The 57,671-nt window shown below is 58.9% G+C and carries 45 protein-coding genes, 2 tRNA genes and 4 pseudogenes (2 of these 51 only partly in view); 27 read left to right on the plus strand and 24 right to left on the minus strand.

Annotated features, from left to right (window positions below; translation table 11 throughout):
• The 5 genes from GOX53_RS15280 to msrA form a co-directional block, all read left to right on the plus strand.
• Positions 1–836: the 3' portion of an AMP nucleosidase gene (locus GOX53_RS15280; protein ID WP_171177801.1), read on the plus strand. It extends 628 nt beyond the left edge of the window; the window shows 836 of its 1,464 coding nt (coding positions 629–1,464); its start codon lies beyond the left edge, outside the window; it ends in the stop codon at positions 834–836.
• Between the two features lie 131 nt (positions 837–967).
• Positions 968–1,255: an HU family DNA-binding protein gene (locus GOX53_RS15285; RefSeq protein WP_171177802.1), complete on the plus strand. Its 288-nt coding sequence runs from the start codon at positions 968–970 to the stop codon at positions 1,253–1,255.
• 381 nt (positions 1,256–1,636) lie between these two features.
• Positions 1,637–2,515, plus strand: coding sequence for a DMT family transporter (locus GOX53_RS15290; RefSeq protein WP_171177803.1), 879 nt, complete (start codon positions 1,637–1,639; stop codon positions 2,513–2,515).
• A gap of 124 nt (positions 2,516–2,639) precedes the next feature.
• Complete coding sequence (gene msrB / locus GOX53_RS29545) at positions 2,640–3,089, plus strand: peptide-methionine (R)-S-oxide reductase MsrB (protein ID WP_217351791.1); 450 nt, start codon at positions 2,640–2,642, stop codon at positions 3,087–3,089.
• Positions 3,086–3,598: a peptide-methionine (S)-S-oxide reductase MsrA gene (gene msrA, locus GOX53_RS29550; protein WP_217351792.1), complete on the plus strand. Its 513-nt coding sequence runs from the start codon at positions 3,086–3,088 to the stop codon at positions 3,596–3,598. Before msrB ends, msrA begins: the two co-directional genes overlap by 4 nt.
• Before the next feature lie 73 nt (positions 3,599–3,671).
• Here msrA and GOX53_RS15300 read toward each other — a convergent pair whose 3' ends face one another.
• The 8 genes from GOX53_RS15300 to GOX53_RS15335 form a co-directional block, all read right to left on the minus strand.
• Positions 3,672–5,675 carry a hydantoinase/oxoprolinase family protein gene (locus GOX53_RS15300; protein ID WP_171177805.1) on the minus strand — a complete coding sequence of 668 codons (2,004 nt, stop codon included), beginning with the start codon at positions 5,673–5,675 and terminating at the stop codon, positions 3,672–3,674.
• A gap of 71 nt (positions 5,676–5,746) precedes the next feature.
• On the minus strand, positions 5,747–6,778 hold the full coding sequence (gene queG, locus GOX53_RS15305; RefSeq protein WP_171177806.1) for a tRNA epoxyqueuosine(34) reductase QueG: 1,032 nt from the start codon (positions 6,776–6,778) through the stop codon (positions 5,747–5,749).
• Positions 6,779–6,863: 85 nt separating this feature from the next.
• Positions 6,864–7,529: a glutathione S-transferase family protein gene (locus GOX53_RS15310; RefSeq protein ID WP_171177807.1), complete on the minus strand. Its 666-nt coding sequence runs from the start codon at positions 7,527–7,529 to the stop codon at positions 6,864–6,866.
• Positions 7,530–7,587: 58 nt separating this feature from the next.
• The gene (gene mtgA / locus GOX53_RS15315; RefSeq protein ID WP_171177808.1) at positions 7,588–8,328 is read right to left on the minus strand and encodes a monofunctional biosynthetic peptidoglycan transglycosylase; all 741 of its coding nucleotides are present in this window, start codon (positions 8,326–8,328) and stop codon (positions 7,588–7,590) included.
• Between the two features lie 38 nt (positions 8,329–8,366).
• Entirely contained in the window at positions 8,367–9,284 is a 918-nt protein-coding gene (locus GOX53_RS15320) for a Hint domain-containing protein (RefSeq protein ID WP_171177809.1), read from the minus strand.
• A 179-nt stretch (positions 9,285–9,463) separates the two neighbouring features.
• The gene (gene gltB / locus GOX53_RS15325) at positions 9,464–13,996 is read right to left on the minus strand and encodes a glutamate synthase large subunit (RefSeq protein ID WP_171177810.1); all 4,533 of its coding nucleotides are present in this window, start codon (positions 13,994–13,996) and stop codon (positions 9,464–9,466) included.
• Positions 13,993–14,430 (minus strand): GFA family protein, encoded by a 438-nt coding sequence (locus GOX53_RS15330; RefSeq protein ID WP_171177811.1) that lies wholly within the window; start codon positions 14,428–14,430, stop codon positions 13,993–13,995. Before GOX53_RS15330 ends, gltB begins: the two co-directional genes overlap by 4 nt.
• A gap of 93 nt (positions 14,431–14,523) precedes the next feature.
• Positions 14,524–15,957 carry an NAD(P)-dependent oxidoreductase gene (locus GOX53_RS15335; RefSeq protein ID WP_171177812.1) on the minus strand — a complete coding sequence of 478 codons (1,434 nt, stop codon included), beginning with the start codon at positions 15,955–15,957 and terminating at the stop codon, positions 14,524–14,526.
• A 231-nt stretch (positions 15,958–16,188) separates the two neighbouring features.
• Here GOX53_RS15335 and GOX53_RS15340 point away from each other — a divergent pair, with 231 nt between their 5' ends.
• Positions 16,189–16,992 (plus strand): undecaprenyl-diphosphate phosphatase, encoded by an 804-nt coding sequence (locus GOX53_RS15340; RefSeq protein WP_171177813.1) that lies wholly within the window; start codon positions 16,189–16,191, stop codon positions 16,990–16,992.
• Here GOX53_RS15340 and GOX53_RS15345 read toward each other — a convergent pair whose 3' ends face one another.
• Entirely contained in the window at positions 16,993–17,976 is a 984-nt protein-coding gene (locus tag GOX53_RS15345) for a complex I NDUFA9 subunit family protein (RefSeq protein WP_171177815.1), read from the minus strand.
• A 223-nt stretch (positions 17,977–18,199) separates the two neighbouring features.
• Here GOX53_RS15345 and GOX53_RS15350 point away from each other — a divergent pair.
• From GOX53_RS15350 to GOX53_RS15375, 7 genes and pseudogenes are all read left to right on the plus strand, one after another.
• Positions 18,200–18,286, plus strand: a tRNA-Leu gene (locus tag GOX53_RS15350).
• Between the two features lie 197 nt (positions 18,287–18,483).
• Positions 18,484–18,699: pseudogene (locus GOX53_RS30135) on the plus strand (Arm DNA-binding domain-containing protein); the annotation flags it as partial.
• 60 nt (positions 18,700–18,759) lie between these two features.
• Positions 18,760–19,638: a tyrosine-type recombinase/integrase gene (locus GOX53_RS15355; protein WP_371810326.1), complete on the plus strand. Its 879-nt coding sequence runs from the start codon at positions 18,760–18,762 to the stop codon at positions 19,636–19,638.
• A gap of 433 nt (positions 19,639–20,071) precedes the next feature.
• On the plus strand, positions 20,072–20,752 hold the full coding sequence (locus GOX53_RS15360) for a tyrosine-type recombinase/integrase (RefSeq protein ID WP_217351794.1): 681 nt from the start codon (positions 20,072–20,074) through the stop codon (positions 20,750–20,752).
• Between the two features lie 383 nt (positions 20,753–21,135).
• Positions 21,136–22,491, plus strand: coding sequence for a hypothetical protein (locus GOX53_RS15365; RefSeq protein WP_217351795.1), 1,356 nt, complete (start codon positions 21,136–21,138; stop codon positions 22,489–22,491).
• 4 nt (positions 22,492–22,495) lie between these two features.
• Positions 22,496–24,592 (plus strand): ferritin-like protein, encoded by a 2,097-nt coding sequence (locus tag GOX53_RS15370; RefSeq protein ID WP_171177819.1) that lies wholly within the window; start codon positions 22,496–22,498, stop codon positions 24,590–24,592.
• A gap of 23 nt (positions 24,593–24,615) precedes the next feature.
• Positions 24,616–24,954, plus strand: coding sequence for a hypothetical protein (locus tag GOX53_RS15375; protein WP_171177821.1), 339 nt, complete (start codon positions 24,616–24,618; stop codon positions 24,952–24,954).
• 1 nt (position 24,955) lies between these two features.
• Here GOX53_RS15375 and GOX53_RS30300 read toward each other — a convergent pair.
• Together GOX53_RS30300 and istA are read right to left on the minus strand one after the other, a co-directional pair.
• A pseudogene (locus GOX53_RS30300) lies at positions 24,956–25,108 on the minus strand (ATPase); the annotation flags it as partial.
• A pseudogene (gene istA, locus GOX53_RS15380) lies at positions 25,041–26,606 on the minus strand (IS21 family transposase). The pseudogenes GOX53_RS30300 and istA, both read right to left, overlap by 68 nt.
• A gap of 66 nt (positions 26,607–26,672) precedes the next feature.
• On the opposite strand from istA, the gene GOX53_RS15385 reads away from it, so the two are divergent.
• Both GOX53_RS15385 and GOX53_RS15390 read left to right on the plus strand, forming a co-directional pair.
• A complete protein-coding gene (locus GOX53_RS15385; RefSeq protein ID WP_171177823.1) occupies positions 26,673–27,017 on the plus strand; it encodes a hypothetical protein in 345 nt (114 codons plus the stop codon).
• Positions 26,972–27,345, plus strand: a pseudogene (locus GOX53_RS15390) (integrase core domain-containing protein); the annotation flags it as partial. The gene GOX53_RS15385 and the pseudogene GOX53_RS15390, both read left to right, overlap by 46 nt.
• On the opposite strand, the gene GOX53_RS15395 reads toward GOX53_RS15390, so the two are convergent.
• Together GOX53_RS15395 and GOX53_RS15400 are read right to left on the minus strand one after the other, a co-directional pair.
• Positions 27,342–28,352, minus strand: coding sequence for a hypothetical protein (locus GOX53_RS15395; RefSeq protein WP_171177824.1), 1,011 nt, complete (start codon positions 28,350–28,352; stop codon positions 27,342–27,344). The pseudogene GOX53_RS15390 and the gene GOX53_RS15395 sit on opposite strands and share 4 nt — an antisense overlap.
• Before the next feature lie 12 nt (positions 28,353–28,364).
• Positions 28,365–30,086, minus strand: a complete 1,722-nt coding sequence (locus GOX53_RS15400) for a hypothetical protein (protein ID WP_171177826.1) — start codon at positions 30,084–30,086, stop codon at positions 28,365–28,367.
• Positions 30,087–30,200: 114 nt separating this feature from the next.
• Here GOX53_RS15400 and GOX53_RS15405 point away from each other — a divergent pair, with 114 nt between their 5' ends.
• The 3 genes from GOX53_RS15405 (at position 30,201) to GOX53_RS30140 (ending at position 32,954) form a co-directional block, all read left to right on the plus strand.
• Positions 30,201–30,692 (plus strand): hypothetical protein, encoded by a 492-nt coding sequence (locus GOX53_RS15405; protein ID WP_171177828.1) that lies wholly within the window; start codon positions 30,201–30,203, stop codon positions 30,690–30,692.
• 156 nt (positions 30,693–30,848) lie between these two features.
• A complete protein-coding gene (locus GOX53_RS15410; RefSeq protein WP_171177830.1) occupies positions 30,849–32,495 on the plus strand; it encodes a S8 family serine peptidase in 1,647 nt (548 codons plus the stop codon).
• Positions 32,496–32,828: 333 nt separating this feature from the next.
• Positions 32,829–32,954, plus strand: a complete 126-nt coding sequence (locus GOX53_RS30140) for a hypothetical protein (RefSeq protein ID WP_256415875.1) — start codon at positions 32,829–32,831, stop codon at positions 32,952–32,954.
• Between the two features lie 715 nt (positions 32,955–33,669).
• On the opposite strand, the gene GOX53_RS15415 is transcribed toward GOX53_RS30140, so the two are convergent.
• Complete coding sequence (locus tag GOX53_RS15415) at positions 33,670–36,579, minus strand: hypothetical protein (protein ID WP_171177832.1); 2,910 nt, start codon at positions 36,577–36,579, stop codon at positions 33,670–33,672.
• A 127-nt stretch (positions 36,580–36,706) separates the two neighbouring features.
• Positions 36,707–37,159, minus strand: coding sequence for a hypothetical protein (locus GOX53_RS15420; protein WP_171177833.1), 453 nt, complete (start codon positions 37,157–37,159; stop codon positions 36,707–36,709).
• Positions 37,160–37,533: 374 nt separating this feature from the next.
• Between GOX53_RS15420 and GOX53_RS15425 the strand changes: the two genes are divergently transcribed.
• Both GOX53_RS15425 and GOX53_RS15430 read left to right on the plus strand, forming a co-directional pair.
• Entirely contained in the window at positions 37,534–37,716 is a 183-nt protein-coding gene (locus GOX53_RS15425) for a hypothetical protein (protein WP_171177835.1), read from the plus strand.
• A gap of 1,605 nt (positions 37,717–39,321) precedes the next feature.
• Positions 39,322–41,268 (plus strand): pentapeptide repeat-containing protein, encoded by a 1,947-nt coding sequence (locus tag GOX53_RS15430; RefSeq protein ID WP_171177837.1) that lies wholly within the window; start codon positions 39,322–39,324, stop codon positions 41,266–41,268.
• A gap of 293 nt (positions 41,269–41,561) precedes the next feature.
• Here the strand turns inward: GOX53_RS15430 and GOX53_RS15435 are convergent, their stop codons facing one another.
• The 6 genes from GOX53_RS15435 to GOX53_RS15460 all read right to left on the minus strand — a co-directional run bounded on the left by GOX53_RS15435 (position 41,562) and on the right by GOX53_RS15460 (position 49,774).
• Positions 41,562–42,974 carry a DUF6880 family protein gene (locus GOX53_RS15435; RefSeq protein ID WP_171177839.1) on the minus strand — a complete coding sequence of 471 codons (1,413 nt, stop codon included), beginning with the start codon at positions 42,972–42,974 and terminating at the stop codon, positions 41,562–41,564.
• A 211-nt stretch (positions 42,975–43,185) separates the two neighbouring features.
• Positions 43,186–43,365, minus strand: a complete 180-nt coding sequence (locus tag GOX53_RS15440; RefSeq protein WP_171177841.1) for an AlpA family transcriptional regulator — start codon at positions 43,363–43,365, stop codon at positions 43,186–43,188.
• Positions 43,366–43,817: 452 nt separating this feature from the next.
• Positions 43,818–45,365 (minus strand): S8 family serine peptidase, encoded by a 1,548-nt coding sequence (locus GOX53_RS15445; protein ID WP_171177843.1) that lies wholly within the window; start codon positions 45,363–45,365, stop codon positions 43,818–43,820.
• A gap of 17 nt (positions 45,366–45,382) precedes the next feature.
• Entirely contained in the window at positions 45,383–46,336 is a 954-nt protein-coding gene (locus GOX53_RS15450) for a phosphatase PAP2 family protein (RefSeq protein ID WP_254446580.1), read from the minus strand.
• Between the two features lie 37 nt (positions 46,337–46,373).
• Complete coding sequence (locus GOX53_RS15455) at positions 46,374–48,158, minus strand: SARP family transcriptional regulator (protein ID WP_171177845.1); 1,785 nt, start codon at positions 48,156–48,158, stop codon at positions 46,374–46,376.
• Between the two features lie 416 nt (positions 48,159–48,574).
• The gene (locus GOX53_RS15460; protein ID WP_371810323.1) at positions 48,575–49,774 is read right to left on the minus strand and encodes an ROK family transcriptional regulator; all 1,200 of its coding nucleotides are present in this window, start codon (positions 49,772–49,774) and stop codon (positions 48,575–48,577) included.
• Positions 49,775–50,006: 232 nt separating this feature from the next.
• Between GOX53_RS15460 and GOX53_RS15465 the strand changes: the two genes are divergently transcribed.
• The 5 genes from GOX53_RS15465 (at position 50,007) to GOX53_RS15485 (ending at position 54,293) form a co-directional block, all read left to right on the plus strand.
• A complete protein-coding gene (locus tag GOX53_RS15465; protein ID WP_217351797.1) occupies positions 50,007–50,975 on the plus strand; it encodes a sugar ABC transporter substrate-binding protein in 969 nt (322 codons plus the stop codon).
• A 110-nt stretch (positions 50,976–51,085) separates the two neighbouring features.
• The gene (locus GOX53_RS15470) at positions 51,086–52,159 is read left to right on the plus strand and encodes an ABC transporter permease (RefSeq protein ID WP_171177847.1); all 1,074 of its coding nucleotides are present in this window, start codon (positions 51,086–51,088) and stop codon (positions 52,157–52,159) included.
• Positions 52,159–52,935 carry an ATP-binding cassette domain-containing protein gene (locus tag GOX53_RS15475; protein WP_171177848.1) on the plus strand — a complete coding sequence of 259 codons (777 nt, stop codon included), beginning with the start codon at positions 52,159–52,161 and terminating at the stop codon, positions 52,933–52,935. The genes GOX53_RS15470 and GOX53_RS15475 overlap by 1 nt, the downstream gene beginning before the upstream one ends.
• Positions 52,932–53,570, plus strand: a complete 639-nt coding sequence (locus tag GOX53_RS15480) for a hypothetical protein (RefSeq protein ID WP_371810324.1) — start codon at positions 52,932–52,934, stop codon at positions 53,568–53,570. Before GOX53_RS15475 ends, GOX53_RS15480 begins: the two co-directional genes overlap by 4 nt.
• Positions 53,571–53,828: 258 nt before the next feature.
• Positions 53,829–54,293, plus strand: a complete 465-nt coding sequence (locus GOX53_RS15485) for an N-acetyltransferase (protein WP_171177850.1) — start codon at positions 53,829–53,831, stop codon at positions 54,291–54,293.
• Between the two features lie 70 nt (positions 54,294–54,363).
• Here GOX53_RS15485 and GOX53_RS15490 read toward each other — a convergent pair.
• A tRNA-Ser gene (locus GOX53_RS15490) sits at positions 54,364–54,453 on the minus strand.
• Positions 54,454–54,530: 77 nt separating this feature from the next.
• Positions 54,531–55,448 (minus strand): LysR substrate-binding domain-containing protein, encoded by a 918-nt coding sequence (locus GOX53_RS15495; protein ID WP_171177852.1) that lies wholly within the window; start codon positions 55,446–55,448, stop codon positions 54,531–54,533.
• 103 nt (positions 55,449–55,551) lie between these two features.
• On the opposite strand from GOX53_RS15495, the gene GOX53_RS15500 reads away from it, so the two are divergent.
• Positions 55,552–56,676, plus strand: coding sequence for an enolase C-terminal domain-like protein (locus GOX53_RS15500; RefSeq protein WP_171177854.1), 1,125 nt, complete (start codon positions 55,552–55,554; stop codon positions 56,674–56,676).
• An 11-nt stretch (positions 56,677–56,687) separates the two neighbouring features.
• Here GOX53_RS15500 and GOX53_RS15505 read toward each other — a convergent pair whose 3' ends face one another.
• Entirely contained in the window at positions 56,688–57,203 is a 516-nt protein-coding gene (locus tag GOX53_RS15505; RefSeq protein ID WP_171177856.1) for a winged helix DNA-binding protein, read from the minus strand.
• A 120-nt stretch (positions 57,204–57,323) separates the two neighbouring features.
• Here GOX53_RS15505 and GOX53_RS15510 point away from each other — a divergent pair, with 120 nt between their 5' ends.
• Positions 57,324–57,671, plus strand: the start of a protein-coding gene (locus GOX53_RS15510) for an FAD-binding oxidoreductase (RefSeq protein WP_171177858.1). 918 nt of this gene lie beyond the right edge of the window; 348 of the gene's 1,266 nt are visible here — the first part of the coding sequence; its start codon is at positions 57,324–57,326; its stop codon lies beyond the right edge, outside the window.

Genomic DNA, 57,671 nt, shown 5'->3' on the forward strand with positions numbered 1-57,671 from the left:
CCAACTACCAGTTCTACGTATCCGAGTTCGAGGCTTATGCCCGCGCCCAACTGGCCGATCCGGACAGCGGCTACACTAGCTTCGTTTCCACCGGAAATGTCGAGATCACCAATGCCGAGACCGAGATCGAGGCACCGCTGAAGCTGCCACAGATGCCCACCTATCATCTGAAACGCGAGGATGGTTCGGGCATCACGCTGGTCAATATCGGCGTCGGTCCGTCGAACGCAAAAACCGCCACCGACCACATTGCGGTGCTGCGCCCGCATGCCTGGCTGATGGTCGGCCACTGCGCCGGGCTGCGCAACACGCAGGCGCTGGGGGATTTCGTGCTCGCCCACGCCTATCTGCGCGAGGATCACGTTCTGGATGACGACCTGCCGGTCTGGGTGCCGATCCCGGCACTGGCCGAGATCCAGATCGCGCTGGAGCAGGCGGTGGCCGAGATCACCGAGCTCAGCGGCTACGACCTCAAGCGCATCATGCGCACCGGCACCGTCGCCACCATCGACAACCGCAACTGGGAACTGCGCGACCAGTCCGGTCCGGTGCAGCGCCTCAGCCAGTCCCGCGCCATCGCGCTGGACATGGAAAGCGCCACCATCGCCGCCAACGGCTATCGGTTCCGGGTCCCCTACGGCACACTCCTCTGCGTCTCGGACAAGCCATTGCATGGCGAATTGAAGCTTCCCGGCATGGCCTCGGCGTTCTATACAACCCAGGTCAGCCGCCACCTGAGGATCGGAATCCGGGCCATGGAGGCGCTGCGCGGAATGCCACTGGAGCGGCTCCACAGCCGGAAATTGCGCTCATTTGACGAGACGGCCTTCCTCTGAGCGCAAAAAATCCTCGATTTCCCCCTATTTTTGGGCTTTTCATCGCTACTATTCGTTGTGTTACTACACAATATACCGTTAGAGTTACGCGGTGAGGCCCTATGGATCGGGCACAGTAAGGAGACCAAGAAATGGCAAAGCCTATGACCAAAACTCAGCTCGTCGCAGCACTGGCCGAGGAAATGGGAACCGACAAGAAATCCGCCAACGCCGCGCTTGAGGCGATCACCGGCCTGATCACCCGCGAAGTGTCCGCGGGCGGCGCCGTGACCCTGCCGGGTGTTGGCAAGATCTACTGCCGCGAGCGCCCCGAGCGCATGGTGCGCAACCCCGCCACCGGCGAGCAGTTCAAGAAAGAGGCCGACAAGGTGGTCAAGATGACCATCGCCAAGGCGCTCAAGGACAGCGTGAACGGCTGATCGGATCATTCGGATCGAACACCAAGGGGTCGCCATGGGGCGGCCCTTTTTCGTTTTTCCACTCTGAGAAGAGGACCCCCTGCACAACAGAGGGCCACGTCCTCCCTGGGGTGGGCGCGCACCACGCATGTGGTCAGCGGTTTATTTAAAAAGCCCCGGACGACGGCTGAACGTTGCAGAACATCGCCAATGCGTCCTCCCAATGGGGAGGGAGGGCGCGGCCCGGCGGCACCGCGTGCCTTTGTTCCGGGCCAGAGACTCATTAGGCAAGGGTCGGAAGAAGAACTCAAACTACTCAAAGCACTTACTGCCGACAATCATGTCTTGCACAGCCTACTAAAATCCGAAACTGTCGCGCCGACCTGAGACGAGAGGAACATCATGGACATCCGCGCCATCGCCATGGGGCTGGCCTTTGCCTTCATGTGGTCCTCCGCCTTCACCTCTGCCCGCATCATCGTGACCGACGCCTCACCGCTCTTCTCCCTCGCCCTGCGCTTTCTCATCTCCGGCCTGCTGGGCGTGACCATCGCCCGCGCCATGGGCCAAAGCTGGCACCTGACCCGCCCGCAATGGTACGCCACCATCCTGTTCGGCATCTGCCAGAACGCGCTCTATCTGGGCCTCAACTTCTACGCCATGCAAACGGTCGAGGCCTCCGTCGCCGCCATCATCGCCTCAACCATGCCGCTGCTCGTCGCATTGGCGGGCTGGGCCCTGTTCGGCGAACGCCTGCGCCCGCTCGGCATCGTCGGCCTGCTCGCTGGATTCGCCGGGGTCGCCATGATCATGAGCGCCCGCATCAGCGCCGGGATCGACATGTTCGGCGTGCTTCTGTGCTGCGTCGGCGCGCTGGCACTGGCCACGGCAACGCTGGCCCTGCGCGGTGCCACCTCGGGCGGGAACTTCATGATGGTGGTCGGGCTGCAGATGCTGGTGGGCTCGGGCGTCCTCTTCCTCGCCGCGCCGATCTTCGAGACCATCCGCATCAACCCGACGCTGCCGCTGGCACTGGCCTTTGCCTATACCACCCTCATTCCCGGCCTGACCGCCACCTTCGTCTGGTTCCTGCTGCTCAATCACATCGGCGCGATCCGGGCGGCCACCTTCCATTTCCTCAACCCGGTCTTCGGCGTCGCCATCGCTGCTCTGCTGCTGGGCGAGGCCCTCGGCCCCCTCGACGCGCTCGGCGTCGCGATCACTACCCTCGGCATCCTGGCCGTGCAACTCTCGCGCCAGCCGCTGCCGAAACCCGCCTGACCGCTTCTTCTTGCCCCAAATACGCAAATCCCGCCGCCACAACCGCGCGAGGCGGTTGAAACAATCCTTTGCATCGGTCACAGGAATGCCATCTACTGCCTCAGCCGAACAGTAAGGAGGAGCCATGACCCGCTATTTCAAAGACCCCGAGGCCATCGCCGCCCTCTCCCCCGAAGAGTTCCGCGTCACCCAACGCGATGGCACCGAGCGCCCCGGCACCGGTAAGCTGCTGAACAACAAGGAACCGGGCATCTACGTCGACATCGTCTCGGGCGAGCCGCTCTTTGCCTCATCCGACAAATACGAATCCGGCTGCGGCTGGCCCAGTTTTACCAAGCCCATCAAACCCGCCCATGTGACCGAGCTTGAAGACCGCTCGCTGGGAATGATCCGCACCGAGGTCCGCTCGGCCCACGGCGACAGCCACCTGGGCCACGTCTTTCCCGACGGCCCGCGCGACCGCGGCGGGCTGCGCTATTGCATCAACTCCGCCTCGCTCCGCTTCGTCCATCGCGAGGACATGGAGGCCGAAGGCTACGCAGACTACCTGAACCAAGTGGAGGATATCGCATGACCGAACATCGCGCCGTACTGGCCGGGGGCTGCTTCTGGGGCATGCAGGACCTGATCCGCAAACTGCCCGGCGTCAGCCGCACCCGCGTGGGATACACCGGCGGCGACGTGCCCAACGCCACCTACCGCAACCACGGCACCCACGCCGAAGGGATCGAGATCTGGTTCGATCCCGCGCAGATCTCCTATCGCGAGTTGCTGGAGTTCTTCTTTCAGATCCATGATCCCACCACCGTGAACCGCCAAGGCAACGACATCGGGATGAGCTACCGCTCGGCCATCTACTATGTCGACGAAGATCAGAAGGCGACCGCGCTCGACACCATCGCCGATGTGGACGCCTCAGGCATCTGGCCCGGGAAAGTGGTGACCGAAGTGGAACAGGTTGGCGATTTCTGGGAGGCCGAGCCGGAGCATCAGGACTATCTGCTCCGCCACCCCAACGGCTACACCTGCCACTTCCCGCGCCCCGGCTGGGTTCTACCCAGACGCACCGACGCCGCAGAATAAGACCCAACCCCAGCCACACGCAAAATCCCCTCTCCCCTCGGGGGAGAGGGTCAGGGTGAGGGGGACATCTGCCCTACCCCAACGCCACCCGAGGCCGCCCGCTCGCCTCAACGGTCAGCATCCCCTCGACAAACACATCACGCCCCTCAACGCGCACGGTGCGGATATCCCGCTCGACCAGAACCCGAATATCTTCGGCCCCGGCGTCCTTGGCCGCACCCTCGGCCTCGCCCCGCAATACGCTTTCCAGCAACGCCAGTGCCTCATCCGACCCGTCGAAATCCTGCGGCCCATCCTCAAGATGCACCCGATACCGCCCTTCCGAGGGCGACGTTACCGTCCCGGCCCGTCGGAACGTCACCCGGCCCACCACCGCGCCGATGGCATTGGCAACCCCTGCATGCTCGGGCAGGACCATCTCGCACCGCAGCCGCTCCCCAACCGCCGGATAATAGCTCGGCGCCGAGGCACCAAGGCCCACCACATCCACATTCAGCGCCGTATCCAGCGCCAGCAGCCCCCTGTGCCGCGCCAACCCGCGCTGGGTCAACACATGCCGTGCCAGTTGCTCCGACGGCAGGCCAAACTCTTCGGCTTCCTCCGCAAAAGCAGTCTCTAACAAAGTCAAAGCGGTCTGTTCCGTCAGCTGATCGAAGATTATCTTCGCCAGCGCCTCAGGCCCCGCAGCCAGCCGATCACCGCTGCCGGTCCGCTTGCGGGCGAACAGTTCCAGCCCCTTGCGCGCGGCCTCGGCATCCCATGCATCAAGCCGCCCCAACACGTGGCTCGCATCCGATGGCGTCACGCCCGAGACCTGCACGATCCCACGATCCACCAGCCGCGTCAGCGCCCCATGCTCCATCCGGGTTCGCAGCAACGTGCCCAGCGGCAGCACCTGATCGCCCAGCCGCTCCAACAACGTGGCCTCGCGCGCGCCGATCCCATCCACCGGCATCCCGGGAACCGCACGGGCAAAGCGCGCATCATGCTCGCCCACCGTGGTTGCGCGTAGCTGCTCATCCAGCGCCGCGTGCACCACGCCTCTGGCCTCAGCCGCCATCAGCGACACCGGCAACACCCGGCGCGGACCGAGGAACACGCCTCCGCCCAACCCCTCGGTCACCGCATGAACCTGACTGTCCCCGCCCAGCCCGTGGGTGCGCATCGCCACCGCCTCGACCATGGTGCGGAACCCACCCACGCGTGCACCCGCCGGGTCAATCGCAGGTTTGCCGCCCCGGATCAGAGCCACATCCGTGGTCGTCCCGCCGATATCCGAAACTAGCGCCTCCTCGACCCCGGTCAGCCAGCGCGCACCCACGATCGAGGCCGCCGGCCCGCTCAGGATTGTCTCAATCGGCCGTTCCCGCGCCTGTTCGGCACTCATCAACGCCCCATCACCGCGCACCACCATCATCGGGGCAGTGATGCCCAATTCGCGCAGCGTGTCCTGCGCCCGCCCGATCAGCCGGTCGATCATCCCGATCAACCGCGCGTTCAGCACCGCCGTCACCGCCCGCTTCGGCCCGTTCAGCTTGGCAGACAACTGGTGCGAACAGGTCACCGGCGCCCCGGTCCGCTCGGCGATGATCCGCGCCGCCTCGATCTCATGCGCCGGATTGCGGGTGGCAAACTGTGCCGCCACGGCAAACCCGGAAACGCCGGGATTCGTGTGTAGAAACGCCTCCAGCGCTGCTACATCCAGCGGCGCCACCTCGCCACCCGCATAGCTGTGCCCACCCGCCAGAACCAGTGCCGGATCGCCCTTGAGCGCATCCTTCAGCCCGTGCTTTTCCAGATCACTCTCGCGGAAACCGATATAGATCAGCGCCACCCGGCCGCCCTGCCCCTCGACAAGCGCATTGGTGGCAAGCGTTGTCGACAACGAGGCCAGCGACACCTCCTCTGCAGCCACCCCTGCCTCGTCCAGAACGGCGCGGATCGCCCTGCCGACCCCAATCGCCAGATCGGCGCGGGTGGTCAGGGACTTGGCCGAGGCAATCACCTCCTTCTCATCCCGGATCAGCACCGCATCGGTATAGGTTCCGCCCGTATCCACTCCCAAAGCCAGCGCCATGGGAACCCTCCTTCTGTTCGCCTGATGCTGAATAACGGCTGCACCCGGCACGTCCCGCCTGTTTGCGTCATTTACGCCAGTCGTTTCACCGCCCAGCGTGCCGCATCGGCCACCGCCGGGTCCGGATCGCCCACCAAAGCCTGCGCCGCCGGCAACAACCCAGGCTCGCCGGAATTGCCAATGGCATAGAGCACGTTACGCACAAAGCGGTCGCGGCCGATCCGCTTGATCGGAGAGCCGGAAAACAGCGTCCGGAACGCCGCATCGTCCAGCTCCGCCAGTTCGGCCAGCTTCGGCGCTTTCAACTCCTCACGCGCCGCATAGCGCATGTCGCTGGCGGCCACTGCAAACTTGTTCCATGGACAGGCGGCCAGACAATCGTCGCAGCCATAGATCCGGTTGCCCAGCTTGCCGCGCAATTCTTCCTCTACCGGACCTTTGTGCTCGATGGTCAGATAAGAAATGCAGCGCCGCGCATCCAGTTGATAAGGCGCCGGAAACGCGTCCGTCGGACAGCTGTCCAGACACGCCCGGCAAGAGCCACACCGATCTATCTCAGCCGCATCAACTGGTAGTTCCAGAGTGGTAAAAACAGACCCTATGAAGGCCCAATTGCCCCAATCCCGGCTCAGCAGGTTGGTGTGCTTGCCCTGCCAACCCAGCCCCGCCGCCTGACCCAGCGCCTTTTCGGGTACCGGGGCGGTGTCGACAAACACCTTCACCTCACCGCCACCCTCGGCAATCAGCCAGCGCGCCAGCCGCTTGAGCCGCTTCTTGACCAGATCGTGGTAGTCCTTGTTCTGCGCATAAACCGAGATCGCACCCCGGTCCCGCTGCGGCAGCACCGCCCTCGGGTCATGCTCGGGCGTATAGCTCTCGGCCAGCATGATCACGGAGCGCGCCTCGGGCCACAGCGCCGCCGGATCGCCGCGCCAATGCATCCGCTCGGCCATCCAGCCCATCTGACCGTGATACCCGGCCTCGACAAAGGCCGCCAGCCGCTCGGGCACTTGCGGCACATCCCACGGGCGACAGACGCGGCAGGACACGAACCCCTCGGACCGGGCCCGTTCCACCAGCTTATCTTTCAGCGAAGACCCCATTCTTCTTCTGTTTCCAAATATCCTCGGGGGTGAATTGGGCCAGCGGCCCAAGAGGGGGCAGACAGCCCCCTGTACCCCGTTGATATCAGAAATCCAGATCGGCGTAATGGGCGGGCGGGCGAAACCCGGGGATCTGATCCGCCAGGATCGAGCGGAAGGCCGGGCGCGACTTGATCTTGGCGTACCAGTCCTTGACGGTCTGCGACCGGTTCCAGTCAACGTCCGAGATGTAATCCAGCGTCGACAGATGCGCAGCGGCGGCGAAATCGGCGAGCGTCATCTGATCCCCGGCCAGCCAGCGCCGATGATCCAGCAGCCAGGCCATGTAATCCAGATGATACTTGATCGCCTTGGCGCCCTCCTTGACGTTCTTGCTGTCGGGATAGCCCTGCCCGGTCACCTTCTTGTTGACCCGCTCATAGAGCAGTTTCGAGGTCACCTCGTGATGGAATTTGTCATCGAACCAGCCAACCAGCCGGCGCACCTCGAACCGCGCCTCGGGCTTGCTTGGCATCAGCGGCGGCTGGGGGCGGGTTTCCTCAATGTATTCGCAGATCGCAGCGCTCTCCGCCATGACCTGCCCGTCCAGCCGCAGCACCGGTACCTTTCCGGCCGGGTTGCGGCGCAGGAAATCGGCGTCGCCTTCCCAATATCGCTCTTCGACCAGCTCGACCTCGATCTTCTTTTCGGCCAGAGATAGCCGGACCTTGCGGCAGAACGGAGACAGGGGAACGTGAAACAGGCGCGCCATGGAATTCCAATTGAACCAGTGAATGCCCCACAGCAATAGCCTTGCCGGGTGGGAAAGTTCAATCCTCGAAACAGTCGTCGCGCCCGTCTGCGCGGATGGTGGCCGCCCCGTCCAGGATCGCCGTCGCCCGTCTGCGCGTGCGATCCGAGGGGTCCCTGACCGACCGTTTGCGCGGCGAGGGCAGGATCGCCGCAATCCGGGCCGCCTGCACCGGGCTCAGGTCTGCGGCGGCAACACCGAAGGATTGGCGCGCCACCGCCTCGACCCCGAACACCCCTTCGCCCGTCTCGGCAACGTTCAGATAGACCTCGATGATCCGGCGTTTGGACCAGACCAACTCAACCATCGGAGTGATCGTTGTCTCCAATGCCTTGCGGATCCAACTGCGGCCCTGCCAGAGGAACACGTTCTTGACCACCTGCTGCGAAATGGTCGAGGCACCGCGGCCCGAGCCGTCCTCAAGCGCCGCGCGGATCGCAGTCACGTCAAAACCCCAGTGCAGGCAGAAATTGGCATCCTCGGCGGCCACAACCGAGCGGGCCATGATCGGAGCGATCTCTTCAATCGGAACCCATTCCCGCTCGACCTTGCCGAGCCGGCGCCATTCCTGCCAGATCGTGTGGGTCACGGGCGGATTAACCACCGAATAGACCAGAATCAGAGCCAGAACCGCCGCGAGGCAACCAAGGACAACACGCGACACGATCCTGCCAATCCGGCAAAAAAATCCGGACTGCCGTGTTGTGCTCTTTTTCGCTTTTTTCCTGCCGCTTGTTTTGCGCGCTGCTTTCTTCGCCATGACCCAGCTATACGAGCCTGATCAGAGTTCGTGAATGCCTAAATTGCCATCAATCGCGCCTCATAGACCCTAAGTATGGGCCGCGCCGAGACATATTCGGTGTTTGTCACCGGCTCCAGTTCCTTGAACAGCGACAGCACTTCGGCTTGGGCCTCACGGTCGGATTGCGTAAGCGCATGCGCCGGATAATAGCTTTCGGTCTTGGCGCCGTTGGCAAAAATCACTTCGTGACGCGAGAACAGCAGATGGATGTACTCAACCTCACCACCCTCGACCTGGGTGACGCTTGTGCCATTGACCAGGGAATGCGCGGGCACCAGCACTTCGCCAAAGCCGAAGAAGTAATTGGCCCGCCAGTCATCGATCAACATGCGATGTTGCGACGAGACCAGTGTCGGCCGCGTCAGGCCAAGGACGCCAGCCTCAAACCGGATCGGAGCCAGCTTTCCCTCGGCTGGAACCTTGGTTTTGCCGATCCATAGAATTTGCTGACAGCCGTGATCAGCGGTCTCGACCCTATCGCCCGGAACCAGAGATTCGATCGGCCGCTCGCCATCCGGGGTAAGGATCATCGTGCCCGGCGTGAAACAAGGCGGGCCCAGATCCGTGGCGGTGTCCAAGGGACCTTGCGAGGTCACAAATGTGGTCGAGACCAGAGTGCCGCTTTGCAGCACCTGACCATCGGTCGGCGTAAACACCCGCGACCCGTCGGCAAGGTAAAAGGTCGTGCCGGTGTAAGTGACGTTGCCGACACCAGCCACATTGACGGTAACGGTATCCCCAGGCCAGGACCGCGTCACATCCTGGCCGTTGACAGTGTCATTGTTGAACCTGTCGACGTCACCATCGTCGTTCTGATCGACCAGATCGAGTTTCGAGACGGTCAACAGCGTTCCGACCGGCGGCGGGGCTGCCGGGTCCATCAAAAAGAACTGGTCCGTGAAAGTCGTCGGCATAAACCGTGCCTTTCCCATCTCAAACGGGCTGAATCGTTACAGTCACTGTCTCGGGGCACCCTTGTGCCCGCCCTCTCATCCGACGTTTTCTCAGCCGAAATGGCTGGAAATAAGGCGCCAAAATGACAAAACCCGCGCAGCAACACTGCACGGGTTCCGTCAATTTTCGGTTTATCGGCTTACTCGGCAGGCACTGCCGCTGTTTCCGCCTCCAAAGGATAGGGAAGCTTGTCCAGCATCTCTTTCGGGCAAACCTGCAGGAAATTCGCGCCCTCCACATCCCAGTGCTGCAGGATGTCGGCAGCCTTGCGGCTGCCGGTCTCGGACGCGTGGCGTTCGATCAGGCCCTTCAACTGCGACACCCAATGGTCGACCGTGACCGGGCAGGTCACCAGCGTTTCCATGTTCATCAGCAGTTGCGCCTTGCCTTCGGGATCGTAGAGATAAGCCATGCCCCCGGTCATGCCCGCACCAAAGTTGGCGCCGATCTCGCCCAGGATCACCGCGACCCCTCCGGTCATGTACTCACACCCGTTCGAGCCGCAGCCCTCGACCACCACCGTCGCACCCGAGTTCCGCACGGCAAAGCGCTCACCCGCACGGCCCGCGGCAAACAGGTGCCCGTCGGTCGCGCCATACAGCACGGTGTTGCCGATGATGGTGTTGGCGTCGGCCTGCAGCGGGCTGACCTGCGGCGGGCGCACCACGATTGTGCCGCCCGACAGGCCCTTGCCGACATAGTCATTGGCATCGCCCGACACTTCCAGCTTGAGCCCCGGAGCCGCAAAGGCGCCCAGCGACTGCCCGGCCGAGCCCTGCAGTTTCACGTGCAGGTGGTCGGACTGGAACGTGTTGCGCATCCCGAAATTCTTGACGATATGGCTCGACGTGCGGGTGCCAACCGTCCGGTGCGTGTTCTGGATCGCGTAAGATAGCTGCATCTTTTCGCCATCCTTCAGGAACCGGGCGGCATCGCGCACGATCTCGGCGTCCAGCGTATCGGGCACCGAATTGCGGTCCTTGTCGCGGTTGTAGACGATATTGGCCGAGCCATCGACGGTGATCAGCAAGGGGTTGAGGTCCAGATCGTCCAGATGCGCCGACCCCCGGCTGACCTGCGCCAGCAGATCCGCGCGACCGATGATCTCTTCCACCGAGCGGGCGCCAATGGACGCAAGGATTTCCCGGACTTCCTGCGCGTAGAAGGTGATCAGGTTCACCACCTTGTCCGCGTTGCCGGTGAACTTGGCGCGCAAGGATTCGTCCTGCGTACACACACCAACCGGGCAGGTGTTGGACTGGCATTGGCGTACCATGATACAGCCCATCGCGATCAACGCGGCGGTGCCAATACCGTATTCCTCGGCCCCCATCATCGCGGCCATGACAATGTCACGCCCGGTGCGCAACCCGCCGTCGGTCCGCAGCGTGACGCGATCCCGCAAGTTGTTCATCGCCAGAACCTGATGCGCCTCGGTCAGGCCCATCTCCCACGGCAGACCAGCGTATTTGATGCTGGTTGCAGGGGATGCACCCGTACCACCGTTGTGGCCCGAAATAAGGATAATATCCGCTTTCGCCTTGGCCACACCGGCTGCAATCGTGCCAACGCCCGAGGATGCCACCAGTTTAACCGTCACCTTGCAGCGCGGGTTGATCTGCTTGAGGTCATAAATCAGCTGCGCCAGATCCTCGATCGAGTAGATGTCGTGATGCGGCGGCGGTGAGATCAGGGTCACGCCCTTGGTCGAGTGCCGCAGACGGGCGATCAGGTCGGTGACCTTCATGCCCGGCAGCTGGCCGCCCTCACCAGGCTTGGCCCCCTGCGCCACCTTGATCTCCAGCTCTTCACACTGGTTCAGGTATTCGGCGGTCACGCCGAACCGGCCCGAGGCCACCTGCTTGATCTTGGCCGACGGGTTGTCACCATTGGGCTCCGGCACGAAATGCGCCGGGTCTTCGCCGCCCTCGCCCGAGTCGGACTTGGCACCGATCCGATTCATCGCCACGTTCAGCGTCTTGTGCGCCTCGGGGCTCAGCGCGCCCAAGCTCATGCCTGGCGTCACGAACCGCTTGCGGATCGACGTGATCGATTCCACCTCTTCCAGCGGGATCGGTTTGGCCAGCGGTTTGAAGTCCATCAGGTCGCGCAGATGGATCGGCGGGTTCGACTGCATCTTGGCCGAATACTGCTTCCACAACTCGTATGAGGCTCTGTTACAGGCCATTTGCATCATGTGCATCGAGGTGGCTTCCCACGCGTGGGTCTCACCCGACTTGCGCGCCTTGTAGAAACCGCCGATGGGCAGCACGTCCAGACCGCTTTCCCAGCCCTTGGCATGGATCGCCTCGGCCTTAACGCGGATACCATGCACACCGATACCCGAGATGCGGCTGGTCATACCGGGGAAGTACTCTGCCACCATGGCGCGGCTCAGGCCAACAGCCTCAAAATTCAGGCCGCCGCGATAGGATGAAACAACCGAGATGCCCATCTTGGCCATGATCTTGAGCAGACCCTGATCAATGGCCTCGCGATACCGCGCCACATTTTCGGACAGCGTGCCGTCCAGCAGGCCGCGCTCAATCCGGTCGGCCAGCGAATCCTCAGCCAGATAGGCGTTCACAACGGTCGCACCGCAGCCGATCAGCACCGCGAAGTAATGCGGGTCGATACATTCCGCGGACCGCACGTTGAGCGAGCAGAAGGTGCGCAGCCCCTTGCGGGTCAGATGGCTGTGCACGGCACTGGTGGCCAGGATCATCGGTATCGCGACCTTGCCCGGCCCCGAATACTGATCGGTCAGCACCAGATGCCCGGCGCCCGAGCGCACGGCCTCTTCGGCTTCGGCGCGGATCCGGGTCAGGGCTTCGACCAGCGCGCCCTCGCCGGGCTCAAACGTACAGTCGATCTCGGCCAGCGGCGCGTTGAAATTCTCGACCAGCAATTCCCACTGCGTGTTGCCGACAAAGGGGCTCTCCAGCACGATGATCTCGGTCTGGCTGCTGTCCTCGTCCAGCACGTTCTTGAGGTTGCCGAACCGCGTTTTCAGCGACATCACACGGTATTCGCGAAGCGAGTCGATCGGCGGGTTGGTCACCTGGCTGAAATTCTGGCGGAAGAAGTGGCTGAGCGGGCGGTATTGCTTGGACAGCACCGCCGACGGCGTGTCGTCACCCATCGAGGCCAGCGCCTCCTTCCCGTCCTCGGCCATCGGGGCCAGAATCTGCTCCAGCTCCTCGACCGAGTATCCGGCGGCAATCTGGCGCTTGCGCAGCTCTTCGCCCGTGAACAGCGGCTGTTCGGTCACACCGGCCAGCGTGGCGTCCAGGTCATTGATCTTGCCTACCCACTCGCCAAACGGCAGCGCGGCGGCCAGCTTGTTCTTGATCTGGGTGTCGCGGAACAGCTTGCCCTTTTTCATGTCCACGGCCAGCATCTGGCCCGGACCCAGCGCGCCCTTTTCGACCACGGTTGCCTCGTCAATCGGCACCATGCCCGCCTCGGAGCCCGCAATCACCAGCCCGTCGCCGGTCACCACGTAACGCATCGGGCGCAACCCGTTCCGGTCGAGACCGGCGCAGACCCAGCGGCCATCGGTCATGGCAAGCGCCGCAGGGCCATCCCAAGGCTCCATCACCGAGTTGCAGTAGGAATACATGTCGCGCCAGGCCTGCGGCAGTTCCACCGCCTGCTTGGACCAGCTTTCCGGCACCAGCATTGTCTTGGCCATCGGCGCCGACCGGCCCGCACGCACCAGCACCTCGAAAACCGAGTCTAATGCAGCCGAATCCGACGAGCCCCCGGCGATGATCGGCTTGATATCCTCGGCATAATCGCCAAAGCTTGCCGATGCCATGCGGATCTCATGGCTTTTCATCCAGTTCAGGTTGCCGCGCAGCGTATTGATCTCGCCGTTATGGGCCAGCATCCGGAACGGCTGCGCCAGCCACCATTGCGGGAAGGTGTTGGTGGAATAACGCTGGTGGTAGAGGGCAAAGGCGCTCTCGAACCGGTCATCCATCAGGTCGGGGTAGAACACCGCCACTTGCTCGGCCAGCATCATGCCCTTGTAGATGATCGAGCGGCAGCTGAGTGACGCGATATAGAGCCCTGTGACACCGGCAGCCAGGGCAGCCTTTTCGATCCGGCGGCGGATCACATACAACTCACGCTCAAAGGTATCTTCTTCCACGCCCTTGGAGTTCGAAATCAGGATCTGCTCGATTTCGGGCCGGGTGGCGTTGGCCTTTTCGCCCAGACAGGTGACATCCACCGGCACATGGCGCCAGCCATAGATGTAATACCCCATTCGCAGAACCTCGGTCTCGACAATGGTCCGGCAGGTTTCCTGCGAGCCGAAATCGGTCCGCGGCAGGAACACCTGGCCAACCGCGATCAACTCATTCATGCGCGGCTCGTGACCGGTACGGCGGATCTGGTCATAGAAGAAGGGCGCCGGGATCTGCACATGGATGCCCGCACCGTCGCCGGTCTTGCCATCGGCATCCACCGCACCGCGATGCCAGATCGCCTTGAGCGCGTCGATCCCGGCCTCGACCACCTTGCGGCTTTTCTTGCCGTCGATCGAAACGACAAGGCCCACACCGCAGGACGAATGCTCTTCTTCCTCGGAATAGAGACCGTTTTCGGCCATCCACTGGCGCTTGGCTTCTTCGGCCCGGACCCAATCGGCATCATATTTGGTCATTGAGTGTCTCCTTCTTCCGACGGGGCGTACATGGCCATGACCTCGGCTTCGGTCATCTGGCGGCGTTCACCTTCGAACGCGTAACCCTCGGGCTTCTTGTCGATGAAAAGTTCCAGTTTCAGGGCGTTGCCACCTGCATTTTCGAACAGGCCGGCCGCCATCTGTGTCTGCCCATGCATCTCGCCGGGCAGGGTAATCCTGTACCACAGTGCCGAGCCACACTCGCCGCAGAAGGCGCGCTCGGCCCAGTCGGACGAGGCGTAGGTCTTGACCGGCCCCAGCGCCGCATAACCGGGCTCGGACGGAAAGCTGACCAGCATCGAGCTGGTCCAGCGGCGGCACATGTCGCAATGGCAGGCCCCCAGCGTCGGTTTGGCGGGGGTCGCGGTGACCGTCACCGCGCCGCACATGCACTGGCCTTTCAGTTCGCTCATCGCTTCCATCCTCTGGCTTGGGTCATCTGGTGACCCGTTGGCGTCAGGCCCGGCCTTGCAACAGGCCGGGAGATTGGGCGGGATCGTTCCGGGTTATTCCGCGGCGACAGCAGCCCTGCTGTTGAACCGTTCGATGATGGCCTCGGCACAGTCGCGCCCATCACGGATGGCCCAGACCACCAGCGAGGCACCGCGCACGATGTCACCGATGGCATAGACGCCCTCCATCTCGGTCGCGCCGGTCTGGAACGCGGCCTTGACCGTGCCCCATCGGGTGACCGGCAGGTCGGGCTGACCAAACAGGGTCGGCAGATCCTGGGGCTCGAACCCAAGCGCCTTGATCACCAGATCGGCCTCTTCGACGTAATCCGCGCCTTCGATCACTTCGGGCGCCTGACGGCCCGAGGCATCCGGCTGGCCCAGGCGCATCTTCTGCACCATCACGCCCGCAACGGTGTCATCGCCGGTAAAGCCCTTGGGCGCGCTCAGCCATTCAAAGATCACGCCCTCTTCCTCGGCATTCTTCACCTCGCGCTGCGAGCCCGGCATATTGGCGCGGTCGCGGCGGTAGAGGCATTTGACCGAGGTCGCGCCCTGACGGACCGAGGTCCGCACACAGTCCATCGCGGTGTCGCCGCCGCCGATCACCACCACGCGCTTGCCCTCGGCATCCAGACGGCCCGAGTCGAATTCCTCGACATCGTCGCCAAAGCTCTTGCGGTTCGAGGCGGTCAGAAAGTCGATGGCCTTTTCGATCCCGGCCAGCCCGCTGCCCGGCATGGCCAGATCGCGGGACTTGTAGACACCGGTTGCGATGATCACCGCGTCATGCTCGGCATGAATGGTGGCAAAGATATTCTCGTCCACATCACAGTTCAGCACGAACTCGACCCCGCTGTCCTCCAACAGCTGGTTGCGGCGCATGACCACGTCCTTTTCCAGCTTGAAGCCGGGGATGCCGTAGGTCAGCAACCCGCCCGCGCGGTCATAGCGGTCATAGATGGTGACCTGAATGCCCGCCCGGCGCAGCATGTCCGCCGCCGCCAGCCCGCCAGGGCCGGCACCGATGATGCCCACGCTTTCCGGGCGCTCTGACGCCGGAATGGCCGGCTTGACCCAGCCCTTCTCCCACGCGGTGTCGGTGATGTATTTCTCGACCGAACCGATGGTGACCGTGCCATGCCCCGACTGCTCGATCACGCAGTTGCCTTCGCACAGGCGGTCCTGCGGGCAGATGCGGCCGCAGATCTCGGGGAAGGTATTGGTGGCCTGGCTGGTCTGATAGGCCTCTTCCAGACGGCCAGTGGCGGTCAGGTGCAGCCAGTCGGGGATGTTGTTATGCAGCGGGCAGTGGCTCTGACAATAGGGCACGCCGCACTGGCTGCAGCGGCTGGCCTGCTCGGCGGCCTTCTCGGCGGCATATTCCGCATAGATCTCATGGAAGTCCTCTCGGCGCATCTCGGCTGCACGCTTTTTAGGCATGTCGCGTTCGATCTGCACGAATTTCAGCATCGGTTGCTTGGCCACGGGTCGGACTCCATGAATTGGCTGTGTTGCGCTTTCGTAGTCGAGAGCGGAGCAAATTAAAAGTCAATCTTGCTGACCTTTTTGATTCACTCAATCGCAGCGATACACGGGTAAGCGCAAATTGGCAACAATTTTAGGTACCGAACCGGACCTAAAACGGAGCTTTCCTTTCCGGACAAGACACTTATACCCAAAACACCACACAAAAGTATGACATAAGGCCCACCGCACATGCCCCTGTTTCAGCTCATCCTGGTGGCGCTCATTCAGGGCATCACCGAGTTTCTACCGGTGTCATCCTCGGGCCACCTGATTCTGCTGCCCAGCCTGACCGGTATGGAGGATCAGGGCCAGGTGATCGACGTGGCGGTGCATGTGGGCACACTGGGCGCGGTGGTTCTGTATTTCTGGTCCGACGTGAAAGAAGGGCTTGCGGGTCTGCCCCGGGCGCTGACCGGGCGGATGGACACCCCGGGCGCAAGGCTGGCGATGGGGCTGATCGTGGCCACGATTCCCATCGTCATCACCGGCGCCGCGCTGCATTTCACCGGGCTGAGCGACGCACTGCGCTCGATCGCGGTGATCGGCTGGACCATGCTGGTGTTCGGCATCGTGCTTTATTGGGCCGATCAGACAGGCCCCGAGGTCAAGGAGGCCGCCGACTGGGGCCTACGCGACGCGGTGATCATGGGGCTGTGGCAGGCAATCTCCCTGATCCCCGGCACGTCCCGCTCGGGCATCACCATTACCGGGGCCCGGCAGTTGGGCTATACCCGCGAGGATGGCGCACGCATCGCCATGCTGATGTCGATCCCGACCATCATCGCTTCGGGCGTGCTGCTGGGGGCCGAGGTTGCGGTCACCGCCAACGCCCAGGCCGCCCGCGACGGCGCCATCGCCGCCGGTTTCGCGTTTGTCTCGGCGCTTCTCGCCCTGACCCTGATGATGCGCCTGCTGCGCAGCGTCAGCTTCACACCATACGTGATCTACCGGGTGATCCTCGGCATCATCCTGCTGGTGATTGCCTATAGCTGATCACATGTTGAGGTTCTTGGCCGAGCTCTGCATCTCGTTGTACTGGCCCGCCGGGCGGAACTTCCACAGATAATCCGGCAGAATCGATTCCAGCGTGGCAGGCTCGATCCCCAGATCGGCAAAGCCCTTGGCGCCTTCACCGACCACATTGTCCCGGCGCAGGTTCTTGAGCTGATCGCGGGTCAGAATGTTGTTCGGGAAAAGCTGCAGGCTAAGGTATTTTGCAAGGTCCAGAACACTGGCCATGATCCGCGCAACCCAGAAGGGCATGGCGATGACGATCCGGCGGCGGTGGATCACGTCGAGCATCTGCGCCATCAGCTCGCGGAAGCTTTTGACCTCGGGTCCGCCCAGCTCATAGACGCCGCTCTCGGCCTCGCCCAGCGCACCCTTGACCGCAGCCTTGGCCACATCATCGACATAGACCGGCTGAAACCGGGTCGCGGACCCCACCACCGGCAGGAACGGGCCCATCCGGGTCATGCCGGCAAACCGGTTAAAGAACTGATCCTCGGTTCCGAAGATCACCGACGGGCGCAGGATCACCGCATCGGGCATATGCTGAAGTACCCCGGCCTCGCCCTCGGCCTTGGTCCGCGCATATTGGCTGTCGGCCCCGGCATCGGCGCCAATGGCAGAGATATGAACCATCCGGCCAATTCCCTGTTCCGCCGCGAGACGAGCGATCCGCCCAGCGCCTTCGGCCTGCACAGCCTCAAAATCGTTCCTGCCCAGCTCATTCAGGACGCCCACGCAGTTCACCACCGCATCCGCACCCTGCATGGCCAGCGCCACCGAGGCATCGTCGCGAATGTTGCACAGAACCGGCTCGACCTGACCGACCGCCCCATAGGGCTTGACGAACATCGCCTCGTTCGGACGCCGCACCGCCACCCGGACACGCCAGCCCTCGCCCGCCATGCGCCGCGCGATATAGCGGCCAACAAACCCTGATCCGCCGTAAATCGTGACCAGTTTCGACATCTGAGTGGCTCCTGCTGGTTAGGTCTTGATCCGATCTACCCCCCCGCGCGGGCGCAAACAAGGCGCAATAACGCCGCGCGGGCCGCAAAATGCGGGGTTTTCCGAGGGATGGGATATGACGGCCCAGGACGCGTCCGGAACCTTGGGAAAAAACTTTCACAAAAGCCCCAAAATCCGGTTGACGCCCCCCGCCCGTGGGCTTAAACGCCCCCTCACGACACCTGCCCAGGTGGCGGAATTGGTAGACGCGCTAGCTTCAGGTGCTAGTGTCCGTATGGACGTGGAGGTTCGAGTCCTCTCCTGGGCACCATTTCTTCCGAACATAGCTGCTCATAAATACTCAATTTCATTGAGTTTTTGACCGTTTCTCGGGTATCATTCTGAACATGGTGGAACATAGTACCCCACCCAATACCCCACAAGTTTGGGGTACCGAACCGGGGTACGGGAACCCAGTTTGGGAGGTGATACCCCACATGGCTCTGTCGGACGTTAAGATCAGGAAAGCAAAGGCAAAAAGACAAACCGTACAAGCTGTATGATTCGCTTGGGCTCTTTATTTTGGTAAAGGCGAACGGCTCCAAGCTGTGGCGTCAGAAGTACCAGATCGCCGGAAAAGAACGCACCATTACACACGGCGCGTACCCCAATGTGTCCCTCAAAGAAGCACGCAGGAAGCGCGATGACATCCGCAATCAATTGGCCAACGGGCAAGACCCTGCGGTGCAACGGCGTCTCAACCAGATTGAAGCGGAAACGCAGGCCCGGAATACCTTTCTGCTCGTGGCGGAAGAGTACCTACAAATGGCGTACGATCGCGAATTAGCTGATGCGACCATGCGGAAAAAGATTTGGCACGTACACACGCTGGCCACAGAATTGCACCATCGACCAGTCCGAGAAATCACCGCCGCAGAAGTGCTCCATTTGCTAAAGCGAATTGAACAAAGTGGACGCCGAGAAACCGCCAAGAAGCTGAGAGGCACAATTTCAGGTGTCTTTCGCCATGCCGTGGTGACGCTCCGTGCCGACAACGACCCCACGCAGGTCATCAAAGGCTCCTTGTTGCCCGTGAAGGTCACCAACCGAGCCGCCATCACTAATGAAAAGCAGTTTGGGCGGTTCCTTCGCAATCTTGATGATTACTCGGGGGCAGGAGTAATCAAAGATGCCATCCTGTTTCAAATCCTGACCATGGCCCGACCAGGTGAAGTACGAGGGGCCAAGCAGCTCGAGTTTGATCTGGAAGAGCGAAAATGGACGATCCCGGCTGAACGCATGAAGATGCGCCGCGACCACATTGTGCCGTTGTCCGATCAAGCGGCGGCGGTGGTGAATCGCAACTGGGTTGATGTGGAGGGGGTGGAGCTTATCTTCCCGTCGCTGAATTCGAACCGGAAATGGCTGTCAGAGAACGCCTTCAATTCCGCATTGCGACGTATGGGTTATTCCAAAGACGAAGTGACAGCTCATGGATTTCGCTCAACTGCCAGCACAATCCTCAACAATCGAGGATATGACCCCGAGGTCATTGAGGCGGCGCTTTCTCACCAAGATAAGAACGCCATTCGACGTGCGTACAACCGCGCGACCTACTGGGATCAACGGGTGGAGTTGATGCGGGCTTGGGCCGACATATGTGAGGAGGTTAGGACCTTTTGATCGGTGCCCTCTGCCTTCGGGAAGCAGGGGTCGGAGGTTCGAATCCTCTCACTCCGACCAATGAAATCAACCTCTTATCGAAAATCTGATTTAGAATTGTCTCGCTTTTGTCTCTAGACTGAGCCCAAAGGCGCAGGGATGCTGAATCTAATGCGTCCTACACAAAACCTGGGTCGCGAGGGATTTAATGAATCCGCAAACGCGGGAGCGGCTTAGCTATTGGCAGGAAAGGCCTCCTGACGAGAAGGTTTGGTTGCTGGGACCAACCTTTGATCAAGATACTATCCCATGACCGATGCCACATCAGCAGTAAGCCCGCTCCGCCGGCGTATGATCGACGATATGTCGCTACGCAACTGTCGCCGGCCACGCAACGATCCTATCTTCACGCCGTTGCCAAGTTCAGCCGATATTTCACTACTCACCGGATCGGTTGGGACTGGAGGATGTTCGGGCCTTTCAGGTCTTTCTGGTGTCGCAGGGCATTTCCTGGGCCGCACTCGACCAGACGGTCTGCGCCGTGCGCTTTTTCTATGGCGTAAGGCTGAACCGGGCAGAGATTCCCGAGCGGATCGCCTTTGCATGCAGGCCACGCAAACTTCCGACGATCCCGAATGCCGACGAGGTAGTGCGTTTCCTCGAGGCAGTGCCATCCCTGAAGGCGAGCGCGGCCCTGACGACGGCCTACGCCGCAGGTTTGCACGCCTCGGAGGCAGTCAGCCTGAAGGTGACGGACATCGACAGTGATCGTATGGTGCTCCAGATCTGCCATGGTAAAGGCGCCAAAGACCGCACGGTCATGCTTTCGCCACGGCTTCTCGATGTCTTGCGGACCTACTGGCGCCCGCCGCGCCCACCGCGCTGGCTGTTTCCGGGGCGTGGCGACAAGCCTATCGACGTGCAAACGTTATACGCCGCCTGTCGGTCCGCAACCAAGGCGGCAGGATTGACCAAGAAGGTCAGCGTACCCTATCAGGTCACTTGCTCTAGCCATTGCGAGACGCAGGGGGTGACATCACCTGATGTCTCGCTGAAACGCGCTCCCTACAGTTATTATTCTTGCCCGAAATCCCGCCATATGACGCGCGCACGCTACGCCCCAAAAATTGTCTAATTGCATATCCATACCGCGCAATATGCTCCGCGCGTACTCATCCGAATACCGTTTTCGAACAATCCAAAAAAAACTCGCTTGCCAGAAAAATATTGGCGCAGCTTTAAAGGTTAGGACAGAGACACTACCTGACAAGTTTGCCATTTTGATGTATAGTTTTGCCAGTTAATTTCTTACATTGATGCTGCTTTGATTCTCGAATTCTAACAGTGAGTGACCACCAATTACAAACAAAACCAAGGGCTTACTATCAGATTCCGATACACATCTTTGAAAAATAAGTTCATCGAGGAGATAAATCCTTGACCGAGTCTCACCGCTGGATCGCCACCGAAGCTCCGTTGTCATCGCGCTATGACGACTGCATTTTTGTTTCCAAAACCGTGGGTTGGGCCATCAACGGATCCGGCGAAGTATACCGTACCGACAACGGTGCCAAAACTTGGAGCCGTCAGGAACGGCTGGGACGATCTTACTTACGCTGCATTGGTATGGCGAATCAGGATACTGGCTGGATTGGGTGCACGACGCCTAATTCGCAGGTGTTTATGACAACAAATGGTGGCGGTCTTTGGACGCCGGTTCCGAACTTGCCGTGCCAATATAATGACCGGGATGATGCCGACGCCCCAGAAGCAGTTTGTGGTCTTCACGTTCTGAACGAAACCTACATTTTTGCAAGCGGCGCCAATAATCCTGAAGTTCCTGCCCGTTTCCTTAAATCCAGCGATGGCGGTGTCACTTGGCGTGCCCGCGACATGGAAGATGTCGCATCCTGCCTGATCGATATCTTCTTTCAGACACCGGAAATCGGGTGGGTCGTTGGCGGGCGCGCCACGCGGCCTCATCCGCGCCGCAGTGATATCCTGCCGGTTGTTTTGAAAACCGTGGATGGGGGCAAAAACTGGGTCAACATGCTGGGCCCCAATATTCAGGCCCCGCTTGGCGAATGGGGATGGAAGATTCAGTTCGTGACGGACCAGTTCGTCGTTGTTGCTCTGGAAAACTTTAAGGCCGGTGCAATTCTGATTTCGGAAGACGGAGGGGACAATTGGGAGCGCATTGAGATCCGCGATGACGCCGGTGATATGATCAACGGCAATCTTGAGGGTATCGGGTTTCTGGATCGCGCGACGGGTTGGGTCGGTGGCTGGGGGGATGTCGCCATTTCCAGCGGGCGGACCAGCGGGACAACCGATGGCGGGCGCACCTGGACGGACCTGACACAGAGCTGGCCCGCTCCGCTAGCCGAGGAAAGCTGCCCCAACGATGTTGATCGCGGTCAGTATCTAAACCGCTTCCGGTTCGTTGACGGGTTCGGGTATGCCTCGGGGAATACGATCTACAAGTATACGGATGAAGAAATCGAGGATTTCGATCCGCAGCAGATGCAGTCTGACCGGCTTCTCCCGGTCGCTGGCAATATCGGTTTCACCGACAATGCCCGCATCCCGATTGAGGTCAAGCCGGGCACGTCGTCGCTGACCATAGATATCTACGATCGGTTTGCTGGCCGGGTCCGAACGCTGGTGGATGAGCGTGATCCATCCTCCGGACGGCATACACTGACGTGGGATTTGACCGACGATAACGGCAGATCCCTGGATGCACGGCAACATCTGGTCCGTGTCGTGGCGGATGGCGAAAGCGACAGCCGCCTTATCGTCCGTCAGGACGGCAAAGACAGATCAGAACGCCGCCATCAAGCGCATCTTCTGCATATGCTGGAGGGGAGCTGACACAATGACACGTGCATCTGATTTCGGTATCCGCCTCAGGACAATCAGGGCTGGCAATACAGAAACTGCCGAGGATCAGGGCTGGGTTGAAGAGCTTGAGCTTGATCTCGGTCCTGAGCGACAGCCGCGCGATCAGGCGGCCTTGTTGCTGACCGTTGCGGCGGAAATCGAACATGCTTTGATGGTCCAATACCTCTATGCGGCCTATTCGATCCACGACAATTTTGACGACACGGCCCGGGCGGGTGAGGCACGGGGTATTGCCACCCGGCTAATCCAGATCGCGCGCGAAGAGATGGGGCATCTGATTTCGGTTCAGAACCTGCTGCACCTGATTGGTGCGCCGGTTCATTTCGGGCGGCAACATTCGCCTTATGCCAGCCAGCTCTACCCTTTCCGCTTCAAGCTGGAACCGGTAAGTAAGGCAACCCTAGCGAAATACGTGACGGCGGAAAGCCCGATGACCCGACCCGATGAATTCGATGATGACAAGTGGGAGCGGGTCATCGAGATCGCCAAAGAGGCTAGAACCGCGAATGACGGGCAGATGGTTCGTCACGTCGGCGCGATTTTTGAGGCGCTGATCAAGCTTTTTGAAGATCCGGCGTGCGGCCTCAAGGATGCCGATTTTACGTTCAACCCGGTATCGCTTCAGGCGCGTTACGACGATTGGGGGTACGATCCCGGACGCCGCGGCGATACCACCCGGCGCGTTCTGGTTGCCGAATTCACATCGCAAAACGCCGCTGTCCTGCGCAGCTCGGCGCTGGAGGCGCTCAAAGAGATTTCGGAGCAGGGCGAGGGTTTCGGCATCAGCACGGACTCGCATTTTCAGCGCTTTCTTGAGATCTACGACGATTTCGACAGGCTTCAGAAGACCGGCGCATCCATTGTCCGGCGTCTGGCCACCAACCCCTCAATCGGAGGTGGTTCCACCCCGGAAGATATCGGCAGTGCCAATCTGGCCGATGCTCTGGAGGCTTCGGAAATGCAGCGCGGGGTGATTACCAACGGACGCAGCAGAAGATGGGCGATGCTGTTCAATCTGCGTTATCGGCTTTTGCTGGACTTTCTGGCCCATTACATGCGGCTGGACCAGTCGAACTATGTATCGGACGGGCCATCCCGGGGTGACCGGACACCGCGGGGACTTCTCCTGATCTGGGCCTTCGACCAGATGCGGCACATCAAACGCATCGCCGAGAAACTCGTCACCCTGCCGCAGAAGGACCCGCATGACGGGACAATGGCTGGCCCTCCGTTCCAGCTTCCGTTCACACTGGCCCTGCCGGACATCGGGGCAGGGCGATGGCGGGTACATCTTGATGTCGTGAAGGCCAGCCAGATCCTTGTCACCCGGATGCGCGACGGAACCGAGCCAAAGGACACCGATGATCCGTTTCTTGAGGATCTCGCGTTCTGGGACGCCAAGGTTATCTCGATCCTAAGCGCCTTGTCCGCCGGAAACCCGGTGCCGGACAACGCCCATCCAACCGAATTCCGCAAGGTCGTGCAATCTCTGGAAGAAGCCGTAAGAGGATTTTCCATTGATGTGCATGAGAACTTCTGGACGAACAGGACACGCAAGGACTTTGTCGAACTGCATATGTTCAATCGACCGATCATTGCCAGCGACCCGGAAAATGACTGCAGGTTTACATCAGAGGGGTCGCAACTGATCGGCGTTCTGGGCCGCACTATGCCCCGCTTTCGCCCACTGATACCACCCGAACGGCTCTCATATATTCAAGGCTGGATCGACCGGCAGGCACCGGACAACGCGCCTGCGGGTCAGATCGGCATCGCGCACGAACGCATTCCGTCTCCCGAGGATGCGCCTGCCGTCACCGCCGCCGGGTTTGCAAAATCCGGGCTGAAATTCGAACGCGACATTGCCCCGATGTTCCGGGACATCGACCGCGTTCTGGTCAAGAAGTTTATCGGGATCGATCTGAACGATCCGAATGACATCCGGGCCCATGCCGGAGAACTCGTTTCACGTCTTGAAGCCGGACGGCTGCCCTATGACGCGAATTGGCCGTGTGAGAAAATCGAACTTTTCAAGCACTGGATCGACAACACAACCCAGGACCAGGAGTAGTTCAAAGCGGAGGAGGACAGGACATGACCCGAACGGCGGATGTTCGCAATTGGAAGCGTAATCTCACTACAGATCGTTTCACCAAAGAAACCAAGAGTTTGGAAGAGTCGGTCACAGAGGGCCTGCCTGATGCTCAATCCATTGAAATTGAGACCTTCAATCCGTTCACTGGCACGCCATCAAGGATAAAATCCTTCAGCGGTCCCACCGCAAGCAACAAGCCCGAAGCGCTCATCTCAGCGGCGCTTCAGCATGTCAAAGCCAGTGCCCAGGCGCTTGGATTCAACAGCGGCAGTGCCGATGCAGAATTTGTGCCCGATCCGGCGATTGTAACCACCAGCTCCGGAGCCAACGTGGTCTGACCTTCTCCCTGATCTCGGCGGTCAGTAGATCCCCAATGATCTGTTGGGGCTCATGCTGGCGTTTGACGGCGGTGGTTAGTGTCTCATCATAGGCCGCTCTCATGCCGTAGAGCTTCAGCTTCCCCATCGCCTCCATCACGTCTGAGCGTTCCATTCTGTGTTCTCCTCAAGCTGTCATAGCGGTCGCAGTTCGCCTCGGGCTCACATGAGAGCCGCAGCGCATCCGGGGTGGTGATTGTCAGGGGCGGTGGCGGCTCGCGATGACGTGCCAAGATGTTCAACACGACACCGGCGGAATGGACATTGTGGGACAGGGCTTCTGCGCAAGCGGCCTCGACCGCATCAATGCCATCCGTCAGAACAGCGCTCAGGATGTCGACCATCTGCCGGTCGCCGCCGGGTTGACGCTCCAGCTTGCGCCGCACACGCCGGATCGCAACCGGCAGTTCCCAATCCTTGAACGGCGCACCGTTGCGCAGAGCACCAGGTTTGCGGGCCAGAACGGGTATGTAGTGCAGGGGGTCGTAGACGGTATTGTTCCGCCCAAATGCACGCGCATGGCGACCGACGATCTGACTTTCCTGCCAGCATTCCAGCCGATCTGCGTAGGCTCTGATCTCGACGGGCCGCCCCACAGCACGGGCATCGACTGAGTAGCGGTTCTTGTCGAAGCGGATAAGGCAGGTCTTGGATACGGAGGCCGGCACCGCGTGGAAGCCGTCAAACGGGCCGACATAAGGAACCAGGCTCTCGCGCTCTTCGTCAAACACCTCCCAGACCGTCTTATCCCGCATCTCTGGGTGCGGGTTCGCCTTCGCATAGGCGCGGCATCGATCTTCCAGCCACGCGTTCAACTCGGCATAGGATTTGAACTTCGGGCGCGGCACGAAGAACCGCCGCCGGATCACGTCTACTTGGTTCTCGACTTGGCCTTTCTCCCAGCCCGAGGCCGGGGTGCAGGCAACCGGATCGACCAGGTAATGCCCGCACATCTACTGGAACCGCCGGTTGTAGGCCCGGTCTTTGCCGACGAAGATCGTGTCCACCGCCGTCTTCATGTTGTCGTAGATCCCACGAGCACAGGCACCGCCGAAGAAGGCGAACGCCTTGTCGTGCGCATCGAACACCATCTCCTGCGTCTCGCGGGGATAGGCCCGCACATACGGCATCCGGCTGTGGCAGAGGCGAACATGGGCGACCTTCACAGTCGTGGTCACACCGTCGATCAGAACGATCTCGTGGCTCCAGTCGAACTGGTAGGCTTCGCCGGGGTCAAAGCTCAGCGGCACATAGGCAGAGGCCGAAGCTTCCTGCGTCGCCTTCGACCAATTCGCCGCATAACGCCGTACGGCATCATACCCACCACCGTAGCCCCGGTTGCGCAGCTCCTCGTAGATACGGACGAGCGTCAGGCGCTCACGCTTCGGCCGACGGGCATTCTCGGCCAGCATCGCGTCCAGTTCGGAACGCCAGGGATCGATCTTCGGGCGCGGCTGGGTTGTGCGATCATAGCTGAACTCCGTTGCGCCAGATCGGATCACCTTGCGCACCGTGTTCCGCGACACCCGAAGCTCGCGGCAAATCTGCTTGATCGGCTTGCCGTCGATGAAATGCGCACGCCTGATCTTCGCAATCGTTTCCACGACCAACATCCCCTGACTGCTCCCTCATGCTTTTGAGGAAGCATCTGATCACAACTATCAGGGGGTCAGTTTTGCATGCCGATCCACACCGATTTGTGCAACAAAGCCCATGAGAGCAGGAAAGTCCTTGCTCGCAGCGGTGTGACGACCGAACCGGATGCGATCGTAATGTACCTGGCCAAGACAGCGCTGGATGCCGAGCGAATGATACCGATCCACAGAACTCTGTGCGTTTCGGTCCAATCACTGAAAGACGAACTGTTGGCGCTTGCAGGGAAAAGCAGCACGGCGAGGCGCCTGGTGATGGTTCTATCGCATCCATACGATCCTGCCCCCTATCAGGGCATTGCTGTGCAATGCCCTGCCGGGCAGTGGACAACGGCATCCAGTTCGCAGATCAGCCGCGAAACCGAAACATGATCTATTCTCGGCCGATGCGCTTCGATATAAGCTGCGAGGTTAACGGGATCGAGCATCGGCTGGCAAAACCCAACCACCTGTGGACCAACGGCCAGATCGAGTGCATGAACCGCACGATCAAGGGCACAACCGTAAAGCAGTATCACTACGACAGCCACGATCAGCTGCGCAACATCTCTCGGACTTCCTGGACGCCTACAATTTCGCCCGACGCTTGAAGACACTGAGCAGTCTCACACCTTACGAATACATCAGCAAAATCTGGGCTTCAGAACCTGATCGACTCATCATCAATCCGATCCACCAGATTCCGGGACCGAACACCTAAGCTGTCCGCTCCTCGGCTCGTTGCTCTGGTGCAAGCAGGCTTTCGAGTAAATCAAATTGAGCCTCCAATCCCGGCTTGCCCTCAAATCTCTTCTTTACAACATTATACACTTGGCCTTTACGAATAGCATTCGACGCGAATTCTTTTGTCTCTTCTTTGTGGTCAAAGATCTTGTCAATCAGCTTCATGGAAAGTACCCAGCTACCGACGCTATCGGAGGGGTAGTGAACGCCGCCCAGAACTCTTCGATCGCCGTAGTCAACCATAAACCGGCCCAATGCCTCGAATTCTGCTTTCGAAAATCCCCCAATGTTCAACCAGGATTCAAAAATGCTACATCCACGCAAAATTCCAAGCACACAATGGCCCGATATGAACGACGGATGGAATCCTTTGTGATTGTGGGTACTTGCCACTTCGTATTTAAAATCGTGATATCCCAACCAAGCGGCCATTTGGTATGGTCGCGGCCGCCGCAGTCTGGGTTTGAAATCGAAGAGCCCAACGGCTTTCCGAGTCGTTGCAGCAGAAAATGCATGGGAGAACGTAACAGGATCAATCGTATCTGAGTAGCACGCGATGTTTGCGCCGGAAGAAACGGAGGCCGCTGACACGAAGGCGTTATCTTCGTCGTGGAACCCATCCTCAACACGATAATGCCAGCGCTGGTCAAGGCCGGCGAGGACTAGGTTGGTCGTCTTAATTCCACTCGGTTTGGCTGAAAGACTGTCTGTCCTCTGAAACTCTTCCAGCATGATATCGATTTCTGTTTTGGTTGCGCTTAAGGCAAATTCCTGAGACTTTCCGACCCACAATCTTTTTCCTTCGTCGAACTCCGGCCAAAAGAACAAGCGGAATAGCTCCATCTGCTCTTCAAAGAAGCTCTGGTACGCGGTTATTCCAAGACCCCAATCCTGCATCGGTTTATCGCTTTGCATTTCAGCGTGTTGCTCACTCAAACGAGCGTACGGCAAAACGTCATCCATTGAACTAACAAGGTTTTTCATAGCATTATTCTCTCACTTCAATTGAGCTAATCCCGTCGAGATTACGCGCTCTCCAAGCTCGCTGTGTGCTTTCAACGCAGCGTCTGCGGCCAAGTGTTCGTCAATCGCTTCTGTATGGCCGCAGTAGCTGGCTACAACTTTTCGACCGGATTCAATGTCCCCAAGTAGACCATACGAGGCTGCGAGGACGCGCGCATTTGATCGAAAACAAGCCGGCGAAGAGCGCAATCGCTCGCCGAAACTCACCGACGTAGCAAAATCGCGGTTGGCTAGGCTCGTATAGCTTCGAACGCTGGAAAAAAAAGCGTCCGCAAACGAATTTGCTCCGAGTTGGAATGCTCGGGTGGCGGCAAATGAAGCATTTCTAACGTCGTCAACTCGATAAAGAGAACTTGCACGGAATAACCAGGAAAGCGCTGACTGTCTATCCTTTTCTACGGCCCTAGATGTAAGGGCCAAAGCACGAGCTTGGTCTCCCAGTATCCTCCCATAAAGATGGCCGGCGACGGCCAAGACCGTACTGTCGTTGCTACCAAATTGAAGGGCATCCCTCAGATACGCCTCAATCTTCTCCCTTTCTTCGAGCCCAAAGCGACCTGGTTTTTCAACCAATCGCATAGCGGAAGCCGCCGCTCGCCAAATCGTGATGCGCGGACTTTGGTGGTACAGTTGCACTGTGTCCAAACAGCTTTCGATCTCCCTTGGGCTGAGTGTGCCAACATTGAATAGACCAGACAAAGCGCGGCATGTGTTCAGCCCAACAATTAAACGCTCAGAATTCGCACTCGATGCGCCAAGAAAATGATGGAAGACAGCATCGACAGCCTTCTCGGCAATCGTATAAGAGGATGCTTCAATTGAACGGGCAGAATTCTCGGCCAATTCAAATTCCGACCAAACTGGAGAATGTCCGTCGGCTTGGCGCACAATTACTCTAAGATAGTGCCTTTCTCCAATTGTTGACACTAAAAGTTCTACGAAAGCGTCACAATCACGGAAGGTCGCCTCATTTTCAACTAATTCGGAAATGTCCGCCCTTAAAAAGGCAGAAACAAGTGCTTGCTTGGAGAAATCAAACGCAAATATAGATTCCAAATTGTTTTCGCAAAGCCTCACCTGACAAAACCTAAACCCAACGCGAGGCAGCGAGATACTTCGTCCCTCTGTTTTTCCACTCGGTCTAATTTCAGAAGGTCTTACGTCTGGTCGTGGTAAATCTGAGTCTTTTGCGCATTCTAACCTTTTCTGGCGGAGCCATTCGTCGAACTCGTTGTCGCGGACGTTCATCCCTTCCAAAAGCTCAAGCCCGGTGTAATCAACAACAGTGTCAGAACCCCACACAATTTCTGGCTCAAACAAATCAATGGCAGCTCGCTCAGGAGAGATGCGAATGTAACCGCCATGACGTTCCTCGATTAGGGTGATTTCACTTGTGGCTTTGCGGATCTGCGATAGAGACTTACGAAGGCTATTCCTTCCGTGTTCCGGTCCCCTATCGCTCCAAAGTAGATCTTGGAGAAGACCGCGGGTCACCCAACGTCCGCAGTCAACGCTCAGTATTGCGATAACCGCCTGCGCCTTCTTTCCTAGCCCAAGTATTGGGGCACCAACCGAGTTGCAAACATCAAACGCCCCACGCACCTTTATTCGATATCGAACATCCACAAAAGCCACCCTCCCAGAAATTTTCAAACTAAACAGTATCACACTTTTATGGGTGCTGCGCGCGCGCAAGTATCTTTTCCCGTTTTTTTCACGGCAATGGCACGAACACAGCATGAAACGGGAATGGGCGCTTTGCTTCAATGAAGACGCAGTGATGATGCTGCGCAATCGGAGGATACATAAATGGCTGGCGAAGTTCAGTTTAACCGAGACTACACGAACTATGGTGCAGAAGTGCGCGATTTTGAGCGTACAACGGATGTTTCTATCGTTCTGACCGAAGTTCTGAGCGCCTTCTTTTATCCACTCAACGCATTGATTGGTAACAAGTTTTCTGCCCAATGGCTAGGCGAGGGGGATAAGGGACCAAATGATCCAGAAGATCTCGATCTTATTTTCGAGTTCTCTGAGACAGAGGTTTCTGGCGCATATCGCGAGATCGTTCTCCGCGACAGCGCGGGCGTAGCGACCTATGGCGGCTGGCTTATTGCAGGCGGAGTGGTGAACGTCACGGACGAAATCGTCAACGGCTATCGTGTCATTGTGGTGCGTGTGGATGAGCAAGATATCCGGCATGAGAACGATGGATCGTTCTACCAACCAGTTAGCGGCGGCCCTGCAGTAACGGCTGCCGCGGCAGCGCGTCGTGGGCGCATTAGCGCACGCTGGGATTAAACATCGGTAGCACTGCGTTCGTCGGAATGCGGACGCAGCGCTTAACTCGGGGTAGGCGGGGCTGGCGGGTGGTCGTTTTCGCTTAGATTTCTGGAGAGATCGCTTTTGCGCGGCAACCCCACCTCAACACGGGCCAATCTGAATTCGGAGGATAAAATGACGAAGTACTCACTTACAATTGGCGGTACCAAAATTGAGTTTCGACAGAGCAACCAACAAGTTGCCGTAAGATCGCGCATGGGAGTTGAAAGGGAGTTCGAAAACGAAGTTGCTGCCTTTGCAAATAGCCACGATGCGCAGCGCTTAGGTCCGCTTGGGGAATTCGAAATAATCGAACTGGGTTCGCAACAAGAGCGAATCTCGAATGTGCGTGATCAACTAAGGCGTCTTGGTAGTATCGGATACGAGGTGGCGGTGTATCATTCTTCCGACGATGGAGTGCCTTTTGTTCCAGAGGGGACAATCTACGTTGAATTTGATGAGATCGCCTCTGAAGAGCAACGTCAACTGGTTATTGACAAGTTCAGGCTGCAATTGGTCGAAGCGGAGCCCGACGGATCGCTCACGGTACGCGTTACCGGAGCAGACGACGCAGTGCGCGTCAGCGCAGACATGCAAAAAGAAGACGTGGTACAACTTGCGGAACCTGATCTGGTGACGCCGGCAGCATTGAAGGGATTTGAACTTCCGCAAGATTCTCTTTTGAACCGACAATGGCATCTCAAAAACACTGGGATGCATGGGGGGCAAAGCATTGGCTATGTCGCTGGGGCGGACGCGCGCGTTGTCGAAGCCTGGACCGAACTCAGCTCGTTAGGCAGTCAGAACGTGGTTATCGGTGTTATCGACGATGGCTTTGATCTCTCGCACCCAGACTTTGCGACAAAGATTATTCATCCGTGGGACTTTACACGCCAGTCCAATGACGTCAGCCCAGTCCCCAATCTGTTTGATCAGCGCTTGGGCGGCTGGCACGGAACGGCTTGTGCTGGTGTCGCAACCGCGAAGGCTGGGCACGGTGATGTCATTGGAGCTGCTCCAGCGGCGCAGCTCATCCCGGTTAGGTGGGGACCAAACCTGAATCCAAACGGACCACGCGGCGTGGCCAAATGGTTTGATCACATGACCGAGAAAGGTGCTTGGGTCTTAAGCTGTTCATGGGGCGCTGCTGCCGCCTACTACCCGCTGCCAACAAGAACAAGCAAAGCGATTGCGAGATGCGCGAAAAACGGTCGTGCAGGCAAAGGGACCATAATACTATTCGCGGCTGGCAACTCCAACAGGGATATCAACAATCCTCCGATCAGCCTTGACGGATTTGCGACTCATCCAGACGTAATCGCTGTCGCGGCCTCTACAAGCCGGGATGAGAAGTCGCACTACTCAAACTTTGGCGACGAAATCTCGATCTGCGCACCTTCTAGCGGCAGCGGTGGTTGGGGGATAGTCACATCAGATGTGACCGGCACCTATATAGACGCGAATGGAGTATCGCGTCCAATGGGTTATGCAGCAGGCGACTATACGTTTGAATTCGGAGGAACATCTAGCGCCTGTCCGTTGGCCGCCGGAGTAGCCGCCTTGGTGGTGGGTTCCAACCCCGACCTAACCGCAAGTGAAGTTCGCGAGATACTCGAATCTAGCGCGCGAAAAATTGGAGATCCAAGCGACTATGACGCAAACGGTCACTCACGGTTGTTCGGGTTCGGATGCATCGATGCCGCAGGAGCCGTAAAGCTTGCGAAACAGGCCCGAATCCCAGGGTCAGCCGAGATCAAGGAAGAGTTTGGTCAGATCGGGTAGTCGACTTGGATTCGGCCATCCGACATGCATGCAGGGTGGCCGAGCCTTTTTTGATGGATTGGACGCCCCTCCCAACGGCATTGCAATGTGCCAAGGTTGCGATTGTATGAATCGAAAAAGAGAAAGAGAAATCCATGTCGGAGGTCAATATTATCGGTCTGGATTTTGCAATGCAGAGTTTTCAGGTTCATAGAGCAAAGGTTTATCCCAAGAAATTAACACGGGAGCCGGCTCTTTGCTTTTTCGCCAAACAACCGCCTTGTGCGGTCGCCGTGGAAACGTGTGAGACGGGCCCATGATTGGAGGCGGACAATCAGCGATCTGGGGCATGAGATGAAGCTGATCGCGTCGATTCACGTGAAGCCTTATGTAAAGCGCCAGAAGAACGATGCGGTGGATGCTGGAGCGATCGCCGAGGCGCCCCGCGACCGACGACGCCTGAAAAAAACCAGTCCGTAGCCGATTGATGCGGAAACAAGTTCAGGTTGAGGCATTGGCAGCAGAATTGCGATCAACATGGACGGCAACAGGAGCAGGAGCAGGAGCATCTGGGAGATAGTTCTGACCACTGTGCCAAGGCCATAACCCGCGTAGAAACTTTGAACGCTCCCTACAACAGTGTCACCGTCGGCTGGGGCGGGGCGTATCTCAATTCTCTGAGCGTATAGATTAGAATCGACAGGCTGCGGAACGTCAGAATCCAAGGTGCGGCGATACCGGCATCAATCGGACTGCGATGCCGAGTTGTGTCAATTCGCGAGCCCAATAGTGGGCGCTGCCGCAAGATTCCATCGCTACAACGGAATCGGGGTATTGCGATATGAACCGCAGAAATTGGTTGCGCGACAGCTTTTCCGCATAACCGGTTGCCCATCAAAGGTGGCGCCGTGAATTTGGAAAACTGCCTTTACCAGATCAACGCCGATTAACATATCCTCCATTTTTCCGTCCTCTCCGTTTTGTGGCCTTCAACACCACGACTCTGGCACACTGCAATGCCGTCTGGGGAGGGCGGCAACCATCCCATCTGTGTCTATCCTCTGAACTGGAGTCGCCAAGGGTTGTCCGAACCTTCAGAACCCAAGCGCCATAACGGTGAATGATGTTGCTTTGTTGGGCCCTTCAGATCCAGATTTGGGTGATGACGTGCCCCTTCATTCGGCCTCATTGAGAGTCAACCGACCGCGGTGTCCGAAGGGTGAGACACCGTAGCCATGGATCGCATGGCGATGTTGTTGTCTAAGAGCGTCAACTCACGTGTTGTTACAGGGTTCGCCTGGCTGAACCTTTCCAGATTGCTCAGATCACCTGACGCGGAAACCCCAAACAAAACTACCGGTCGCTGGGACAAGGGCGTCCAGCCGAAAGGCCCGACAACAAGCTCACCACCTGGAGAAATTCCTGCCGCACTCGTCACCTGAGGTGTGCTGAGCGCCGCCCAGTCGCCCGGCCAGATTTGATCAACCGGCACCGGCGACTGAAAACCCCGCACCGAAATATTAGTCGCCTGGGACAACCCGCGATTAGAGACGCGGACGAAAGCGAAATTTTCCCGGCCGATAACCGGCTCTTGGTGGACGGATCCACCGTCAGGTACCTGGCGGTTCCAGATATCGACGGTGTTCGTTTTATCGACGTACTGATACTGCCCGTCCCGACCGTCATTAATGTAGACGTCAACCGACGGTGGGCGGCCGACCCGGTTCGTTGCCGTTGCCACCGTCGTGGCGGGCTGACGGTAAGCGCCTTGCATCTCGAAGGACCACCGGATCACCTTACGCAGAACGCCGATTTGCCGGTCCGTGTCCCTGAAGGTCATGGTACCAGAATCTGCCTGCATCAGGAGGTCCGCAAAACCTTCCGGGTTCGATGGATTGTTAAACGTCGACATCAGGCGAATGGCCTTGATAATCAGGAAGACCACATAGCTCGCGGCGGCTTCCTGCTCCTGCCGGTTGTCGGAATCCCCGCCAGCGGCGCGATATGCTCGAAACAGCGTAGACGACAGCATTTGTTCGGCGACATATCCTGAACCGTCGCTTCCGGCGAATGGCTCGTATCGTGTTCCGTACCATGCGAAATCACTCACGGGACGCATATGGCTGCGGCCAATACCGACCCAAGGAAAGGTCACGTTCCTGGCGGCTTGGTTCCCTGGATCATTTAAGATGGCTGCCAAAGCATCGCCGGCGCTATGGGCGAAACGGAAGTTCGGGCTGCCGACGTTGTCCCACAGAAGCGTGTGACCGAATTCATGCAGAACGACGCGCCAATCGGCGGCCATTCCAACCGCCGTGTTCACTGCGGCAAGGGCGAACCTGAAGCCATCCGAACCAGGCGGAAATCTGGTGCCCGGCGCACTCGCATTCACGATGTTCGCGATTGGCGTGCAAAACCGGCACGGCGCGAATCTGACGCGATGATCGACGCGCACGGGAAAGTCGGTGCCATCGAAGTAATCGCGGACATCGATGCCGAAATCCTCAAGGATCCGGAACAACCGATCACAGTTGTGATAGGCATTGACGGCACCGAAGTCGTTCGTGTTGACCGAAAAGCTGAAATCGCCCGGCGGCGGGGACGTCGGGATGGTTGGGCTCGGTGTGTCAATGTTCTGCAGCTGGATGAATTCTCCGCTCAGCTCCTGTTCATCTCCTGCACCAGGAAGCGTGAGCCCTTCGAGAGCGACCAGATCACGGAATTGGTCAAGCATTTGCGTGCTGTCATCCGGGGCGGGCCCGGCATTTCCAACCTTGGTTTTGGGGTCACGGGAGTAGACCAGCGCACGGGCGGCATTCGGATTGATGGCTGCGAACACGTGCCGGGGGACCTCCACGGTGCTGAACCCGGCGCCCTGCGCGATGATCCGCTCGGATGTGTTTTCACCGACGAAGACGCATTCCGGCCCGGTAACACCGGCCGTGAGGGCCGCAGCTTCGAAAATTGCGCCGTTGTCTTTTGCACCAAAGAACACGAGATCGTCGTCGATATGTGCCATCGCGCCGGTATCCTGCAAAAGCGACCGGATCAGGCCGGGGTCAAACGGACCGGGATCCGAGATCACGCCGATGCGCGCCCCTATCGCGGCCACGCCCGCAAGGATATCTATCACGCCTGCAAAAAGCTGAATTTCCTGCAGATTTCCCAGGGCATCGAAACCCGGTTGGCCCAGCGTGTCGCCGATATCGAAAAAGACGACAGTGGCCGTCTCGGTTGTCCCCGGGAGCGCGACGGTCGGCACGCCATCGCCAGAAGGTAGGGCGTCGGTATCGCCGGTCGTGATGACCTGCATCCCGCACCCTTTCAGCGACCGCAGGTGGAGCACACTGCCATGTTCCGGCTCGATCAGGGCCAGCCACCCTTCCTCGCTTGCATTGCGCGCCGTGCGCGTGAACTGAACGGCGGTCACAAGATACGCCGCAGCCTCCTGAATGCTGTCATCGACAGCGGGAAGCGCAAAGTCGGGCTCTAGCACAGTATCGTCCGCCGGGCCTTGCTGCAGCCCCTCGATCCGGTGGTCAGCCGAATATTGGTAGATGAACGGCTCTTTGTGATTGATATCGACGCTATCCTCGCCGCCCAATCCCATCAGTTCGATCAGCACCTCAGGCCCGATCTTGTCCTCGCTGTATCTGGCTTCGTCCGGCGGCATGACCGGCGTAAGGCCGGTCCTCATGGTATTCTGCGAGCCGATGACTTGCATTGCGGCGTCCTCGACCTGCACGGCCATGCCCGATTCCCAGACCGGGACGCCCTGAATGGTCTGCATATAGTTGACGGCCGTGTTCCCCATGACGGAGGCCTCGCCGTGGTAAACCAGCCGATCAGCCTCGTCCGCCGCGACGGCTTCGCTGTGCAGCATGGCGGGGTTCAGGTTCATGAACGGAATTGCCTGTTCAAGGTAAAGATCGGCAAGCTGTCGCGCCGTGACGCCCTCAGCGCCCTCACGAACTCCGTCCTGAGGTGCGATGCCAAGCGCCGCAGCAGCAGCGGTAGGAGCGCGAAACGGTTCGTCCAGATGATTCAGTTGGCGAACATTGCCCGCATCATCGCGTTCAATCGTGGCTTTGTCGAAGGCGCTCATTGTATTCACTCCCTAACAGTTTATTTCGCTTCTAACTCCTCGCCTTTGCCTCACCGGTGGTTTGCACTGTCCCGACCGGATGCCGGGTTGACGCGCGGCCCGTGCGACCCCGCCCGCTGCTCTTTCGTCATGTGTCTTCCTGCGCCTCCACCCAGGCCTGAAACAGCGCCGGAAACTCAGGGCTGTTGGATCCGCTGGCAAAGATACAATTTTCTCCGAGGACGTGTAGGCTACAAATATTAGCGCCCGCATCTGCATTCGTTACAGATCTGTAAGTGCGCGGTAGGTTAGGAATCGGATTCCACGACACCCCGCCATCAGTAGTCATATACATCATATACATTAGGTCGCGGGAGGAGGTGCAGCCAATCCAACCGACGTTTTCGTCAGCCATGCCAATGCATCGCAGGTAAGAAGGCAGGGTTTCTTGCGGGTTCCAGTTTCGGGCGCCGTCATCGGTGCGGGAGACCTGTCCCGCACCGTTGATAGCCCAGCCGGTCAGATCCGAAATAAAGAAACAATCATCATAACATCTTGCAAGCGGAGCATCCGTCGCGATCCATCGGCTTTGCGTGTACATGTTCAGTTCCTAACACCATTCAAGCTACGTAGATGACTAGGCAGAATTGGTGGGCTTAATCTGGTTGCGAACGCGACGCGTGTTTCGTTAGGGTACTTGGAGATACACGGCGTGCTAAATTTAAATTTCCACAAACTAGTTTGCATTCGATCAAAGGAAGACGGATGACGAAGGTACCCGATATAGCAATAACCGACGCGAGCCAACTTAACAAATTCTATATGCATCGGCAACGAAATACTTTAGCATGTCTATGATCTAAACAGATCACTTCCTATGTATTGCTAGTACTTGATTAAAATAGATTGCCAACCCTTCACAGTGTCAAGTCTTCAACGCGAGCATATTTCACAATACACCGTAGGAGGTCTTCTGTGGCTGCGGCCACAACATCCGGAAAATACTGGCTCACCTCAGGGCGCTTTTTGGCCGCGATCATCGGCTGCCTTGGCCCCGAAAATGCGAATTCCGGCCGCTCAACCGGTTTGAAGCCGTTATTCAAGGCCGACCACAGAGCCTCAGGCATTCAACTCCTGGAGATCTCCTGGTTGCATTGAGTATTCGCAATTTGCGGAGTACTCGGGGAGTTTTTCTTTGACCATGCCTCGAGCTCGTTTGGGACAACAGGTGCGGGTAAGATTTATTAGCAGATTTTCTAATCAAAAACGCTCTCAATTCTCTGTAGTGATACAATATTTGTTAACTGGTAATTAGCTAGCCACAGTTCGTTTTATACGCAGCTCGGTTCCAATAGCGGCGGCACGCCGAATGCAGATGTGCTGCGACCAGCGTGCCAACCTACCTGAACGCCGCCACAATTTAGAAGGTAAATGTTAACTCGAAGCGAAGATTGTCCAGGGCTTTCGTCAATTGACTCTAGTAAGTTGTCAGCCAATACTCTGATCCGTTTGGTTTACCATGGTTTTCGACAACGATCTTGAATTGTCCTGTCCATCTAGGAAAAAACTCGACAGATTCGTAACAACCATAGGAAGTCGACTTAGCGACGAGATTCCCATACTCATCGTAAACCCATAAGTCGATGTCAGAGCGACAGTCTCCTTCTAAGTCAATGTAGGCGGGTTCTCCACCTCTGAAGGTTTCATAGTAGACTGTGTCACCCCAAGCAGGGACGTAATCCGGGGGATACGGGCCCGGATCAATCGAGTATGCGTACGCTGAAACGGGTAACACAATGGTTAAGCAGAACATGGCAGACACAACAAACTTTAACATTTCACTTTCCTTTCAGGTTTGATCCTAGATTTCTGCCCACGCATAATCGCGTGGAACGAATCAAATATATTCTTTTTCTCGAGAATTTGCCGGGAACAAAACGAGGTGCGAGATGGGAAAAGATCAGGAAAAGTGCGCGATGTTGTGCTAACGAAAGGATTAGAACCTTGAAGAGTTGTGTCGCAAGCTTTTGGCCTGGATTGACAAGCAATCGATGGCTCGTATCCAATCACGATATAGTCTCCTTGCCGCTACCGCCGGCATGCCGCCTTCGATTCCGACGTGGTGTTCCCCGAATTCGCGCACGATTTGACAAGCCGATTGGTGGCTCAAAATCCAATTCGACCGCCTTGTTGAAGCCCCAAGGCCGCGGAATGGGCCAAGGTTGGAGTGACTACTTTTCCCTGTCGCCTCAGGATTTCTTCTGACCTACTTAAAAAGTTGTAAGCGGCGATTGGCCAACCGGAAATCCCAGGGGTATTTGTGGATTTGCTTACGATGACGCGTTTCCTAATGGTTTTGACGCGATGATGGTTTCTGTTGCGAAGTTTCTTGCTGACCGTAGAGATCACGTCAAAGGCGCGGCGAGCTGAGATTATTGCACAACTGGCCTACGTAGTTTCCAACATCCACTTGCCCCAAGATGTTTCTTGCTCTGACGATCGAGGCTGCAACTCGGTACGGGTTTGCAACGTTAGCGGTGTCCGAAACCTTCATTCCGTTTTGGGCCATAATCTTCCCGCTGCGAGCGTTGAGCCGAATGGTGTTTTGTATGTGAACCAACGCCCCGACGCTCGCGCGTTTTTCTATGATAAGAAAGTCGCAGGTATCTCTACGCTCGAACGGCCTAATGCGTTAGCATTGTCTCATCGTTTTAAGTCATTCGTTCCGCCACTGTTCGTTCCCATCTATTTTTTGGAGGCACCATGACCAAACCAGTAGAAAAACCCGCCAACCGAGAAGAAAGAGAAGCGGAAGAAGAAGATGAGCTCATCGCGCGTGAGGAAACACAGATCGCGCATTTTAACGAACTCGTGCCGACCGGGCGGGGCAACTGGCTGGCGCTTCTCGCCTATCTTACCTTTATTTTTGTCACCGTGCTCGCGGTGGAGGACATCGACTTTTTCCTGCCTCTACGCAACACAGCTCTCCCGCTCGTCAACGTCACGATCCCCACTCGATCATTCTTTGTTTTTGCTCCGATCCTAGGCGCCGCGCTCTACATCTATCTACATTTCAACATCCGGCAGGTAGTCGACGCCTTTCGCAATTTGCCAAAGGAACACAAAGGGCAGCACCTCGAGGAATTTTTGAAGCCTTGGCTTCTTGTCGATCACCTTCAACGCGTGCGGCACGTTGGCCAACCCCGGCGGATGGACGCGCTGACGGGCTTCACGACGATTTTCATGGTCTGGCTCGCAGGCCCTCTGGTGTTCGGCTATTTCTGGATTCGCAGCTGGCCCGCGCACAGTGAATGGATCACTACAATAGTTGGGCTATCGCTCTCAGTTAGCATCTATGCAGGCCTTTCTACGTGGATGCTCTTTCGAAATATCCGGGGGCAGCGCAGTGACCCCATCAATGTGGGGTTCGTCTCAACCGTGATTGCCTTGGTAATAATTGCGGTAGGTTTCGTGCGCACTGACTTGGGCGGGTCTATGACCCTCAAACATGGGTCGGTCAAGATTGAGAGCTTACTTGCGGGTACAAATCTGCAGGAGGCATTACTCACAACGCAGGATGTGGGCACTTGGCGGAACCGGGAAACTTTCGGACGAGAGCTTGCGCAAGCGGCATGTGATCGAGCGGGGATTCCCAAAGCAATCTGCGGTGCAGGTATTGAGGATAGTGACGATCCTCGAGTGGCATTACTTCTTGAGCGAGGCTATCAGTGGTGCTCCGAGGAACTTGGGATAACTCAGGCAGAGTGCGACGTCTTACGTGACGAAATTCGCTTTGATGTATTGCAGGAGTGGCAGCGTCGTACGAGGGAACTCTATTCCGGCTCCCCTTCGCTCGATCTTTCAGGTGTTGACCTTCGCAACGCTAACCTACGAGGGGCCACTATCCGAAACGTGGATTTCTCTGATGCCGACCTGAGAGGTGCAGATTTCAGTGGTGCAGTCCTCGAGAGCGTGGACTTTGGAGGTGCCAACCTCACAAATGCAATTTTTGAACGCGCGGAGATATCTAATACGACGTTCATAAATACAAATCTAAATGGAACCCAATTTAGGGAGGCGCGTCTTCGGTCGCTCACCTTTTTTGGCTCGTTAGGGGAGCCAACTGTCGAGACCAGCTTCTCCGGCTCGAATCTCCGGAACGTTTACATCTTTTCCGGAAACTTCGATAAGGTGGACTTTTCGGGCGCCGATGTCAGCTCAGCATTTCTCTACCTCGTTAGCCTCCCAAACAGCAATTTACGGAACGTTCGGATCAAAAACTCTATCCTCATTGGAGTCGACCTCGAGGCCTCTGATTGGTCGGGGGCATGGCTCCGTCGTACTTTGCTAGGGTTTGTAAAGGTTGGAGACGCGGAGATAGAAAATGATCAGCTCGACGAGCTTGTGGCCCTGAGTAAAGAGCGGTGGTACGCTGCAGTGGCCGCGCGTCCCGGTCCGAAACGGGCGGTACAAGACTTGACCACGGGCGTTGATTTCACAACCGCGTCAGATGAAGTCAGTGAAGACTTGTTTGGCGTCGTAATCGAGGAAGAGGTGACAGAAGGCATGTTTGATGATCGCTTTGACTTGCCCCTCTGTTGGGAGCGTGTCCCGCAGGAGATTAAGAGAATGATGTGGTCGTATACGCGGACGTCGCTGTCGCATCCGGAATACTTCAGGCCTGCCCTTGCGGCATTTACCTGCGAATAGTTCAGACGAACACTTCCTGTAATCTTGTGGTTCAAAAATGTACAAATCGCTGTAAGGCCGGTAGCCTCGCTTTCCTGCATTGACCGAGAAGGCGACCGGGGCCAAAAGTGTGCGCTGTCAGATTAGGGTCGGATGCCAAATTAGTATTCTAGTTGATCAACGTCAGGTTGTCGGACGCTGCATCACAGTAGAAATTCGATTGCCGGATGTCTCCTTTGGGCCGTTCACTCATCCTTTTTGACCCAGATTGGTGTGCGTGAAGACGTTGATTGTGGCGTGGCGCTTGTTTCCAACTAACCAACTCTTCCCCAAAAACCGGTCTTTCGCGGATGGGCTTTCTTTAAACCGGCGAGGTAGGTTGCGTGGTCCGCCATCCTGCTCGGGAGGGATTTGTCAGCATCCCTAGCCAGCAAGTCCAGTTGCTTCAGGTATTTTGCGCCATGCGAATAGGCCTTTGAGAGCGCGCGGTCCAGGATGTCGTCGAGAAGTGCCCGGTATATGATTGTCGCGGCCGACGGATATTCGTGCTCCAGAAGCCTCGCGACCTTGGGCAGGATATGCCAGTCTCTTCCATCCCAGCGGTGCCGGTGTATCACGATCAGTTCTGCTGCCAAATCCTGGCGCGGCCAGTCGATAAAGAACTGCAACGCGGTTTCCGGATTGCCATGCTTAAGCGCCAGTTTATGGGCACGGTCCTCGGCCTCAAGATCCTCGAAATCCGGCAGACCTTTCAGATATTCACGCAGGATATCAACTGAAAGAGTTGCCTCGAAACAGCGCCATTGCAGCGCCGCCGCGGCTGGCTTGTCGTCCAGGGCCTCAAGAATCTTTGCCTCCAGGCTGACCCTTGTCGGTGTTATCTCATTGTCATAGCCGTCAATTGTGCGTTGTCCCGGCTTGCGCACCCAATCAAGCGCTTCGGCGACGCGCCCAGCATCCAACAGCCGTTCTGCAATCCCCAGCGTATCTTGCATATGTGGACGCTTTTTCGCCTCAAACTCTATGAGCAGATCGACGTCACCGCGCGCTGACGCGATGGTTTGGCGCATTTCAGCCCACTGCGAGATCATGGAATAGAACCAGCGATCTGATGCCTGATCGGTTTCCTTTGCATGCCGCTCTTCGATGGCTTCGGCCAGGTCGGCATCCCAGCGGATCAGCGTGTCCTTTGGCAGATGTGGTGCTATCGCCTCGGTGATGTCTAACAGATAACCGTGCGAGCTCTCGCCCAGCATGGCCATCACCTTCTCGGGTAGGAGGTCAGCCTCCGGCCCGGTCAATTTCTTGCTCAGGTCGCCCGTGGCGGCAATTGCCAGATAATAGACGTCCTGAATGCTGCCAGAAGAGTCATCCACGCGTTCGAACACCCGTTCGTGTGTGGCGATGAAACGCAGCAGCCTGTCAATGGCCAGTGCCGGGGCGCCCGGCCCAAGTTCAGCCGTGATGGTATCGATCAAGTTGCGCAGATCGTCGCGAAAGGCGCGGGCCTTGTCCCAGTCAACAAAGCTCTTTGCCCGCTCCAATCCAGAAAGTCGCCGGTCGATCAGCTTGGCGACAGCCTCAGGGCCGGATTTTCCGGCCAATGCCGCCTTGACCTGACGGCGGAAGCCCGCATTTCGCTCGGCTTCATCCAGCACCAGTTGAGCCAGCTTTGCAGTGCCGAGATCTTTCAGTTTGTCGACGGAAAGAGCAGGTTTACGGGCCATGGGAGAGATCGCCTATGCAGTGGTAGTCGCATCAATGCCTTGGCCGCGCCGTAAAGACAAGTGACGCCCACAAGCAGCTTTGGGTCACGATTAGCCGGAGTGCGAAAGCTGCATCGCGGCGTGAGGCGATCCTATGAGTATCCTGAGAAACCGACGGCGACCCGAACTGTGCACATCCGGGCCGCCACGCTCCAATATGGAGCATCAGTGGTTACTCTCGAGCGAGTATTCGCTCTTTGAGCCAATCCAACACTTCACTTTCAACCCATCCCACCCGGTTCGAGCCCAGCTGTACCCGTTTCGGGAATTGGCCTGCTTTCTCCAGCCTGGCGATATGCTGAGGCGAATAGAGAACCAACTCTTTGAGCGCCTTCTTCGACAGTATCCTCATCACGATAACTCCTTTGATAAGGAGCATCGCGATGCCCCGGTTGCGGTTGCCCGGTTCCAGGTCACTCAAAGATAGAGGATGATTGCTGATCTGACGAGGTTCTTATATGTTCAACAAAAGCCGGGAATGGACTTAATGTGGGTCACGTTTGGGCCTCGAACCTCCTAACGACTATCCGCGTGGGGGTATCATTGGGGGTATCAAGAAAAATCACACGGCGGATAATACTTTGATATCAAGTAAATACCTGGAGAATGCGAGTCCTCTCCTGGCACCAAATCGCTCCCCAAAGCCCTTCGAAACAACACGATAAGATCTGATGAGGCCTTGAGGCCCCATCAGTGGCTCCACGTTTGAATCCTCTTACCTTGCCGTTTCTTAGCAGTCCCGACAATCTCTAACCAGATTCCGGCCCATGTTGATGCCAACAAGCTGGAAACGTCCGACACCCGCTATTTCAGCACGACATCCAACGCGGCTTTGGCATCGACAAGGCCTGCTCCGAAGAAAAACTCCGGCGGGGCGGCGTCTTCGCCAAATGCGTTCATACTGTCCGTCCGCAGCGGCTTCAGATCTGCGCCGACCGGTATTTCGCAACGAGCCGTTTCCGACAGCAGGGATTTGATATCCCGCCCGTCGCGCCGGTTGGCGTCTTTGCCCGCCAGCCGCTCACCACGGCGCAGCAGGGCAACGACGCCGCCGACCAGCGCGCAGGCGCCGGACGTGCCTCCAAAGAGGGTGTAATAGCCATCCTGCGCGTTTTCGTCGTCAACCTCGTCATCCGACCCCGATCCGGTGTCATAGCCGAAACGCCCACCGATATCGGTGCTGAGCAAGCCCATGTTGCAATAGGGATACTCTCCGGCCTCGTCGGGTTTCAGATACCCGTGCTTCTCGAAGCTCTTCTCGGTTCCTCGGATCTGGTGGCGGTTGAAAACCGTCATGTCGTCGGACGGGGCAACCACCGTCAGCCCCTCACCGTAATTCGCATAGCCCGACCGGTAGCCATTGCCTGACACCGCGCCCACGGCGATGATGCCGTTTTCGCGGTTGGCAAGGTTCGCGGGGTAAAGCAGCTGGCTTTCCCCCTCGTTGCCGGCTGCACACACGACCGGAACGTGCTTGCTGATCGCCACAAGAAGCGCCTGCACGATGCGCCACAAGCGCCGGCCATTGGCAGAGGTCTGCGGCGCGGACGGGTCAATGGGCTCGGCATTCTCCTTTAGAATCTGAATGCGATCATGGAGGTCCGCCGCTTCTCTGTTCACCCAGCTTTCCAGATTGGCCTTGAAGTCATCCTTGGCCGAGTTGGAGTGGTCCGGGTCGGGCAATCCACGCGGCATCACGATAACGTCGGGGTTCTGATGCCAGGCATAAAGCAGGGCCGCGATGAACTGCAGCGGGTCGTTGTCGAACCCGGTGCGCACCGAGACGAGATGCGAAAACGGATCGACGCCGAAATACGGCATCACACCCTCAGTCGGCTCACCCTTAGCGGGGCACACCTCCGGCCCGCCGACGATCAGCCCGCTGACTGCAGTGCCGTGTGACGAGAACAGTGCCTCGACATCTCCGTGCCGGCGCACTCGGCCAGAGGAGCCTTCGAGATGCTGAACGACCTCTTCAAACAATGCGAGGTCGTCTGTCGGCAACCCCTCAAGGACAAGCGCGCTGGTGTCGAGGCCCTGGAAGTTCTGCTGCGGCGCATCAGGGTCGGCTGCATCCTTCTTGAGCCGCGTGCCAAAGGGCGAACCGGTGAAATCAATTGACCGGGCGGGATCAACACGCGTCTTGAGATTGGGGTGCGCAAAGTTGCAGCCCACATCGATCAGGACAACGCAGGACGGGCTCATGTCTCCCTTGCGGGACAACCTGTCCCACAACGTATCGGCAAAGCCTTCGCCCTTTTCGTCCGGCGTAATGACCCCCAGCGACACGAGATGCCAAAGATAGTAATATTCATCCGGGACCGAAGCCGGTTTTTTATTGTCGTTTTTCAATGTCTTGAACTCCTGTCTCAAATCCATTCCTGCTGAACGGCCTGATAGCGGTCCGCAAAGGCCTCGGCGAAAAGCGGGGCAAAGCTCTTGGCCAGCTCCTGACCTGCTGCAGTGTCACTGGGATAGTGCAGCCCGGCCCATTCCCGGTTTTGCGCAACGTTCAGAGCGACCTCAGATAGCGTCTGCGTCGCGGGATGTTCGGGCAGGATCGTGTTGAATGCGAACGCAATCGAATGACATTGGAACGAATGATTGCTGGGATACGCCTCATGTGCCGGGTTCGGCAGAACGGGCCGCAGGCGCGGTTCAACCTGATTGGGCCGCAGGCGTCCGAACAGGCCCTTGTAGTACAGGCCGATATACTCGGTCATGGTCAGCAGTTCCAGAAACAGCGCCTCGGTCGTTTCGAAACCGGCCAGCCCGTCTATGCCCAACGGGCGGGTAAAGGCGGACAGATCCAGCGTGGCCTCCTGAATAATGTCAGGTGTGCGCTGGCGGCGTTCCTTTCGGCTTTTCTGCATCGCAAGCAGCACCTCGGTCTCCAACCGGCTGTGATCGGGACCGGGCGGCGGGGTCAGCACGATATCCGTCCATTCGCCCGGCATCCGGTCGGCCATTTCCCCCGACCCGGCGCGGTGCAGCCGCAACAGCGCCTCGGTCGGCATCAGGGCACCGCTTGAGCCCTGCGCGCTTGGCGCCATCACCTTGTTCTTGTTCTTATTTTTGTTCTTGTTCTTATTCTTGTTTTTGTTGAGCACCGATTTGTTGAACGCGGACTTGTTCAGCACCATACGCACGGCACTGACGCCGCCCGCTCCCTGCGCGCCCGTTCGGGTCTGAACCGAGATTTCCGTTTGGCCGTCAGAGGCCTCGTCAAACAGCAGCCCCTTGGGTCCGATCTGGATCTTGCTGACGGTCAGCAGTCCAGCCATTGTGCCGCATTCCGTGGATGTCGTTGTATCGTCTTTCATGAATCCTCCCCTTGAAAATCAGTTGAGCTTTGAAAAGTCAGCGGCCGCCAAAGCCGGCTTTGCGCAGGCCCAGCAGAAAGTGCTGTCCCCCCTCGGTACCAAGACCGGGATATCCGCTTCCCCTCAGAACCTCGGTGGAAAAGTCCGGTTCGACATCCATCAGGCGCTGGCGCAGGCTTTCGACCATCTGAGCGTTGCCAAGATGGGCATGGCTGGACACCAGATAGCGCAGGATCGAGTTGAACTTCGGTCGTTGCACCAGGGCCTTCTCGCCGGCTTCAATCGCGCTCTTGTGGTCGCCCGCCAGCGTTGCCGCGATGCACTTGGTCGTGTCGAAATAGTAGCTGATCGGCGTATTCGCACCCAGATGCTGCCCCCACGACGCCATGGCCAGCGCTTTGCCGTTATGGCCGGTATAGGCGTGCATCGTCGCATAGAGATCCCAGCCTATGGTCTGTTCGGGATCAAGCTTGAGCGCCCGTTCGAACAGGGACGCGGCAAGGTCGAACTCGCTGAACAGGTAGGAATGGATATGGGCCGCAAGCGACAGCACCAAAGGGTCAAACTCGTCTTCCTCCAGGGCACGGGTTGCATAGTATTGCGCCTCGGAAATCAACGCGGCTGCGTCCGGTGAGAACCTCTGCCCAACCTGAAACGACTTCGAAAACGCCATCCAGGCATAGGTCTGGGCATTCGGCTGGTGTTTCAGAAGCCGGTTCAGCTTGTCCACCGCGCTGCTCAGCTGATCCACCGAAAGACCGAAGATCTGATAGATGCACTCGATCAGCAGACCGGCGCTGGCCATGTCCTGTGTGGTGGCCGCAGCCTGCAATTGCCGCCCGATCTGGATCACTGTCTGGGACACAAGGCCGTTCAGATCCGGCACGGCCGCCTGAGCGAAGCTGTGCGGTGAAAACACCTGGCTCGAGGACCAGCTGGTCACCCCGTCCTCCGTCGAGACCAGTTCAATCGCAAGCCGCACGTTTTCGCCCTGCGGGATTTCGATGACACGTACCAGCAGGGGGATTTCAACGTGACCGGCCCCCATCATCCTTCCTGCCGCCAGAAAGTCGTGACTGACGCGCATCGTGGGCACCCGGCCCATATCCTGCAGATTGCGCATCAGCTTGTCGCTCAGCAGCTTGGTGTAGCCTTGCGTCATCGGCGTATCCAGAAGCCCGATCGCCCATGATCCGGGCGCCTTGCGCAATGTAACCGGGGATGGGTCCGGCGTTGCAATATCCGCGTCGGCGGTGGGGCCGAACTCTGCGGCGGGCAGGACGCCATGATCGACCGATGCCACATCCGGCTCGTCAGGCTGCTCGGATTCCAGGGCCCTTCTTTCGAACCGGCGCACCCAGATCTGCCGTTCCAGCGTCAGCCAGTTTTCAAACTCGGGATCGCAAATATCGAACCCTTCAAGGAAATCCCCCGCCAATTTCGCCGGACCGCTGGACGCTTCGGCTTGTCCGCCCTCAGCCTGTTCGACCAGATCAATGGCATCCACGCGGACACGCGACAGATCCAGCGTCACCGAATAATTGTCCGAAATAAGGATGTCCTTATAGACCGGGCCGAAATTCTTCCGGATATCCAGCAGGGCCTGCCGCAGGCTTGCCGATGCCTGATCTTCTCCCCGGTCGCTCCACAGCTTGTCGCGCAGCCAGACCCTCGAGCGCGACCCGCGCGGCGCCAGGGCCAGCATCGCCACCACGGCCTTGGATTTCTGACTTTTGGGGGTGAACGTGCGCCCCTGCTGATCGAGGACGGCAAAAGGGCCCATCAAAAAGATGTCCAGAGAAGCAGGCGGGTCGTTAACCATTGGTGAAACTCCTCGGGCAGAGCCGGGTTTGCGTGGTCTGCCCTGTATCTGTGCTGGAACATTAAACAATCTTGGGGTCCCCTGTAAAACTTGCGTTCCAAACATCCCATCGCCCTTGAACAAGCTTCTATTGATGAGTTGGATACCCCCAGCGCGTGAGCCAAGCGTGAAGCATGCGTCAACCAACACGGCCGGAACCCCTCTAATCCACTGCCTGGCCATCTTTTTTGGGTCTTTTGGCGCGGATACGCGGTCGTTTGGCTCTTTTGCCCCTCAATCGGGATCGGCGTCGAATGCAGGTGCCGGAGGCACCGCGCGAGCGGATACGTCGGAAAACCGGCACGGCCAGACCACCCGAGCAGTGCGTTGAGCATGAAGCTTGCCTGTGCCTGAACTAGACCGTCGCGCAGAGGAATCTATGCCTCGACCAGATATCTTTCCGACAGGGGCAAGCTCGCCGCGCCGAGTGCCCGCGCGTCGGGGCCGACCGAACCGGCGTCGATCCGGGGCCGCTCAAGGCCGGTCAGATTCAGCTTCGAAAGCTGATTGTCGACTTCGGCGATCAGGCGGTCTTTCACCGTCACCGGCATCCAGCCATCGATCTTGACGCATTCAAAGTCGATCAGGCTGCAGGATGAGACAATCGCGTGTGCAAGCCCCCGCGCAGCGCCTTCGATCCATTTGGTCAGCAGGTCGTCCGGCACATTCCAGTGCTCGGATTTTTCCCAAAGCAAGGCGGCATCATGACCTGCGGCAACCATTGCCCTTTCAAGGACATACAGGCTGGCCACGTCGATAAGCGGTTTCACCTGCCCGGCCGCGACCGGTACCGGCAACGGGCCGAGCGCCCCGGCATTTCCGCGCCCCGAATAGATCGAACCATTCAGCACGACACCGCCGCCGACAAAGTAGCCGACATAGAAATACAGAAAATCTCTGGGACCATCCGGCGGACCAAAAACCAGCTCTGCCCCGCACGCAGCGGTGGCGTCGTTCTGGACCGATACCGGAATATCATGGGCCGCGGACAGATCCGCCCGCAGATCGGCAGTGCGCCACGCGTCCATTTTCTCCTGCGGAACCTGCAACGTCTGGGCCCAGTCCCAAAGGTAAAACGGCATCGCAATGCCCAGGCCTGAAATGCGGTCCTTCGCGGCCTGAGGCATCGGCGAAATCAAGTCGTTCAGGCTCGAATTCGCAAAGCTTAGTGTCGCATCGGGCGTGGGGTAACTATAGGTCTGCCTGGCCCGGTCCCGCACCTGTCCCAGAAAATCCGTCAGGACCAGTTCGGCACTCCGCCGTCCGACTTTCAGGCCCAGGAAATACGCGCCATCCGGGTTGAGGCGCATCGGAACCGAGGGCTGCCCGACCTTGCCACGGACCGGCTCTCCCCTCAGAAGCAGGCCGTCGCTTTCCAGCTGGCGCATGATCACGGAAACGGTTTGCGCGGACAGGCCGGTCATTCTGGCAATCTCGGATTTCGCCAATGCCTGATGCTTGCGGACAAGCGACAGCACGAGGCGCTGATTATGCGCCCGCATGCCGCTCTGGTTGGTTCCGCGCACCTCGGAAACCCGCTCAACCGGATCGCCGCTCTGCCTTGCCTCTTCCGCCAATCATCCGTCCTCCTGGGCCTCAAGAATGTGAAAGACAGGCGGGCCTGTCAATAATAATTAAGAGTGATTTATTTATTGACTCACAATTCGAATCTTGTGATGGTTTTGGGTATGGGATCGGGTCGAATTCCACCCGGTCGCTCAGATGCCCGCATGGGCAGGGGAGATAATGGGAGGATAAGCTTTGAAGATTTCAAAACTCGTCGGCGCGACAGCGCTGGCTCTCACCGCGATGTCAGCAAGCGCGTTTGCCGACACCACCGTGTGCCTGATCACCAAAACGGACACCAACCCGTTCTTCGTCAAGATGAAAGAGGGTGCCACCGCCAAGGCCGAAGAGCTTGGGATGACCCTGAAAGCCTTCGCCGGAAAGGTCGATGGCGATCACGAAACACAGGTTCAGGCCATCGAAACCTGCATTCTGGATGGCGCCAAGGGCATTCTGCTGACGGCCTCGGACACCTCGTCGATTGTACCGGCCGTTCAGCAAGCGCGCGATGCCGGAATCATCGTCATTGCTCTGGATACACCTTTGAGCCCGGTGGATGCAGCTGACGCCACCTTTGCGACCGACAACTACAAGGCCGGTCTCCTCATTGGCCAATGGGCCAGGGCCAAGATGGGGGACGCCGCCGCCGATGCAAAAATCGCCACACTCGACCTTAATGTCAGTCAGCCAACCGTGGACGTTCTGCGCAACCAGGGTTTCCTGGAGGGGTTCGGTGTGGACCTGGCCGACCCAAATGTCATCGGGGATGAAACGGATCCCCGTCTGGTGGGCAGCGATGTGACCGATGGGAACGAAGAAGGCGGGCGCCGCGCCATGGAGAACCTGCTGGCCAAGGACCCGACCATCAACGTCATCCACACCATCAACGAACCGGCGGCGGCTGGCGCCTATGAGGCGCTCAAAGCCATCGGACGCGAGAATGACGTGTTGATCGTCTCGGTCGACGGTGGCTGCCCCGGCGTTCAGAACGTCGCGGACGGTGTCATCGGCGCCACCTCGCAGCAATATCCGCTGCTGATGGCCTCTCTCGGCGTTGAGGCGGTCAAGAAATGGGCCGACGAAAGCGTCAAGCCCGAAAACACGCCCGGGAAAGACTTCTTCGACACCGGCGTTGCGCTGGTGACCGACCAGGCAGCCGATGGCGTCGAGTCGATCTCGGTCAAAGAAGGGATGGACCTCTGCTGGGGTTGATCTGACCAACGGAGAGGCCCTGCTGCGGCCTCTCCTCGAAAATCCTTATTCTCAGCCGATTACTTGCTAGTGTTGTCTCAGGACGCACGCTTGAAGCATGGGGAAATCACATGTCCGATACCTCACACCAATCCGACGATTTCGAGGCCGCCGCACAAGGCAGCCCGGAACAGGTTGCAGAGTTCGACGATCATGGCCGGGGCTTTGTCGGCACGCTTCAGCACTTTCTGCATGTGAACCCGTCGCTGGTGCCGCTGATCGTTCTTGTGGCCGCCATCGTAATTTTCGGCATCCTGCTCGGAAGCAAGTTCTTCTCGCCCTTCGCGCTGACCCTCATCCTGCAGCAGGTTCAGATCGTCGGCATCGTGGCCGCTGCGCAAAGCCTGGTGATCCTGACCGCAGGTATCGACCTGAGCGTCGGGGCGATCATGGTGATGTCGTCGGTCGTCATGGGGCAGTTCACCTTCCGATACGGTTTGCCGCCGTCGCTCGCCATCCTGTGCGGGCTGGCGGTCGGCACTGCAATCGGCGCACTGAACGGGTTCCTGGTCAGCCGCATCAAGCTGCCGCCCTTCATCGTCACGCTGGGCATGTGGCAGATCGTTTTGGCCGCGAACTTCCTCTATTCGCAAAACGAGACGATCCGATCGCAGGAGATCGAGGCCAACGCGCCGATCCTTCAGCTTTTCGGGACCAAGTTCAATGTCGGCGGCGCCGTGTTCACGGTTGGCGTCGTGTTCATGCTCGTCCTGATACTCGGGCTCGCCTATGCGCTCCGCCATACGGCCTGGGGCCGGCATGTCTATGCCGTCGGCGACGACCCCGAGGCGGCGGAACTGTCGGGGGTCAACGTTCATCGCACCCTCATGTCGGTCTACATGCTGTCCGGGCTGATCTGCGCCTTCGCAGGCTGGGCCCTGATCGGGCGAATCGGCTCGGTCTCACCGACCTCCGGCCAGCTCGCGAACATCGAAAGCATCACCGCCGTGGTGATCGGGGGCATATCGCTCTTTGGCGGGCGCGGGTCGATCCTCGGCTCGCTCTTCGGCGCGCTCATCGTCGGGGTCTTCACGCTTGGCCTGCGGCTTCTGGGGGCGGATGCGCAATGGACCTTCCTGCTCATCGGCATGCTCATCATCGCGGCGGTCGCGGTCGACCAGTGGATCAGAAAGGTATCAGCCTGATGGAACCCATTCTCAAAGGACGAAACCTGGTTAAGCGCTACGGCAAGGTGACCGCGCTCGATCATTGCGACTTCGACCTGATGCCCGGGGAAATCCTGGCGGTGATCGGGGACAACGGCGCCGGGAAATCGACCCTGATCAAGGCGGTTTCCGGCGCGGTCACCCCGGATGACGGTGACGTGTGGCTGAATGGTCAGAAGGTGAACTTTCACTCTCCGATCGACGCGCGCGAGGCCGGCATCGAAACCGTCTACCAGACGCTTGCGATGTCCCCGGCCCTGTCCATCGCGGACAACATGTTCATGGGGCGGGAGATTCGCCGGAAAGGCCCGCTCGGCGCGTGGTTCAGAATGCTGGATCGCCCGGCCATGGAGAAGTTCGCCCGCGACAAGCTGAGCGAACTTGGCCTGATGACCATTCAGAACATCAATCAGGCGGTCGAAACCCTGTCCGGCGGACAGCGTCAGGGCGTTGCGGTGGCCCGCGCCGCCGCCTTCGGCTCCAAGGTCATCATTCTGGACGAGCCAACCGCCGCATTGGGCGTCAAGGAAAGCCGCCGCGTGCTGGAACTGATCCTCGACGTAAAGTCCCGCGGCATCCCGATCATCCTGATCAGCCACAACATGCCGCATGTCTTCGAGGTCGCCGACAGGATCCACGTGCACCGGCTGGGAAAACGCCTATGCGTCATCGATCCGAAAGACTACACCATGTCGGACGCGGTGGCCTTCATGACCGGGGCCAAGGAGCCCCCGGCCGAGGACAAGGCGGCGTGACCAGCGAAAGCTCGGCCCCCCATATTCTGTCACGGCGGATCGCCGATGCGGTCTGTGCGTTGCCAGCTGCTTCCGACCGGCGCCTGGTGGCCATCGCCGGCCCGCCTGGCGCCGGAAAATCGACCGTCACGGCGCTTGCCCAACAGGAAATCCAAGCCCGCGGCACACCAACGGGCATCATCTCCATGGACGGGTTTCACTACGACAACGCGGTTCTCTCCGCCCGGGACCTGCTCCACCGCAAGGGCGCCCCCGAGACATTCGATGTCGCCGGATTCTGCGCCCTGCTTGGGCGCCTGTTCACCGAGGACGAAATCGCAATCCCCGAATTCGACCGGACCCTCGACAAGGCAATTGCCGCCCGGTCCGTCCTATCCCGGGATCAAAGAGTCATCCTTGTCGAGGGCAACTATCTCTTGCTGAACGAACCCGGATGGTCCGATCTCCAAGATCTATGGGCATTGCGGGTGTTTCTGGAGGTCCCGCTGGAAACACTTGAGGCCCGGCTGACAGCCAGATGGGTAGAGCACGGTTTCGGCCCGGAAGAGGCAAGAGCCCGGGCGCTGACCAATGACATCAAAAACGCCCGGCTTGTCCTCGAACGCTCTGCGCCCAGCGACATTGCCCTGAAATAGGTCCCGACGTTTTTTGCACTTCGACGGCCACACGCCCTGTCGCTCACAACTCGTTCCCAGCCTGCACGATGGTGTTAGCTACTCGGCCCAACTCATCGAATGCAACGATGCCAACGCCAGCGATTGGTTTCCGGGCGCAGAGCAAGCCCGCCATCTGCGTTCTTTTCAAGAAGAGTGGGGCGGGGTCCACGAGCAGGTTGGCTCTCACTCGGGATCCGACATCTTCATCGGAGCACACGCACCTGATAAAGGTTGCCCATGACTGATTTTCGACTTTTGACGAAGGATACGCTGCGTCCGTTGGCGGCGCTTAACGTGCGCGAGGAACAGACCAGTTTTGTCTCATCAAATCTCATGACCATGGCGCAGTCGGTCTTTGAGCCGGGCTCCGAGATTTACGGCATCTGGAACGACGATACCCCATTGGGGTTGCTGGCCATCGTCGACATGTCACATCCAGAGGCGGACCTGGACGAAGGCGACGATCCGGACGGGATATACGTCTGGCGGCTGATGGTCGATCAGGCCCACCAGGGTCGTGGATACGGCCAGGCCGCGTTGGAGTTCGCAAAATCCCTGGCGCAAGAACGGGGCCGCTCAAAACTGATAATCAGCGTTGTCGACGAACCGGGAGGCGCCATGCCGCTCTACAAGGTATTCGGTTTCCGCCCGACCGGCAGAATAGCTCACGGTGAGGTTGAGATGAGCATGCAACTGGTTTGATCGTCACCCAAAGACCCGGGCGTCACCCGGACGGCGCTCACGCCCACAGATGGTACAAAACGGTGATAAGTGGCGGAGACGAAGGGATTCGAACCCTCGAGACGGTTTCCCGCCTACTCCCTTAGCAGGGGAGCGCCTTCGACCACTCGGCCACGTCTCCGCCGACCCGTTTATGGTCTTCGCCGTCGAAGGACAAGAGCGAAAATCCATCCCCGCGCGATCCGTTGCAATTTGCCGTCACAGCTCGGGAACGCGGCCCGGCGGCACAGCCAGTTCCGTCATGCTGGCCGAGACCTGTTCCAGAAACTGCTCGCCAATCGCCGAGATCGGGCGCCCGCGGGCAGTGACGATGACCACGTCCAGCAGGATCTGCGGAGCGAAGCGGCGCAGGACATAACCCTGCCGGTCGTCGCTCGACAGCGTAAACGGATCGACCAGCGTGACGCCCAGCCCCTGTTTCACCATGTTCAGCGCGTTGCGGAACAGGTCGGTGTGGCAGCGCACGCGCATGTTCACGCCTTCGCGGTGAAACGCCTCGCGCGCGCGGCGGTTCACCATGTGGTCGGCCCCCATCACGATGAAAGGCACGTCGTCCAGCAGGCTGGGCGTCAGCACCTCATGCGCGGCCAGCGGGCTGCCCTCGGGAAGGGCGCACATGATCTCGAAGAAGAACGGGATGCGGTCCAGCCCGTCATGGCGAACCGGCAACTCGCAGATGCCGATCTCAAAGAGGCCCGCGATCACCCATTCCTGGATCTTCGAGGAATACTGCGACTGGAACGCGATGGTCAGATGCGGCTTGTCGGCGGCAAAGCGGGCGATCTCACCGGGCATGAAGCCGAAGGCCATCGCGTGGTTGGTGGCGACCTGCAACTGCCCCGCCTTCTGGTTCTGCAGATCCACCACCGCCTGGTTCACGTGGTCCAGCCCGCGCACCACCGTGTCGATCTCTTCGAACAGCACCATCGCCTCGGGCGTAGGCAGCAGCCGCCCCCGGCTGCGCTCGAAAAGTTTCAGCTTGGTCTTGCGCTCAAGCTGCCCCAGCAGGTTCGAGATTGCGGGCTGCGACACGCTGAGCTGCTCGGCAGCACCAGTAACGGTGCCGGTCTCGATGATGGCGTGAAAGGCCTGATAGTGGCGGAAATACGAGGACATATCACACGACATATCATATTAAATGATACCTTTGGAAAATATTAATATTGGAAATGATGATTACGACTCAGCACACTGTCCGCCAAGCTAAGGGGAGGACAGCGTGGATCTGTTGCAGACCATCACCGGTTTCGATCTGTGGCACCTTGCGCTGCCGGTTGTTTCCGCCCGCGATCACGGCATCGGCCGGGTCGAGGGCTCCTGCGAGATCGTGGTTCTGCGCCTGACCGCCGAGGGAGGCGCGCAAGGCTATGGCGAGGCCTCGCCCTGGTCGGTCTTCACCGGCACGCCCGAGGCGACCTATGCCGCGCTCGACCGCTATCTGCGCCCGCTGGTGCTGGGCCGCCGCGTCGGCGACCGGGCGGCAATCATGGCCCAGGCCACCCGCGCCGTCGCCCATTGCACCGAGGCCAAGGCGGCGCTGGAAACCGCGCTGCTGGACCTTGCCGGTCACATCACCGCTCAGCCGGTTTGGGCGCTGCTGGGCGGCAAATGCCGCAACTCCATCCCGCTGAGTTGCTCCATCGCCAACCCGGATTTCGACGCCGACATCGCCCTGATGGAGCGTCTGCGCGCCGACAAGGTGGGGCTGATCAAGCTCAAGACCGGGTTCAAGGACCACGCGTTCGACATCATGCGGCTGGAACGCATCGCACAGGACTTCCCCGACTTCCGCGTGCGCGTCGACTACAATCAGGGGCTCGAAATCGAAGAGGCCATCCCCCGGGTACTGGACGCAGCGCAGTTCGAACCCGACTTCATCGAACAACCGGTGCGCTCTCACCACTATGACATGATGGCCCGGCTGCGCGGGCTGACGGATATCCCGCTGCTGGCCGATGAAAGCGTGTTTGGCCCCGAGGATATGGTGCGCGCCGCGCGCGAGGGGATCTGCGACGGCGTCTCGGTCAAGATCATGAAATCCGGCGGGCTGACCCGCGGCCAGACCGTGGCCCGCATCGCCGCCGCCAACGGGCTGATGGCCTATGGCGGCGATATGTTCGAGGCCGGGTTGGCCCATCTCGCGGGCACCCACATGATTGCGGCCACGCCCGAGATTACGCTGGGCTGTGAATTCTATCAGGCGTCATATTTCCTGACCGAGGATATTCTCGAAACCCCGTTCCGGGTCGAGGCCGGTCAGGTCGTGGTGCCCGACGGCCCCGGTCTGGGCGCACGGCCCGATACGGACAAGTTGGATCACTACGCTGTGCGGAGGTCGGGATGATCCGACGCGCCTCAATACGCCGTCGCCGCGCGCGCCGCCTGGTCGTACTGGCCGGACATCAGCCGCATCAGCGCGGACATGCGGCGCATCTGCTCGGGCTCGATCCCCAGCTCATCCATCGCCTCCAGCAGCAGGCTTTCGCGAATCTCACGGTAGCGGTCGCAGGCCTCGGCGCCCTTTTTGGTCGCCTCCACCGTCTTTTCCTTGCCCAGCCGCCCCTCGGCCACCAGCCCCGCCTTGCTGAGCTTCTTGATCGCGTAATTGACCGTGTGCGTGTCCTCGACATTCAGCACCAGACAGATGTCCGCCAGCTTCTTGGGCCGGTCGCGGTGCCGCACCGTGTGCAGCACCAGCACATCCAGCGAGGACAGCTCGGGATACCCGGCAGCCGCCATCGCGCGCACCGTCCAGCGGGCAAAGGCATGGCCTGCGATGATCAGGCCGAACTCGAATTCCGAAACTTCCGGAAAGCTGCCCTCGGCAAGATGCGCCGAGGAAACCACCGGGCCAATTTTGGTGTCTGACATGGGGAAACGGTACAAGACACAAACGATTTGTCAACATTTTGTTGACGTTTTCTTAATGTGTGGCATTCTACCGGCCATCGAATCGCGTCCGGTGCGGGTTTCAGCCGGCAGGGGGGTTCAATGACCGACACGCAAAAGACCATTGCCATCATCGGCGCCGGGATCGTCGGCGTCTCGACGGCGCTGTGGTTGCAGCGTGACGGGCACAAGGTCATTCTGATCGACCGCAAGGGCCCAGCCGAAGGCGCCTCGTTCGGCAATGGCGGCATTCTGGCCTCGTGCTCGATCGTGCCGGTGACGGTGCCGGGGCTGCTGCCCAAGGCGCCCAAGATGCTGTTTAGCCCGAACCAGCCGCTGTTTCTGAAATGGGGATACCTGCCGAAACTGGCGCCGTGGCTGCTGAAATATCTCGGTCATGCCAACGCCGCCGACACCGCCCGCGCCGCCGCCGCCCTGACCCCCATCGTC

It is taken from the genome of Ruegeria sp. HKCCD8929 (genome assembly GCF_013031405.1).
Taxonomy (GTDB): Bacteria; Pseudomonadota; Alphaproteobacteria; order Rhodobacterales; family Rhodobacteraceae; genus Ruegeria.

Bases quoted from the DNA above. Each gene is read 5' to 3' on its own strand.
- GOX53_RS15285 (WP_171177802.1), top strand. From the start codon at position 968: ATGGCAAAGCCTATGACCAAAACTCAGCTCGTCGCAGCACTGGCCGAG.
- GOX53_RS15290 (WP_171177803.1), top strand. From the start codon at position 1,637: ATGGACATCCGCGCCATCGCCATGGGGCTGGCCTTTGCCTTCATGTGG.
- msrB (WP_217351791.1), top strand. From the start codon at position 2,640: ATGACCCGCTATTTCAAAGACCCCGAGGCCATCGCCGCCCTCTCCCCC.
- msrA (WP_217351792.1), top strand. From the start codon at position 3,086: ATGACCGAACATCGCGCCGTACTGGCCGGGGGCTGCTTCTGGGGCATG.
- GOX53_RS15300 (WP_171177805.1), bottom strand. From the start codon at position 5,675: ATGGCGCTGGCTTTGGGAGTGGATACGGGCGGAACCTATACCGATGCG.
- queG (WP_171177806.1), bottom strand. From the start codon at position 6,778: ATGGGGTCTTCGCTGAAAGATAAGCTGGTGGAACGGGCCCGGTCCGAG.
- GOX53_RS15310 (WP_171177807.1), bottom strand. From the start codon at position 7,529: ATGGCGCGCCTGTTTCACGTTCCCCTGTCTCCGTTCTGCCGCAAGGTC.
- mtgA (WP_171177808.1), bottom strand. From the start codon at position 8,328: ATGGCGAAGAAAGCAGCGCGCAAAACAAGCGGCAGGAAAAAAGCGAAA.
- GOX53_RS15320 (WP_171177809.1), bottom strand. From the start codon at position 9,284: ATGCCGACGACTTTCACGGACCAGTTCTTTTTGATGGACCCGGCAGCC.
- gltB (WP_171177810.1), bottom strand. From the start codon at position 13,996: ATGACCAAATATGATGCCGATTGGGTCCGGGCCGAAGAAGCCAAGCGC.
- GOX53_RS15330 (WP_171177811.1), bottom strand. From the start codon at position 14,430: ATGAGCGAACTGAAAGGCCAGTGCATGTGCGGCGCGGTGACGGTCACC.
- GOX53_RS15340 (WP_171177813.1), top strand. From the start codon at position 16,189: ATGCCCCTGTTTCAGCTCATCCTGGTGGCGCTCATTCAGGGCATCACC.
- GOX53_RS15345 (WP_171177815.1), bottom strand. From the start codon at position 17,976: ATGTCGAAACTGGTCACGATTTACGGCGGATCAGGGTTTGTTGGCCGC.
- GOX53_RS15370 (WP_171177819.1), top strand. From the start codon at position 22,496: ATGACACGTGCATCTGATTTCGGTATCCGCCTCAGGACAATCAGGGCT.
- GOX53_RS15375 (WP_171177821.1), top strand. From the start codon at position 24,616: ATGACCCGAACGGCGGATGTTCGCAATTGGAAGCGTAATCTCACTACA.
- GOX53_RS15385 (WP_171177823.1), top strand. From the start codon at position 26,673: ATGCCGATCCACACCGATTTGTGCAACAAAGCCCATGAGAGCAGGAAA.
- GOX53_RS15395 (WP_171177824.1), bottom strand. From the start codon at position 28,352: ATGAAAAACCTTGTTAGTTCAATGGATGACGTTTTGCCGTACGCTCGT.
- GOX53_RS15405 (WP_171177828.1), top strand. From the start codon at position 30,201: ATGGCTGGCGAAGTTCAGTTTAACCGAGACTACACGAACTATGGTGCA.
- GOX53_RS15410 (WP_171177830.1), top strand. From the start codon at position 30,849: ATGACGAAGTACTCACTTACAATTGGCGGTACCAAAATTGAGTTTCGA.
- GOX53_RS30140 (WP_256415875.1), top strand. From the start codon at position 32,829: ATGAAGCTGATCGCGTCGATTCACGTGAAGCCTTATGTAAAGCGCCAG.
- GOX53_RS15415 (WP_171177832.1), bottom strand. From the start codon at position 36,579: ATGAGCGCCTTCGACAAAGCCACGATTGAACGCGATGATGCGGGCAAT.
- GOX53_RS15420 (WP_171177833.1), bottom strand. From the start codon at position 37,159: ATGTACACGCAAAGCCGATGGATCGCGACGGATGCTCCGCTTGCAAGA.
- GOX53_RS15430 (WP_171177837.1), top strand. From the start codon at position 39,322: ATGACCAAACCAGTAGAAAAACCCGCCAACCGAGAAGAAAGAGAAGCG.
- GOX53_RS15435 (WP_171177839.1), bottom strand. From the start codon at position 42,974: ATGGCCCGTAAACCTGCTCTTTCCGTCGACAAACTGAAAGATCTCGGC.
- GOX53_RS15440 (WP_171177841.1), bottom strand. From the start codon at position 43,365: ATGAGGATACTGTCGAAGAAGGCGCTCAAAGAGTTGGTTCTCTATTCG.
- GOX53_RS15450 (WP_254446580.1), bottom strand. From the start codon at position 46,336: ATGAAAGACGATACAACGACATCCACGGAATGCGGCACAATGGCTGGA.
- GOX53_RS15455 (WP_171177845.1), bottom strand. From the start codon at position 48,158: ATGGTTAACGACCCGCCTGCTTCTCTGGACATCTTTTTGATGGGCCCT.
- GOX53_RS15465 (WP_217351797.1), top strand. From the start codon at position 50,007: ATGTCAGCAAGCGCGTTTGCCGACACCACCGTGTGCCTGATCACCAAA.
- GOX53_RS15470 (WP_171177847.1), top strand. From the start codon at position 51,086: ATGTCCGATACCTCACACCAATCCGACGATTTCGAGGCCGCCGCACAA.
- GOX53_RS15475 (WP_171177848.1), top strand. From the start codon at position 52,159: ATGGAACCCATTCTCAAAGGACGAAACCTGGTTAAGCGCTACGGCAAG.
- GOX53_RS15485 (WP_171177850.1), top strand. From the start codon at position 53,829: ATGACTGATTTTCGACTTTTGACGAAGGATACGCTGCGTCCGTTGGCG.
- GOX53_RS15495 (WP_171177852.1), bottom strand. From the start codon at position 55,448: ATGTCCTCGTATTTCCGCCACTATCAGGCCTTTCACGCCATCATCGAG.
- GOX53_RS15505 (WP_171177856.1), bottom strand. From the start codon at position 57,203: ATGTCAGACACCAAAATTGGCCCGGTGGTTTCCTCGGCGCATCTTGCC.